53 protein-coding genes, 1 pseudogene and 1 riboswitch (1 of these 55 cut by a window edge) are annotated in these 56,431 nt (G+C 60.8%); of the genes and pseudogenes, 34 read left to right on the forward strand and 20 right to left on the reverse strand.

Going from position 1 to position 56,431, the window contains the following annotated elements; all coding sequences use genetic code 11:
• From BLS57_RS17605 to BLS57_RS17615, 3 genes and pseudogenes are all read right to left on the reverse strand, one after another.
• A pseudogene (locus BLS57_RS17605) lies at positions 1-260 on the reverse strand (IS256 family transposase); the annotation flags it as partial.
• A gap of 152 nt (positions 261-412) precedes the next feature.
• The gene (locus BLS57_RS17610; protein WP_093743969.1) at positions 413-1,093 is read right to left on the reverse strand and encodes a DUF1236 domain-containing protein; all 681 of its coding nucleotides are present in this window, start codon (positions 1,091-1,093) and stop codon (positions 413-415) included.
• 260 nt (positions 1,094-1,353) lie between these two features.
• Complete coding sequence (locus BLS57_RS17615) at positions 1,354-2,700, reverse strand: nitrilase-related carbon-nitrogen hydrolase (RefSeq protein WP_093743970.1); 1,347 nt, start codon at positions 2,698-2,700, stop codon at positions 1,354-1,356.
• A gap of 214 nt (positions 2,701-2,914) precedes the next feature.
• Between BLS57_RS17615 and BLS57_RS17620 the strand changes: the two genes are divergently transcribed.
• The 3 genes from BLS57_RS17620 (at position 2,915) to gltX (ending at position 6,318) form a co-directional block, all read left to right on the forward strand.
• Complete coding sequence (locus BLS57_RS17620) at positions 2,915-4,480, forward strand: MORN repeat-containing protein (protein ID WP_093743971.1); 1,566 nt, start codon at positions 2,915-2,917, stop codon at positions 4,478-4,480.
• A gap of 40 nt (positions 4,481-4,520) precedes the next feature.
• Positions 4,521-4,901 carry a DUF1801 domain-containing protein gene (locus BLS57_RS17625; protein ID WP_244153723.1) on the forward strand — a complete coding sequence of 127 codons (381 nt, stop codon included), beginning with the start codon at positions 4,521-4,523 and terminating at the stop codon, positions 4,899-4,901.
• 79 nt (positions 4,902-4,980) lie between these two features.
• Positions 4,981-6,318 (forward strand): glutamate--tRNA ligase, encoded by a 1,338-nt coding sequence (gltX, locus tag BLS57_RS17630; protein WP_093743973.1) that lies wholly within the window; start codon positions 4,981-4,983, stop codon positions 6,316-6,318.
• Positions 6,319-6,407: 89 nt separating this feature from the next.
• On the opposite strand, the gene BLS57_RS17635 is transcribed toward gltX, so the two are convergent.
• A complete protein-coding gene (locus BLS57_RS17635; RefSeq protein ID WP_093743974.1) occupies positions 6,408-6,998 on the reverse strand; it encodes a gamma-glutamylcyclotransferase family protein in 591 nt (196 codons plus the stop codon).
• 97 nt (positions 6,999-7,095) lie between these two features.
• A riboswitch (glycine riboswitch) is annotated at positions 7,096-7,182 on the forward strand.
• Positions 7,183-7,332: 150 nt separating this feature from the next.
• Here BLS57_RS17635 and gcvT point away from each other — a divergent pair.
• From gcvT to gcvP, 3 genes are all read left to right on the forward strand, one after another.
• Positions 7,333-8,466 (forward strand): glycine cleavage system aminomethyltransferase GcvT, encoded by a 1,134-nt coding sequence (gene gcvT, locus BLS57_RS17640; protein WP_093743975.1) that lies wholly within the window; start codon positions 7,333-7,335, stop codon positions 8,464-8,466.
• 21 nt (positions 8,467-8,487) lie between these two features.
• Positions 8,488-8,847: a glycine cleavage system protein GcvH gene (gene gcvH / locus BLS57_RS17645; RefSeq protein ID WP_093743976.1), complete on the forward strand. Its 360-nt coding sequence runs from the start codon at positions 8,488-8,490 to the stop codon at positions 8,845-8,847.
• A gap of 113 nt (positions 8,848-8,960) precedes the next feature.
• Positions 8,961-11,807, forward strand: a complete 2,847-nt coding sequence (gcvP, locus tag BLS57_RS17650; RefSeq protein WP_093744029.1) for an aminomethyl-transferring glycine dehydrogenase — start codon at positions 8,961-8,963, stop codon at positions 11,805-11,807.
• Positions 11,808-11,839: 32 nt separating this feature from the next.
• On the opposite strand, the gene BLS57_RS17655 is transcribed toward gcvP, so the two are convergent.
• Together BLS57_RS17655 and BLS57_RS17660 are read right to left on the reverse strand one after the other, a co-directional pair.
• Complete coding sequence (locus tag BLS57_RS17655) at positions 11,840-14,368, reverse strand: ABC transporter permease (RefSeq protein WP_093743977.1); 2,529 nt, start codon at positions 14,366-14,368, stop codon at positions 11,840-11,842.
• Positions 14,365-15,033 (reverse strand): ABC transporter ATP-binding protein, encoded by a 669-nt coding sequence (locus BLS57_RS17660; protein WP_093743978.1) that lies wholly within the window; start codon positions 15,031-15,033, stop codon positions 14,365-14,367. Before BLS57_RS17660 ends, BLS57_RS17655 begins: the two co-directional genes overlap by 4 nt.
• A gap of 49 nt (positions 15,034-15,082) precedes the next feature.
• Between BLS57_RS17660 and BLS57_RS17665 the strand changes: the two genes are divergently transcribed.
• On the forward strand, positions 15,083-15,742 hold the full coding sequence (locus tag BLS57_RS17665) for an arylesterase (protein ID WP_093743979.1): 660 nt from the start codon (positions 15,083-15,085) through the stop codon (positions 15,740-15,742).
• Positions 15,743-15,791: 49 nt separating this feature from the next.
• Here BLS57_RS17665 and BLS57_RS17670 read toward each other — a convergent pair whose 3' ends face one another.
• On the reverse strand, positions 15,792-15,998 hold the full coding sequence (locus BLS57_RS17670) for a cold-shock protein (protein ID WP_067623368.1): 207 nt from the start codon (positions 15,996-15,998) through the stop codon (positions 15,792-15,794).
• Between the two features lie 330 nt (positions 15,999-16,328).
• Between BLS57_RS17670 and BLS57_RS17675 the strand changes: the two genes are divergently transcribed.
• The gene (locus tag BLS57_RS17675) at positions 16,329-17,660 is read left to right on the forward strand and encodes an NAD(P)-dependent oxidoreductase (protein ID WP_093743980.1); all 1,332 of its coding nucleotides are present in this window, start codon (positions 16,329-16,331) and stop codon (positions 17,658-17,660) included.
• A 25-nt stretch (positions 17,661-17,685) separates the two neighbouring features.
• Complete coding sequence (preA, locus tag BLS57_RS17680; protein ID WP_093743981.1) at positions 17,686-19,005, forward strand: NAD-dependent dihydropyrimidine dehydrogenase subunit PreA; 1,320 nt, start codon at positions 17,686-17,688, stop codon at positions 19,003-19,005.
• Positions 19,006-19,028: 23 nt separating this feature from the next.
• On the opposite strand, the gene BLS57_RS17685 is transcribed toward preA, so the two are convergent.
• Both BLS57_RS17685 and BLS57_RS17690 read right to left on the reverse strand, forming a co-directional pair.
• Positions 19,029-19,523: a hypothetical protein gene (locus BLS57_RS17685; RefSeq protein ID WP_093743982.1), complete on the reverse strand. Its 495-nt coding sequence runs from the start codon at positions 19,521-19,523 to the stop codon at positions 19,029-19,031.
• A 102-nt stretch (positions 19,524-19,625) separates the two neighbouring features.
• A complete protein-coding gene (locus BLS57_RS17690; protein WP_093743983.1) occupies positions 19,626-20,267 on the reverse strand; it encodes a TetR family transcriptional regulator C-terminal domain-containing protein in 642 nt (213 codons plus the stop codon).
• A gap of 165 nt (positions 20,268-20,432) precedes the next feature.
• On the opposite strand from BLS57_RS17690, the gene BLS57_RS17695 reads away from it, so the two are divergent.
• From BLS57_RS17695 to BLS57_RS17725, 7 genes are all read left to right on the forward strand, one after another.
• Entirely contained in the window at positions 20,433-21,683 is a 1,251-nt protein-coding gene (locus tag BLS57_RS17695; protein ID WP_093743984.1) for a Zn-dependent hydrolase, read from the forward strand.
• 75 nt (positions 21,684-21,758) lie between these two features.
• Positions 21,759-23,219 (forward strand): dihydropyrimidinase, encoded by a 1,461-nt coding sequence (hydA, locus tag BLS57_RS17700; RefSeq protein WP_093743985.1) that lies wholly within the window; start codon positions 21,759-21,761, stop codon positions 23,217-23,219.
• Between the two features lie 74 nt (positions 23,220-23,293).
• Positions 23,294-24,079 (forward strand): ABC transporter ATP-binding protein, encoded by a 786-nt coding sequence (locus BLS57_RS17705; protein WP_093743986.1) that lies wholly within the window; start codon positions 23,294-23,296, stop codon positions 24,077-24,079.
• Positions 24,079-24,942: an ABC transporter permease gene (locus BLS57_RS17710; protein WP_208597602.1), complete on the forward strand. Its 864-nt coding sequence runs from the start codon at positions 24,079-24,081 to the stop codon at positions 24,940-24,942. The genes BLS57_RS17705 and BLS57_RS17710 overlap by 1 nt, the downstream gene beginning before the upstream one ends.
• Complete coding sequence (locus BLS57_RS17715) at positions 24,939-25,778, forward strand: ABC transporter permease (RefSeq protein WP_093743988.1); 840 nt, start codon at positions 24,939-24,941, stop codon at positions 25,776-25,778. The genes BLS57_RS17710 and BLS57_RS17715 overlap by 4 nt, the downstream gene beginning before the upstream one ends.
• 28 nt (positions 25,779-25,806) lie before the next feature.
• Entirely contained in the window at positions 25,807-26,787 is a 981-nt protein-coding gene (locus BLS57_RS17720; protein ID WP_093743989.1) for an ABC transporter substrate-binding protein, read from the forward strand.
• 85 nt (positions 26,788-26,872) lie between these two features.
• Positions 26,873-27,289 carry a VOC family protein gene (locus BLS57_RS17725; protein ID WP_093743990.1) on the forward strand — a complete coding sequence of 139 codons (417 nt, stop codon included), beginning with the start codon at positions 26,873-26,875 and terminating at the stop codon, positions 27,287-27,289.
• A 91-nt stretch (positions 27,290-27,380) separates the two neighbouring features.
• Here BLS57_RS17725 and BLS57_RS17730 read toward each other — a convergent pair whose 3' ends face one another.
• A complete protein-coding gene (locus BLS57_RS17730) occupies positions 27,381-27,932 on the reverse strand; it encodes a L,D-transpeptidase (RefSeq protein ID WP_093744030.1) in 552 nt (183 codons plus the stop codon).
• Between the two features lie 146 nt (positions 27,933-28,078).
• Entirely contained in the window at positions 28,079-28,285 is a 207-nt protein-coding gene (locus BLS57_RS17735; RefSeq protein WP_007117950.1) for a cold-shock protein, read from the reverse strand.
• Positions 28,286-28,657: 372 nt separating this feature from the next.
• On the opposite strand from BLS57_RS17735, the gene BLS57_RS17740 reads away from it, so the two are divergent.
• The gene (locus BLS57_RS17740) at positions 28,658-29,632 is read left to right on the forward strand and encodes a response regulator (protein WP_093743991.1); all 975 of its coding nucleotides are present in this window, start codon (positions 28,658-28,660) and stop codon (positions 29,630-29,632) included.
• A 286-nt stretch (positions 29,633-29,918) separates the two neighbouring features.
• On the opposite strand, the gene ettA is transcribed toward BLS57_RS17740, so the two are convergent.
• Positions 29,919-31,574 (reverse strand): energy-dependent translational throttle protein EttA, encoded by a 1,656-nt coding sequence (ettA, locus tag BLS57_RS17745; protein ID WP_093743992.1) that lies wholly within the window; start codon positions 31,572-31,574, stop codon positions 29,919-29,921.
• A 341-nt stretch (positions 31,575-31,915) separates the two neighbouring features.
• Between ettA and BLS57_RS17750 the strand changes: the two genes are divergently transcribed.
• From BLS57_RS17750 to BLS57_RS17760, 3 genes are all read left to right on the forward strand, one after another.
• A complete protein-coding gene (locus tag BLS57_RS17750) occupies positions 31,916-32,353 on the forward strand; it encodes a universal stress protein (RefSeq protein WP_093743993.1) in 438 nt (145 codons plus the stop codon).
• 11 nt (positions 32,354-32,364) lie between these two features.
• A complete protein-coding gene (locus BLS57_RS17755) occupies positions 32,365-33,912 on the forward strand; it encodes an alanine/glycine:cation symporter family protein (protein WP_093743994.1) in 1,548 nt (515 codons plus the stop codon).
• Between the two features lie 82 nt (positions 33,913-33,994).
• A complete protein-coding gene (locus tag BLS57_RS17760) occupies positions 33,995-34,588 on the forward strand; it encodes a nicotinate-nucleotide adenylyltransferase (protein ID WP_093743995.1) in 594 nt (197 codons plus the stop codon).
• Here the strand turns inward: BLS57_RS17760 and BLS57_RS17765 are convergent.
• Complete coding sequence (locus BLS57_RS17765; protein WP_093743996.1) at positions 34,580-35,413, reverse strand: DMT family transporter; 834 nt, start codon at positions 35,411-35,413, stop codon at positions 34,580-34,582. The two genes, BLS57_RS17760 and BLS57_RS17765, sit on opposite strands and share 9 nt — an antisense overlap.
• A gap of 100 nt (positions 35,414-35,513) precedes the next feature.
• Between BLS57_RS17765 and dacB the strand changes: the two genes are divergently transcribed.
• Positions 35,514-37,112, forward strand: a complete 1,599-nt coding sequence (gene dacB / locus BLS57_RS17770; protein ID WP_167356464.1) for a D-alanyl-D-alanine carboxypeptidase/D-alanyl-D-alanine endopeptidase — start codon at positions 35,514-35,516, stop codon at positions 37,110-37,112.
• 2 nt (positions 37,113-37,114) lie between these two features.
• On the opposite strand, the gene BLS57_RS17775 is transcribed toward dacB, so the two are convergent.
• Positions 37,115-37,537, reverse strand: coding sequence for a tellurite resistance TerB family protein (locus tag BLS57_RS17775; protein WP_093743998.1), 423 nt, complete (start codon positions 37,535-37,537; stop codon positions 37,115-37,117).
• A 124-nt stretch (positions 37,538-37,661) separates the two neighbouring features.
• Between BLS57_RS17775 and BLS57_RS17780 the strand changes: the two genes are divergently transcribed.
• From BLS57_RS17780 to BLS57_RS17790, 3 genes are all read left to right on the forward strand, one after another.
• Entirely contained in the window at positions 37,662-39,242 is a 1,581-nt protein-coding gene (locus tag BLS57_RS17780) for a lysine--tRNA ligase (protein ID WP_093743999.1), read from the forward strand.
• Positions 39,243-39,302: 60 nt separating this feature from the next.
• Positions 39,303-39,716, forward strand: coding sequence for a DUF4864 domain-containing protein (locus tag BLS57_RS17785; RefSeq protein WP_093744000.1), 414 nt, complete (start codon positions 39,303-39,305; stop codon positions 39,714-39,716).
• Positions 39,717-39,859: 143 nt separating this feature from the next.
• Complete coding sequence (locus BLS57_RS17790) at positions 39,860-42,148, forward strand: glycosyl hydrolase family 28-related protein (RefSeq protein ID WP_093744001.1); 2,289 nt, start codon at positions 39,860-39,862, stop codon at positions 42,146-42,148.
• A 59-nt stretch (positions 42,149-42,207) separates the two neighbouring features.
• Here the strand turns inward: BLS57_RS17790 and BLS57_RS17795 are convergent, their stop codons facing one another.
• On the reverse strand, positions 42,208-42,879 hold the full coding sequence (locus tag BLS57_RS17795) for a hypothetical protein (RefSeq protein ID WP_093744002.1): 672 nt from the start codon (positions 42,877-42,879) through the stop codon (positions 42,208-42,210).
• 124 nt (positions 42,880-43,003) lie between these two features.
• Positions 43,004-43,189: a PLDc N-terminal domain-containing protein gene (locus BLS57_RS17800; RefSeq protein WP_093744003.1), complete on the reverse strand. Its 186-nt coding sequence runs from the start codon at positions 43,187-43,189 to the stop codon at positions 43,004-43,006.
• Between the two features lie 182 nt (positions 43,190-43,371).
• On the opposite strand from BLS57_RS17800, the gene BLS57_RS17805 reads away from it, so the two are divergent.
• Positions 43,372-43,740: a PRC-barrel domain-containing protein gene (locus BLS57_RS17805; RefSeq protein WP_425274359.1), complete on the forward strand. Its 369-nt coding sequence runs from the start codon at positions 43,372-43,374 to the stop codon at positions 43,738-43,740.
• A 250-nt stretch (positions 43,741-43,990) separates the two neighbouring features.
• On the forward strand, positions 43,991-44,263 hold the full coding sequence (locus BLS57_RS17810; RefSeq protein WP_093744004.1) for a GlsB/YeaQ/YmgE family stress response membrane protein: 273 nt from the start codon (positions 43,991-43,993) through the stop codon (positions 44,261-44,263).
• On the opposite strand, the gene BLS57_RS17815 is transcribed toward BLS57_RS17810, so the two are convergent.
• The 3 genes from BLS57_RS17815 to BLS57_RS17825 form a co-directional block, all read right to left on the reverse strand.
• Positions 44,260-45,429 carry a hypothetical protein gene (locus BLS57_RS17815; protein ID WP_139186665.1) on the reverse strand — a complete coding sequence of 390 codons (1,170 nt, stop codon included), beginning with the start codon at positions 45,427-45,429 and terminating at the stop codon, positions 44,260-44,262. The genes BLS57_RS17810 and BLS57_RS17815 overlap by 4 nt on opposite strands.
• A gap of 38 nt (positions 45,430-45,467) precedes the next feature.
• Positions 45,468-47,672: an excinuclease ABC subunit UvrB gene (gene uvrB, locus BLS57_RS17820; RefSeq protein WP_093744006.1), complete on the reverse strand. Its 2,205-nt coding sequence runs from the start codon at positions 47,670-47,672 to the stop codon at positions 45,468-45,470.
• A 100-nt stretch (positions 47,673-47,772) separates the two neighbouring features.
• Positions 47,773-48,057 carry an antifreeze protein gene (locus BLS57_RS17825; RefSeq protein WP_093744007.1) on the reverse strand — a complete coding sequence of 95 codons (285 nt, stop codon included), beginning with the start codon at positions 48,055-48,057 and terminating at the stop codon, positions 47,773-47,775.
• Between the two features lie 139 nt (positions 48,058-48,196).
• On the opposite strand from BLS57_RS17825, the gene BLS57_RS17830 reads away from it, so the two are divergent.
• Positions 48,197-48,508 carry an ETC complex I subunit gene (locus BLS57_RS17830; RefSeq protein ID WP_093744008.1) on the forward strand — a complete coding sequence of 104 codons (312 nt, stop codon included), beginning with the start codon at positions 48,197-48,199 and terminating at the stop codon, positions 48,506-48,508.
• A gap of 191 nt (positions 48,509-48,699) precedes the next feature.
• On the opposite strand, the gene BLS57_RS17835 is transcribed toward BLS57_RS17830, so the two are convergent.
• Positions 48,700-49,389, reverse strand: a complete 690-nt coding sequence (locus tag BLS57_RS17835) for a GntR family transcriptional regulator (protein WP_093744009.1) — start codon at positions 49,387-49,389, stop codon at positions 48,700-48,702.
• Positions 49,390-49,760: 371 nt separating this feature from the next.
• Here BLS57_RS17835 and BLS57_RS17840 point away from each other — a divergent pair, with 371 nt between their 5' ends.
• From BLS57_RS17840 to BLS57_RS17870, 7 genes are all read left to right on the forward strand, one after another.
• Positions 49,761-50,846, forward strand: coding sequence for a TRAP transporter substrate-binding protein (locus BLS57_RS17840; RefSeq protein WP_093744010.1), 1,086 nt, complete (start codon positions 49,761-49,763; stop codon positions 50,844-50,846).
• 58 nt (positions 50,847-50,904) lie between these two features.
• On the forward strand, positions 50,905-51,399 hold the full coding sequence (locus tag BLS57_RS17845; protein ID WP_093744011.1) for a TRAP transporter small permease subunit: 495 nt from the start codon (positions 50,905-50,907) through the stop codon (positions 51,397-51,399).
• Positions 51,399-52,949, forward strand: a complete 1,551-nt coding sequence (locus tag BLS57_RS17850) for a TRAP transporter large permease (protein ID WP_093744012.1) — start codon at positions 51,399-51,401, stop codon at positions 52,947-52,949. The genes BLS57_RS17845 and BLS57_RS17850 overlap by 1 nt, the downstream gene beginning before the upstream one ends.
• A gap of 138 nt (positions 52,950-53,087) precedes the next feature.
• Positions 53,088-54,149: an extracellular solute-binding protein gene (locus BLS57_RS17855; RefSeq protein ID WP_093744013.1), complete on the forward strand. Its 1,062-nt coding sequence runs from the start codon at positions 53,088-53,090 to the stop codon at positions 54,147-54,149.
• 58 nt (positions 54,150-54,207) lie between these two features.
• Positions 54,208-55,293 carry an ABC transporter ATP-binding protein gene (locus BLS57_RS17860; RefSeq protein ID WP_093744014.1) on the forward strand — a complete coding sequence of 362 codons (1,086 nt, stop codon included), beginning with the start codon at positions 54,208-54,210 and terminating at the stop codon, positions 55,291-55,293.
• Positions 55,293-56,150, forward strand: coding sequence for an ABC transporter permease (locus BLS57_RS17865; protein ID WP_093744015.1), 858 nt, complete (start codon positions 55,293-55,295; stop codon positions 56,148-56,150). Before BLS57_RS17860 ends, BLS57_RS17865 begins: the two co-directional genes overlap by 1 nt.
• Before the next feature lie 4 nt (positions 56,151-56,154).
• A protein-coding gene (locus BLS57_RS17870) for an ABC transporter permease (protein WP_093744016.1) crosses the window boundary here: on the forward strand, positions 56,155-56,431 show its start. Its footprint extends 575 nt past the window's final position; the window shows 277 of its 852 coding nt (coding positions 1-277); the start codon lies at positions 56,155-56,157; its stop codon lies beyond the right edge, outside the window.

Below are 56,431 nucleotides of genomic sequence, written 5' to 3' on the forward strand. Positions count from 1 at the left end.
CGATCCCGAACCCGCGGCACCTTCACGGGCACCGGACCAATGCCGGTCATCACATCGCGTTCCGGTAGGTGACCATGACGGACAAGACGTGCCCGCCCATCCTGAAGCTTTTCATTGGAAAAGGCCGCCATGAGGGTGGCCAGCTCGGCCTGGACCGCCTGTTCGATCAGCTTGCGCGCGCCATCGCGGATGACATCCGTGAACGGATCGGCGCTAAATCCCGATGGATCGGGCAGTTGGGTGATGGTAGACTCTGACATGTGGCATATCCTTTTCTCAGCAGAGAATCGACGGCGTCTGAACACCGCCATGATATGCCGCCCCTCAGGGCATCACCAACTTTCGCGCGTTTCTCATGAGAAAGGCCCAGAGATCGCTCTCTGGGCCCGGCTTCCACATAAGCTGTGACGTCTTAACGCACAACGTCCACAATCAGATTGGTCTCGTTGTCGACCAATACCGTCGCGCCGTTGATGTTGACGTAGCGGTAATCGGATTCTGGTACCTCATAAGTCTCGACAGTGGTCGGGATGCCCGCGCCGACGACGACTTCGCCATCAAGATAGACGGTCTCGACCGGGTTTTCGCGGACATAGGTGATGGTTGCTTCTTCAGGCTCGGCTGCTGCAGAACCTGCCGCACCACCTACGATGCCACCGGCAACGATGCCGCCAATCGGGCCGCCAACGGCATAGGCTGTCAGTGCGCCGATTGTGGCGCCAGCGGTTGCACTGGCGGTCTCGTTCTCAGCAGTGCCTTCGGGGTCTTCGTAGGTCACAGTACCGACTTCGACGGTGGCAGGGCGGGTGGTCAGAGCCACGGCCTGCTCTTCAACTTCGACGGCAAGATAGTCGGAGTAGGACCAACCAGTTGTGTCGCCGAATTTCACCTGGCACCAGGAGGCACCGTCAAGGCAGCCTTCGACCATGGTGGCTTCGCCACCTGGGATCACGCCGACGATGTCATACTGCGGGCCGGGGCCGGAGCGGACGTTGAGATCTGTTGCAGCATAAGCCTCTGCGGTCTGAGCATAGACAGGGGCTGCTGCGCCAAGAGCGATGGCAGAAACCATTCCAAGTTTAACGATATTCATGTCGATATCCTTCCTTTAGACAGCGCTGACCCATGTGGTCGAGGACGCTGCTGGTTGCTTGTCGTGGAAGGACAACACCGTCCCTGCGATGAGGTTCCGACGGTTTCTCGGCTATCTGCGGGGAAGCGTAAAATCCCGCTCCAGTTGAGCAAAAGTCTGCCTAGGCTCGGCAGAAAAGCGCCAGATATCAGCAGTGTAATGGAACTGAGTGGGTTGTGAGCTCGCAAGTGCAACCTAACCCGCCTGCATGTTAGACGCTGTCAGTTGGCTAGATACACCGCAGGCACGACTTCCCCTGATGGGCCTTTCATCCAACCGCGATGATTGCTGTTGCGCCAGTGGCACAGTGCCAAGGTCTCTTCATCGTTCAAAGCGCGAGCAGGAGCATAGAGGCCTGCCGCCTCACCGGGAAAAGAGTGGTCCGCGTGTAGATCAGTGCGGTTCGCGGTACTGAGCGGTAAAGCGTCGAGGGTGTCAGCCATTGTTTGGAGCAACAACCCGCGGAGGCGTTCGGAGAGCTGGCTGTCTGTCGAGACGGTCGACCTGTCTAGTGTCTCTGCAATCTGTTCCGTGATCGGTGACAGGTCCGCGCTTCGGAAGGAGCAGCCAAGGGATGTCGTCAACGCTTCAGCATCCGCTTGCGGGGCTGCGATCGTATCGTTGTCTGCAAACAAAGCGCAGAACAGCTTCTCGGGGCCAACTGCGTCGACTGCGGCAACAGCGACGAGGGCGGAGTTCGCATCACCTGCAAAGCTCAGCACAGCCCGTCCTGCATTCCTCTTGCGCAGTTGATCCCTCAGCCCTTCGACCAGCGCTTGATAGTCTTTTTCCATCGTATCCCCTTGTGGCGCGATATCGCCCGACTCAATGCGCCAGCCCTCTGCCCCATGCTCCAGATCGACATGTGCGATGGTATCCGCGAAGGCTGGCAATTGCCGCGCAAGACTGCCTCCGCGGTTAAGAGCAAAGGAAGCCCCGTCAAAGAGCGCATGATCCTCTCCGCCGGTCCGGTTCAGATGGATCAGCGGCAGCGACGTCTCAACCACGCGCGCGACCATATGGTTGAGCCTCTGGTCCATGGCGTCGCGGTGATAGGGGGCTGCGTCCGGCACCAACAATATCTCCGCGCCGGTTTCCTCTAACGTCTCGGCCACATCGGGTAGGGAGGCGTCTGTGCCAATCGGGCAACCGATCCGCAGGCCTGAAACCACGACAGGGCCGGAGATCGGTCCGGGGGTGAACAGCACCCGTTCCTCGGGCCGCAGATCATGTTTCAAAACTCGTTGCTGAAGCTTACCGTCCTGTAAGATGAGGTAGGCGTTGTATAGGGCTTCCTTCTCTTGCCACGGTGCTCCAATCGCGAGCGCGGGCCCGTCAGCGCAGACCTTTGCCAGTGTCTCAAGCTGACGCGCAGTCTCGCGCAAGAAATCCCGATCGCGCAGCCGCCCGTCATTCTGGCCGGTCAAGAACATCTCAGGCAGGGCCACCAGGTCCGCCCCCGCGTCGCGCCCTGCGGCCCAAACCTCTTGGGCGAGGGCGGCATTGCCGGTCAGATCACCAGCCGTAGGGTTCATCTGCCCGAGGGTGATGCGGAAACGCTCTGTCATGTCTGGCTCCGGGCTTTGCTGCTGTGGCTGATGTAGCAGATCAGCCTATGGGCGAAACCCCCGCGCCGGTTGATTGGCCTTCGCCGCGCCGTTCATCTGCCAGAGTGTATCGGCTGATTCCGGCAGGCTGCGTCTGCAAAGCCGTTGCCTCTGGCCCCTATCACCCTTAACCTCTTGCGGAACTGACATTTAACGAGATCGGGAAGTACCGCCCATGTTGCACCGCAGCCTGTCCATCTGTCTGATCGCCTTTCTGGCCGCGCCCCTCTGGGCGCAGGACGGACAGGTGCTGACCAAGGAATACGACGACGGCGGCATCTATGAGGGCACCTTTCAAGGCGGTCTCCAGCATGGGACCGGCACCTATAAGCTGCCCAACGGCTATGAATACTCCGGCGAATGGGTCGAGGGCGAGATTAAGGGCGAGGGCGTGGCGCGCTTTCCCAATGGCTCGGTCTATGAGGGCAATTTCGCCAAGGGCAAGCCGGACGGTCTGGGCAAGATCACCTTTGCCGATGGTGGCACCTATGAGGGTGAGTGGGAAGCGGGCGCGATCATGGGGCAGGGTGTGGCGACCTATGCAAACGGCGTGCGCTATGAGGGCGGCTTTCGCAATGCCAAGCACCACGGCAAGGGCGTGATGCAAAGCCCCGGCGGCTATGAGTACAAGGGCGACTGGGTGGATGGCGTCAAGCAGGGGGTCGGCACGATCACCTACCCCGATGGCGCGGTTTATGAAGGCGAGATCGAAGGCGGCAAGCGCAGTGGCGAAGGCACGCTGACAATGCCCGACGGTCTGGTCTATGTCGGCCTGTGGAAAGACGGCCAGATCGACGGCACCGGCACGCTGACCCAGCCCAATGGGGATGTCTACGAAGGCACGCTGGTCGCGGGCCGGCGTGAGGGCAAGGGTAAGGTCACCTATGCCAATGGCGACGTTTATGAAGGCGACTTCAAAGACGACCGCCGCGACGGGCAGGGGACTTTCACCGGCACCGATGGTTATGTCTACACCGGCTCTTGGGTCGCCGGGCAGATTGAGGGCGAAGGTCAGGTGACCTACCCCGACGGGTCGGTCTATGTCGGCACCTTCCGGGATGATCTTGCCGACGGCACAGGCAAAATCACCTACCCCGATGGCTCCACCTATGAAGGCGAATGGGTCGCGGGCGTAATCGAAGGCGAAGGTGTCGCGACCTATACCAATGGCGTAGTCTATGAGGGGGAGTTCAAAGATGCCCGCAACCACGGCCAAGGCGTGATGACCTATGCCGATGGCTACCGTTATGAGGGCGGCTGGCAGGATGGGCAGCGCCACGGGCAGGGCAAGGCGACCTATCCGGACGGCACCGTTTACGAGGGTGAGTTCCGCGACGGGCAGCGCCACGGCATCGGCAAGATCACCATGGCCAGCGGTTTTGTCTATGAGGGCGAATGGACCGAGGGCGAGATCGAAGGCGAAGGTGTGGCGACCTATGCCAATGGCGATGTCTATGAAGGCACCTTCAAGGCGGGCAAACGTCAGGGCACCGGCACCATGCGCTATGCCAGCGGCGAAGAAGCCTCGGGCGATTGGGAGAACGGCGCGCTAAACGATGGCACGGCGGAAGCTGTGGAAAGCGAGACAGAGGCAGAGACGCCCGCCGAGGCATTGCCAGCAGATGAAACGCCGGCTGACGATGAAGCGCCCGAAGCGGCTGCGTCCGCCGAAGATGCAACGTCTGAAGATGCAACGGCTGAGGAAACCCCACCGCCTAGCACCGCAGCCGACGGCGGTTGATGCCGTGTCCGGGGCGGCGCCGAGCGAGGTGGCGGCTTTCTTGGCAGAGGTCACACCTGAACGGCGTATTCACGAAGCGGCAAAGCTCGATCAGCTGTTTCAGCAGGTTACGGGCTATACGCCCCGGCTCTACTCCGGCGGCATCCTTGGCTACGGGACCTATGACTACACCTATGCCTCGGGCCATTCCGGCACGTCGCTTGCCACCGGCTTTGCCCCGCGCAAGGCGAAACTGTCGATCTATATCATGCCGGGCTATGCGGATTTCTCTGCGATCCTGTCCCGGTTGGGCAAACACCGGATCGGCAAGTCTTGCCTTTATCTGAACAAGCTGGCCGATGCAGACCTCGATGTTCTGGCTGAGCTTATCCGTGCAGGGCTGGCCAATCTGCAAAAGCACTGGCCCGTCCAGCCAACCTGAACCGCCGGGCCCACACCCCGCCTTTACTGGACAACGCCCGCGCCCTGTGGCAAGCCCGCGCGCAACAGGAGTACGCCAGATGTCCAACCCCACCGTTACCCGTTTCGCCCCGTCCCCCACTGGCTATATCCACGTGGGCAACCTGCGGACCGCGCTGATGAACTACCTCATCGCACGCAAGGCAGGCGGTACTTTCATTCTGCGCATCGACGACACCGATCCCGAGCGCAGCAAGGAAGAATACGTCGACGGTATCAAGCAGGACCTCGAATGGCTGGGTCTGACGTGGGACCGGGTCGAGCGTCAGTCCGAGCGGTTGGAACGCTATCACGCCGCTGCCGACGAGCTGCGCACCAAAGGACGGTTCTATGAGGCGTTTGAGACGCCGACGGAGTTGGACCTCAAGCGCAAGAAGCAACTCAACATGGGCAAGCCGCCGGTCTATGATCGGGCCGCGCTGAACCTCTCGGACGCCGAGAAGGACGCCCTGCGCGCCGAGCGCGGCGATGGCGTTTGGCGCTTCAAGCTGGACCATGAGCGGATCGAATGGGACGATGGTATCTTGGGCGATATCTCGATCGATGCGGCCTCGGTCAGCGACCCGGTGCTGATCCGGGGCGATGGGCAAATTCTCTATACGCTGGCGAGCGTGGTGGATGACACTGAAATGGGCGTGACCCATGTGGTGCGCGGCTCGGACCATGTGACCAACACCGCGACGCAGATTCAGATCATGCAGGCTTTGGGCAATGGCGCGGTGCCTTCCTTTGCGCATCACTCTTTGCTGACCGGCCCGCAGGGCGAAGCGCTGAGCAAGCGGCTTGGCACGCTCGCGCTGCGTGATCTGCGCGAACAAGGCGTGCAGCCTTTTGCGCTGCTAAGCCTGATGGCGCGGCTTGGGTCTTCTGATCCGGTGGAACTGCGCACGGATATGGCGGAGCTGATCGAAGGGTTCGACATCAACCGATTTGGCTCTGCCCCAACCAAGTTTGACGTGCAGGACCTGTTCCCCTTGACCGGGCGCTATTTGCAGCAGTTGCCGCTGGAGGCCGTAAAAGACGACATCACCGCCCTTGGTGTGCCCGAGGAGAAGGCCGCGACGTTCTGGGCCGTGACGCGCGAAAACATCTCGACGCTGAAGGACCTTGGTCCTTGGTGGGCGATGTTCCGCGATGGTGCTGAGCCGGTTATTGCGGAAGAAGACCGCGAGTTTGTGGCGCAAGCGATGCTGCTGCTGCCAGACATGCCCTTTGATGAGGGGACATGGTCAAGCTGGACTGCGCAGGTCAAGGAAGCCACGGGCCGCAAGGGGCGCGGGCTGTTTCGGCCGCTGCGTTTGGCTCTGACGGGGCAGGAGCATGGGCCAGAGATGGCGCAGGTTATGCCGCTTTTGCAGAACGTCAAAGCGCGCGGCTGAGACGCGACTGGCGGAACCGGGGGCGCTGCCCCCGGACCCCCGCGGGTATTTTTGAAAGAATGAAGATGGATTAGGGCGCCCGGGGGCGGTCAGAAGTTCTTGGCTGTGAAGGCGGCGTCTTCGCGCGATTTCACATTAACCGATAGGCGCTTCATGTGATGGTCGACCACGGCGGTTTCTTCGCCGGTGAGCGTCTGATGGCGTGGGTAGAGCGGGGCTGCGCGGTCGTCGAGAATGGGTGTGTCCCAGCCGTCGGTCGAGTCAAAGAACCGCTCCGCGCCCTCAGTGCCGAATTCGCGCAGGAAGCCTTGGATCACGACATCCAGGTAGCTGAGCAGGATCACGTGCGCGCCGTCGTCGACTGCGATGTCCTGTGGGATCGCGTAATGGGCGATGTCGGGGGCGGGGACCAGATCATGGACCACCGCGCCGCCGGAGGCGTGGCGCTCGTAGCTGTATTCGCGTTGGTCGAGGGCGGCCCAATCCGCGCCCGGCACCGCCGCGATCAGCCCGTCGATGCGGGTAGACTGGTCTTGTACTACGCTGAGGTAGACAATGTCGCGGCCTTCGGTCCTGACCCATTTGCGTCGCCAACCGTCGAGCCGTGCAGGGCGGGCATCCGGGTAAGCATGGGTGTTGCGGTTCACGAGGCTGCCGTAGCCGAAGAAATAGGGGGTCATGCGCGAAAGGTCCTGTATTTGTCGCGCGCAACAAAACATGTGTCGCATCCGCCCACAAGCACGCTTGACGCAGAGGTATGCCGCAGCATACGAAAGGCCAATCGTCACGGGAGAATCGGTTAACACCGATGCCGAAGGAGCAACCGCCCCGGAAACTCTCAGGCCCCAGGACCGCGACGTGACCAAAGACTCTGGAGAGAGGCGCGGATGCGCTCGCCGAAGGGATAACGATCTCAGGCGGAAGGACAGAGGGGGCATCATGCGCGGCAGCCGCTGCGTTAAGGTGCCGGCATGGTCAAAAGGTCATCCGGAAGCGACAGGAAAGGCGAACCGGATGAGCGATCTCAAGCAGACGGCATTGCATGATTTGCATGTGGAACTGGGGGCCAAGATGGTGCCCTTTGCGGGCTATTCGATGCCCGTGCAATACCCCCTTGGCGTGATGAAAGAGCATCTGCATACCCGCGCTGCCGCCGGCTTGTTTGATGTGAGCCACATGGGGCAGGTCATGGTGCGGGCTAAGTCGGGCGACAACGCTGATGCGGCGCTGGCGATGGAAACGCTGGTGCCGGTTGATGTGCTGGGTCTGGGCGAGATGCGCCAGCGTTATGCGATGTTCACCGACGACCGTGGCGGCATTCTGGACGATCTGATGCTGGCCAATCTGGGCGATCACCTCTTTGTCGTAGTCAATGCCGGCTGCAAGGATGCTGACATTGCCCTGATGAAAGACGCCCTGTCGGACCGCTGCGAGATCGAGGTGCTGGACGACCGCGCGCTCTTGGCCTTGCAGGGGCCGCAGGCCGAAGCCGCACTGGCGCGGTTGCAGCCCTCTGTCGCCGATATGAAATTTATGGATGTGGCGCAGGGCGTCGACATTGACGGGATCACGGTCACGCTCTCGCGTTCGGGCTATACCGGCGAAGACGGCTATGAGATTTCGGTCGCCAATGCGGACGCCGAAGCACTGGCGCGCAAATTGCTCGCGTTGGAGGAGGTCGAGCCAATTGGTCTTGGCGCACGCGACAGCCTGCGACTCGAAGGCGGGCTGTGCCTCTACGGCCATGACATCGACACCACCACCACGCCGGTTGAGGCCGCGTTGAACTGGGCGATCCAGAAGGTGCGCCGGACTGACGGCGACCGGGCGGGCGGTTTCCCCGGCGCGGGCGTGATCTTGCAGCAACTGACCGATGGCGCGCCGCGCAAACGGGTCGGGCTGCTGCCCGAGGGGCGTGCGCCGATGCGCGAGGGGGTGGCGATCTTTGATGCCGCTGAGGGCGGTAACGAAATTGGCACCGTGACCTCCGGCGGCTTTGGCCCGACGGTTGGCGGCCCGGTCGCCATGGGCTATGTCACCGCCGAGCATGCGAAGGTCGATACGCCGCTTTGGGGCGAGGTACGCGGCAAGCGCTTGCCACTGACTGTCACGAAAATGCCGTTCGTTGCGGCGAACTTCAAACGCTGAATCTACACAGGGAACTCCACTATGAAATTTACCGAAGAGCATGAATGGCTGCGCGTCGAAGGCGACGAAGTGATCGTGGGCATCACCACACATGCCGCCGAGCAACTGGGCGATGTGGTCTTTGTTGAACTGCCCGACGAAGGCACCGTGGTCAGCAAAGACGATGAGGTCGTGGTGATCGAATCCGTCAAGGCGGCGTCGGACATCCTCGCGCCCATCGACGGCGAAATCACCGAAGTGAATAGCACGCTCACCGACAACCCCAGCATGGTCAATGACGACCCGCAGGGCGAAGCGTGGTTCTTCAAGCTGAAGTTCACCGACGCGACCCAAATGGACGACTTCATGGACGAAGCCGCCTACCAAAAGTTCATCGGCTGATTGGCCCCGGTGTCGGCGCATCCGGCACCGTGAACTGAGCGATTGCGTCGCCCCCTCGGGCGGCGCGCATGAAACAGGGGGCGCCGCTGCCGCGCCGCGACGAGGAATCTGACATGAGCTTCAAGCCCACCGACTATTTGCCTTATGATTTCGCCAATCGGCGTCACATCGGCCCGTCCCCCTCCGAGATGTCGCAGATGCTCGACACCGTGGGCGCCGAGAGCCTCGACGCGCTGATCGACGACACGATGCCCAAGGCGATCCGCGCCAAAGAGCCGCTCGATTTCGGCAAGGCGATGAGCGAGCGCGAAGTGCTGGAGCATATGCGTACCATCGCGGGCAAGAACAAGGTGCTCACCAGCCTGATCGGTCAAGGCTATCACGGCACCGTCACGCCCCCGGCGATCCAGCGTAACATCCTCGAAAACCCCGCTTGGTACACGGCCTATACGCCCTACCAGCCCGAGATTTCGCAGGGCCGTCTTGAGGCGTTGTTGAACTTCCAGACCATGGTCAGCGATCTGACCGGGCTGGAGATTGCCAACGCTTCGCTGCTGGATGAGGCCACCGCCTGTGCCGAGGCAATGACCATGGCGCTGCGCGGCTCGAAATCCAAGGCGAAGGCTTTCTTTGTGGACCGCGACTGCCACCCGCAAAACATCGCCGTGATGAAAACCCGCGCCGAGCCGCTGGGCATCGACATGATCGTCGGCGATCCTGACAAGATGGAGGCTGACAAGGTCTTTGGCGCGATCTTCCAATATCCCGGCACCTATGGCCATGTGCGCGATTTTACCGACCACATGACGGCGCTACACGAGGCCAAGGCCATCGGCATCGTCACCGCCGACCCGCTGGCGCTGACCCTGTTGAAAGAGCCCGGCGCGATGGGTGCGGACATCGCCGTGGGCTCGACCCAGCGGTTTGGCGTGCCCGAAGGTTACGGCGGCCCGCATGCCGCCTATATGGCCTGCCGCGACGCGATGAAGCGCACCATGCCGGGCCGGATTGTTGGCGTGTCGATCGACACCCATGGCAATCGCGCCTACCGCCTGAGCTTGCAAACCCGCGAGCAGCACATCCGGCGTGAGAAGGCGACCTCGAACGTCTGTACCGCGCAGGCGCTTTTAGCGGTTATGGCCTCGATGTATGCCGTCTTCCACGGTCCCGAAGGGCTGAAAGCCATCGCGCAGCGCATCCACCGCAAGACCGTGCGTCTGGCCAAAGGGCTGGAAGCGGCGGGCTTCAAGGTCGACCCCAAGGCCTATTTCGATACGATCACCGTCGATGTTGGCCCGCTGCAGGCCGCAGTGATGAAATCCGCCGTGGACGAGGGCATCAACCTGCGCCGCGTCGGCGAGACCCGCGTCGGCATCTCGCTGGACGAGCGCACCCGCCCCGACACCATCGAAGCGGTCTGGCGCGCTTTTGGCATCCGTCAGGCGGATGACAACTTCAACCCCGAGTACCGCTTGCCCGACGCCATGGTGCGGACCAGCGACTACATGACCCACCCGATCTTCCACATGAACCGGGCCGAGACTGAGATGATGCGCTATATGCGCCGCTTGGCCGACCGTGATCTAGCACTGGACCGGGCGATGATCCCGCTTGGCTCTTGCACCATGAAGCTGAACTCGGCGGCGGAGATGATGCCGGTGACATGGCGGGAATTCTCGCTCATTCATCCCTTTGTGCCCGCCGATCAGGCGCTTGGCTATCAGGAGATGATCGACGATCTTTCCGACAAGCTCTGTGACATCACCGGCTATGACGCGATCTCCATGCAGCCGAACTCCGGCGCGCAGGGCGAATACGCAGGTCTGCTGACCATTGCCGCCTACCACCGCGAACAGGGCCAAGGGCACCGCAACATCTGCCTCATCCCGATGAGCGCGCATGGCACCAACCCGGCCTCGGCCCAGATGGTGGGCTGGAAGGTCGTGGTCATCAAGACCGCCTCCAACGGCGACATCGACCTCGACGATTTCCGCGCCAAGGCCGAGCAGCACAGCGAAAACCTCGCCGGTTGCATGATCACCTATCCCTCGACCCACGGCGTGTTCGAAGAGACCGTGCATGAGGTGACCCAGATCACCCACGATCACGGCGGTCAGGTCTATATCGACGGCGCCAATATGAACGCCATGGTGGGCCTCTCGCGCCCCGGCGATCTGGGTGGCGACGTGAGCCACCTGAACCTACACAAGACCTTCTGCATCCCGCATGGCGGCGGCGGCCCCGGCATGGGGCCGATTGGTGTGAAATCGCACCTGATCCCGCATCTGCCGGGCCATCCGAACGAGGAAGGCAATGCGGTCTCGGCGGCGCCCTACGGCTCGCCCTCCTTGCTGCCGATCTCCTGGTCCTACTGCCTGATGATGGGCGGCGACGGGCTGACGCAGGCCACACGGGTCGCGATCCTGAACGCTAACTACATCGCCAAGCGGCTCGAAGGGGCTTACGACGTGCTCTACAAAGGTCCCACTGGCCGGGTGGCACATGAGTGCATCATCGACGTGCGCCCCTATGAAGAAACCGCAGGCGTGACCAACGAAGACGTCGCCAAACGTCTGGTCGACTGCGGCTTCCATGCGCCGACGATGTCTTGGCCCGTCGCGGGCACGCTGATGGTGGAGCCGACGGAATCCGAGACCAAAGCCGAGCTCGACCGTTTCTGCGACGCGATGCTGGCGATCCGCGAGGAAATTCGCGAGATCGAAGAGGGCCGCATGGACCGCGCTAACAACCCGCTGAAAAACGCGCCGCATACGGTGGAAGATCTGGTCGTGGAATGGGGCGACCGGCCTTACAGCCGTGAGCAGGGCTGTTTCCCGCCCGGTGCCTTCCGCGTCGACAAATATTGGCCACCGGTCAACCGCGTCGACAACGTGCATGGCGACCGCAACCTGATCTGCACCTGCCCGCCGCTTGAGGACTACGCCGAAGCGGCTGAGTGATCAGGCCACCAAGACAGCCAAAGGGCGCGGGATCATTCCTGCGCCCTTAGCATATCCGCAGGCCGGGCGTTCAGCGCTTTCAGCGCAAAGCCCAAGCCCGCCAGCACCGTCGCCAGCACCCCGCCCGCGATGATCATCAGCGCGTTGGACCAGATCACGGTGAAATCTGTCTCCATGACATAGTGGCTCACCGCCCAGCCCCCTGCGATGCCCGCCATTAGCGCAACGCCCCCGGCAAAGAGACCCAGAAACGCCGCGCGCAACACGAAGCTTGTGGCGATGGCCCGCCGCGAGGCGCCCATGGTCTTGAGCAAAGCCGCCTCATAGCTGCGCGCCCCGGTGCCCGCTGCCGCCGCGCCGATCAGCACCATAAAACCGGTTGCCAATGTTGCCAAAGCGCCAAAAGAAATCGCCGAGGCCAGACCCGCCAGCACAGCCGCCACCCGGTCAATCGCGTCGCGCACCCGGATCGCGGTGATGTTGGGGTAGGCTTCGGCCAGATCGCGCAGGATCGCGGTTTCGGCTTCCGGCTCGGCATAAACGGTCGAGATGAAACTATGCGGCGCACCGGCCAGCGCGGCGGGGTTCATCGTCAGCACAAAGCCGATCCCGGCGGTGGAGAAGTCAACCTCGCGAAAGCTGGTGATCTCGCCCGTGATGGCGCGGCCCAGCACGTTGATGGTTAGGCTGTCGCCAAGGTTCAGGCCAAGTTCCTCGGCCTCCTCGGCGGCGAAACTGATCTGCGGCGGGCCGTCGTAGTCTTCGGTCCACCAGTCGCCTGCGGTGATCCGCGTGTCTTCGCCGGGAAGTGCCGCATAGGTGATGCCCCGGTCCCCGCGCACAACCCAGTGATCGCCGGCGACCTCTTCGGCAGGCTGGCCGTTGATCTCGGTCACGACCCCGCGCAGCATCGGGGCGCTTTCGATCCGGCTGACTGCCGGGTCGGTTTCCAACCGCTCGGTAAAGCCGTCGATCTGATCCTTCTGGATGTCGACAAAGAAATAAGACGGCGCCACATCCGGCAGGTTGCCCGAAATCGCTCGGCGCAGGTTGCCGTCGATTTGGCCCACGGCGGCCAGCACGGACAAGCCTAACCCAAGCGCCAGCACCACCGCCGTCGCCCCTTCACCCGGCCCGCCGATCGCCGCCAGCGCCCAACGCAACCGCGGATGGCCACGCGCCATACGGGCCGCCCCGCGGGCGATCAGGCGCAGGAGGGCCGCGGCGAGGGCCAGCAGACCCAAGGTCGCGGCCAAGCCGCCCAGCGTCCAAAGCGTCAGGGACCATGAGCCGTTGAACCAGCCTGCGAGTGCGAGCAGTGCGGCCAAAAGCAGCGCCATGGCAAAGAGATAGGGTGCCGCGGGCCAAGGCGATTGGCGCTGCCAATCATCGCGAAACAGCGTCGCGGCGCGCACATCGGCGCTGCGGGCCAAGGGCCAGAGGGTGAAGAGCGCGGCTGTAAGCAACCCGTAAAGTGCGGCCTCAATCAACGGCGCGGGATAGATCGCAAAACGGGCGGGCAGGGGAAGCTGCGCTTCGATCAACGGTGACAGCAGCAGCGGCAGTCCGGCACCGATCAGCAGGCCAAGCGCCACGCCCATCACGGCCAGCAGTCCGACCTGAATGAAATAGGTCTGAAAAATCGTCGCCCGCGTCGCCCCCATGGCGCGGAAAGTGGCGATGACAGCCGTCTTGCGTTGCAGATAAGCGCGCACCGCTGCGGCCACGCCAACCCCGCCGACGGTCAGCCCCGACAGGCCCACCAATACTAGAAAGGCGCTCAGCCGTTCGACAAACCGCGCCACGCCGGGCGCGCCGTTGCGCGCATCGGTCCAGCGCATTCCGGCGTCGGCGAAACGGTCCTCGGCTGCGGCCTGCAACTGATCAAGATCGGTGCCGAGCGGCAGATCAAGACGGTATTTGCTGTTGAATAGCGTTCCTGCGGAGAGCAAGCCCGAGCCTTCGAGCGCGTCTCGACGCAACAGGGTGCGCGGGCCGAGGGAAAAGCCGCTGGCGGCGGAGTCCGGTTCGCGCTCAATCAGGGCCGTGAGGCGGAACTCAGCCTCCCCAAGCGCGAATGTGTCGCCGGGCGCGAGGCCCAATCGGTCCGACAGGGCGCGCTCCATCACCGCGCCGGGCAGGCCGTCGGTCTTGGCCAAGGCAGCGTCCAAGGGCAGGGCGGGTTCGAGCACCATCTCTCCGATCAGGGGGTAGAGATCATCCACCGCCTTGACCTGCGTCAGCGCGCGTTCCGAGGTTGCGCCGCTGCCGACCACGGCCATGGAGCGGAATTCGACCACTTCCGAGACCCGTTCGGCCCGCACCGAGATCCAGTCGCGTTCCTCAGCACTGGCAAAACGATAGGTGAAGTCCAACTCGGCATCGCCGCCGAGCAGGGCGGCGCCTTCGGCCTCTAGCCCCGCCTCAATCGCTGCACGGACCGATCCGACGGCGGCAAGCGCTGCGACCCCAAGCGCCAGACAGGCCAGCAGCAGGCGAAAGCCGCGCAATCCGCCGCGCATTTCCCGGCGGGCGAAACGGGCCGCGGTGCCAAGGCTCATGCCAGACGCCCGTCTACCAGCGACACCACCCGGTCACAGCGCGCGGCCAGATCGTCGGCATGGGTCACCAGCACCAGCGTCGCGCCGTGGCGGTCGCGCAGTTCAAACAGCAGGTCCATGATCGCAGCGCCATTCTTACTATCAAGGCTGCCGGTCGGCTCATCCGCCAGCAGGATCGCCGGGCGCGGGGCGGCGGCGCGGGCCAGGGCCACGCGTTGCTGCTCACCGCCCGACATCTGCGCGGGGTATTGATCGATGCGGTGGCCAAGGCCCACGGCTTCCAACTCGGCGCGGGCGCGGTTAAAGGCATCCTCGGCCCCCGAAAGCTCCAGCGGAGTGGCGACATTCTCCAGCGCGGTCATGGTGGGGATGAGGTGAAAAGACTGAAACACGATGCCCATGCGCCCCTGCCGAAACTGGGCCAAGCCGTCCTCGCGCAGCGCGCTAAGATCATGCCCAAGCGCCATGACGCTGCCGCCCGTTGCCCGTTCCAGCCCGCCCATGACCATCAGCAGCGAGGATTTGCCTGACCCCGACGCCCCGGTCAGCGCAATACTCTCGCCCTGCTGGACCTGCAACGAAATGCCGCGCAGAATATCGACGGTTCCGGCATTGCCCTTAAGGCTTAGCGTGACATCTTGAAGGTCATAGACAGGGTCGCTCATGGGGCCGCCTTTGTTCTGGGTATCAGTTGGATATGGAGGTCCGTGAAGGATGCGCAAGGTATTGATCTGTTTTGCCTTTATTTTAGGCAGCGCGGCACAGGCTGAAGAGGTGGTGATCGCGGCTTTGGGCGACAGCCTGACCCAAGGCTACGGGCTGCCCGCCGAAGAGGGGTTCGTGCCGCAGTTGCAGGCGTGGCTGGACGCGGAAGGCGTTGAGGCCAAGGTCGTAAACGCGGGCGTCTCGGGCGACACGACAGCAGGCGGTCTCGCGCGGGTCGATTGGACGCTGACGCCCGAGGTCGACGCGCTGATCGTGACGCTGGGCGGCAACGATATGCTGCGCGGGCTGGACCCGGCGCAGGCGCGGGGCAACATCGACGGGATCTTGGCAGCGGCAGAGCAGGCTAAGGTGGATGTGCTGCTGGTGGGCATGTCCGCACCGGGCAATTACGGGGCAGGCTATAAGGCTGACTTCGAAGGGCTCTATCCCACCTTGGCCGAGCAATATGAGACGCTCTTCTACCCTGATTTCTTCACCGGTCTGCTGGCTGAGGAAGAGGGCATGAGCACGGCGCGGAGCGAGACGATACAGCGCTATTTTCAAGGCGATGGCATCCATCCGAATGCCAAGGGTGTCGCATTGATCGTTGAAGATATCGGCCCCTCGGTCTCGGAATTGGCGGCACAGGCGAAAGCCCAAGAACGCTAAACGAAAACGGACGCCGCAGCGTCCGTTTCAAACCTAAGATGTGCCCAGTTCAGGCCAGCGCGATGTTGCTCGCGCTTTCGCGGCCGTCGCGGCCGGCTTCGACATCAAAAGTCACCTTCTGATTGTCGGCCAAGCCTGTCAGCCCGGCGCGTTCCACGGCGGAAATGTGAACAAAAATGTCCTTGCCGCCGCTATCCGGCGCGATGAAGCCGTAGCCTTTTGTCGTGTTGAACCATTTTACGGTGCCAGTAGCCATGACCCGCTGTCTCCCTTTGTCTGATCTGCCCGCAACATGCGGCAGCTTGGCTCGGTCGAATTCGTGATCGCTGGAGCCTTAGGGCAGCCGGGTCGAAAAGTCTTCGCGTCGCACAATCGATATTGGAATCTCTAATTCTAAAATCAAGAATTTTTCCTGCCCTCAGGGCAACCGGCGGGGATACGCGCATGAAATTTCATGTCTTTGTTACAAAACCCCGCGCCTGTTGGGCGATTTATTGAGCACATTTTGAAAAATTTACCAGTTGATAAAAAAATGATTCCGTGTGAGCATTTTCAAAACAGCAAAAGAACAACAGGGAATTTTGATATGGCACGTGATGTCTTTGAGCCGGGAATCGTACCGGGGCGGCTGGAGCCGCAGGCCTATGGCGAGGGGTTTTCGGACCTGCATCCGCCCTTGGATGAACATGAGGCGCTGGTCGCGGCGGACCGTTGCTATTTCTGCCACGACGCGCCCTGCATGACGGCGTGCCCCACCGACATCGACATTCCGCTTTTCATCCGCCAGATCGCCACCGGCACGCCCGATGCGGCGGCCAAGACGATTCTGAGCCAGAACATCCTTGGCGGCATGTGCGCGCGGGTTTGTCCGACCGAGACGCTTTGCGAAGAGGTCTGCGTGCGGGAGGTGGCCGAGGGCAAGCCGGTGCTGATCGGCCAGTTGCAGCGCTATGCCACCGATCATCTGCAGCAGCAGGGCAAACATCCCTTTGAGCGAGCCGCAGCCACGGGCAAGCGCATTGCTGTCGTTGGCGCGGGTCCGGCGGGTCTGTCCTGTGCGCACCGTCTGGCGATGCTGGGCCATGACGTCGAAATCATTGACGCGCGGCCCAAGCCCGGTGGGCTGAATGAATACGGCATCGCGGCTTATAAAACGCCCAACGGTTTTGCCCAGGCCGAGGTCGATTGGCTGATGCAGATCGGCGGGATTTCCTTCCGCCATGAGGTTGCCGTGGGCCGGGATGTCACGCTTGAGGAATTGAAGACCGACTATGACGCGGTCTTCCTCGGCATGGGTCTTGTCGGGGTCAACGCGCTTGGTGCCGAGGGCGAGGACAAGGCGGGCGTGGCCAATGCGGTCGATTTCATCTCGGAACTGCGCCAGACTGGCGACATGTCGAAACTGCCGATTGGCCGCGATGTCGTGGTCATCGGTGGCGGCATGACGGCGGTGGATGCCGCGGTGCAGGCGAAACTGCTGGGCGCGCTGAACGTGACGCTGGTCTATCGCCGCGGGCGGGACCGGATGAATGCGAGCGTGTTTGAGCAGGATTTGGCGGCCTCCAAAGGTGTGCGGATCGTGACCCATGCGGTGCCGATTGCCGTGCACGGCAACGGCTCGGTGCGCGAGATCGAGTTTGAATATGTCGATGAGGGCATGAAAGGCACCGGCGAGAGGCTGCGCTTGCAGGCCGATCAGGTCTTCAAAGCCATTGGTCAGACGCTGATGGGCGAGGGGCTGCCGGAGCTTGATGGCCGCAAGATCAAGGTCGATGGCACCGGACGCACAAGCCTTGACCGGGTCTGGGCCGGCGGCGATTGCGCCAGCGGCGGCGACGATCTGACCGTGACGGCTGTGGCCGAGGGCCGCGACGCGGCGATGGACATTCACACGACATTGATGGGGGCGGCGGGCTGAGGCCGCGCTGAGAGGGAGACATAACATGGCTGATCTGAGAAGCGATTTCATCGGGATCAAATCCCCCAACCCGTTCTGGCTGGCCTCTGCGCCGCCGACGGACAAGGAATACAACGTGCGCCGCGCCTATGAGGCGGGCTGGGGCGGGGTGGTCTGGAAGACCCTTGGCATGGAAGGGCCGCCGGTGGTCAACGTCAACGGCCCGCGCTACGGTGCGATTTATGGCGCAGACCGGCGACTGCTGGGGCTCAACAACATCGAGTTGATCACCGACCGCCCGCTGGAGGTGAACCTGCGCGAGATGAAAGCGGTCAAGCGCGACTACCCGGATCGCGCGCTGATTGCCTCGATCATGGTGCCTTGCGAGGAGGAAGCGTGGAAAGCGATCCTGCCGCATGTTGAGGAAACTGGTGCCGACGGGATCGAGCTGAACTTCGGCTGCCCGCATGGCATGGCCGAGCGCGGCATGGGCTCTGCCGTGGGGCAGGTGCCGGAATATATCGAAATGGTCACCCGCTGGTGCAAGATGTACACCCGCATGCCGGTGATCGTGAAGTTGACGCCGAACATTACCAATGTGCTCTACCCCGCCGAGGCCGCCAAACGTGGCGGTGCGGATGCGGTGAGCTTGATCAACACGATCAACTCCATCACTTCGGTCGATCTGGACCTCTTCTCGCCCGAGCCGATGATCGACGGCAAAGGCACCCATGGCGGCTATTGCGGCCCGGCGGTGAAACCCATCGCACTCAATATGGTGGCCGAGATTGCCCGCAACCCCGAAACGCACGGTCTGCCGATCAGCGGCATCGGTGGCGTCACCACTTGGCGTGATGCGGCGGAGTTCCTCGCCTTGGGCGCGGGCAACGTACAGGTCTGTACGGCGGCGATGACCTATGGCTTCAAGGTTGTGCAGGAAATGATCTCGGGCCTGTCGGAGTATATGGACGAGAAGGGCATGACCTCGGTCGATGAGATCGTCGGCCGCGCGGTGCCCAATGTCACCGACTGGAACCAGCTGAACCTGAACTATGTCGCCAAGGCGAAGATCGATCAGGATCTCTGCATCTCCTGTGGCCGCTGCTTTGCCGCTTGCGAAGACACCAGCCACCAGGCGATCGCTATGTCCGAGGACCGCACCTTCACCGTGATCGACGAGGAATGTGTGGCTTGTAACCTCTGCGTCAACGTCTGCCCGGTCGAAGACTGCATCTCAATGGAACCGCTGGCCGCCGGCGCGACCGACCTGCGCACCGGCAAGACAGTCACGCCAGACTATGCCAACTGGACCACGCACCCCAACAACCCCTCCGCCAAGGCGGTTGCGGTTGAACCGGCAGAGTAAGCCTAAGCATCCACGCCCCGGTGTCAGTTCTTCCTGAGCACCGGGGCCGTGGGCAGCGGGTCTGGCATCTGGTTCGCCATGTCGCGGGTCTGCTGGGCCATGTCGATGACCTCGGCAGGCTGCGATACCCCTTCGATCAAAGCGACCTCACGGCGCGCGTCGATCACCGCAATCGCGGCATCGCGGGCCATCTGTTCCACACGGTCCGATTCAAGCGCTGCCGCACGGGCCGCGACCACCGATCCCGGCGTCGCATCCGGGCTGCGCCGTGCCCAAGCGGGCTGCTGTGCCGACGCACCTCCCGCTCCGCCCCCGGCGCCCGAATAGGACGTCGACTGCCCCGATGCGCGGGCATCGCGCCCGCTCTGTGCCGGTGCGACCGCTTCGGCCCCGGCTGCCGTGCCAACGGTCTCTGCCCGTGATTGGCCCGGCGCGCCTAGATTTGGCGATGCGTCAGAAATCTGTGCCTGCGCTGTCTGTTGCGCGGCAAATGTATTGGTCAGCAGTAATGCACTCATGTCGTCTGCCCCTTTCAGTTCGTAAAGGAGCCCTCACCCGCGCTCAATCTGCGCCCAGAGTGCTAACGGAACGTAAACGGCGCCCGGATTGTGGGATGGTGGTTAATGGACGCTGGCCGCGCCGCTTGGTTGCGCCAATAGCGCGCCAAACATTGCCCGAAGATGCGCGGCAGCGCGGGGCTGGGGGTTGGTTTCCGCACCAAGCAACACCTGCGCCTGCGCTTCAAAATCCGCGTAGTGCTGCGTGGTCGCCCAGATCGAAAACAGCAGATGCTGCGGGTCCAGCGGGGGCAGTTTGCCCGCCTCCACCCAGCCTGCGATGACGGCGCATTTTTCGTCGAACAGGGGCTTCAGATGGCTGTGCAACTCCGGCGATATGCGCGGCGCACCCTGCAGGATCTCATTGGCAAAAAGCCGGCTTTCACGGGGCAGTTCGCCCGCCATTGTCAGTTTTCTGTCAACGTAATCAAGTATTTCGCGTCGCGGGTCGCCATCGGGGTCCAGCGCGACCAGCGGGTCGAGCCATGTGTCCATAAGCTGCGACAGCAAGGTGACGTGAATGTCCTCTTTGCCCTCGAAGTAATAGAGAATGTTCGGCTTGCTCAGCCCCGCCTCGGCCGCGATCTGGTCCAGCGTCGCGCCGCGGTAGCCATGTTTGGAGAAGACTTCGAGCGCGGCATCCAGAATCACCCGGCGGTTGCGTTGCTGAATGCGGCTGGGCTTTTTAGCAGGGCTGTCAGGCAAGGCGGCGTTCCTAGTTGTGCTGCGAAAAAAGGCGTTTGGCGGATCGGGGGCGGGTTGTTTCAAACCAGTTCTTGACAGACCATACCCTAATCGCAATCGTGGATTTACCAAATGGTAAAAAAACAACACGGCAAAAGCCGCGATAGAATGACAGAGGAGTGACCTATGCCCGCGCCCGGAGAGAACCTCAAGATTGATCCCGACCGTCTGTGGGATTCCTTGATGGAAATGGCCAAGATCGGCCCCGGGGTGGCGGGCGGCAACAACCGTCAGACCCTGACCGATGAAGATGCCGAAGGCCGCGCGCTGTTCCAGAGGTGGTGCGAAGACGCGGGCTGCACGATGGGCCTCGACCAGATGGGCAATATGTTTGCCCGGCGCGAGGGCACGGACCCCGAAGCGCTGCCAGTCTATGTCGGCTCCCACCTCGACACGCAGCCCACGGGCGGGAAATACGACGGGGTTTTGGGCGTGCTCGGCGGGTTAGAAATTCTGCGCACGATGAATGATCTCGGGATCAAGACCAAACACCCGATTGTCGTGACCAACTTCACCAATGAAGAAGGCACCCGTTTTGCCCCCGCGATGCTGTCGTCGGGGGTTTTTGCTGGCATCCACACCCAAGACTGGGCCTATGCCAAGACCGATGCCGAGGGCAAAAGTTTTGGCGATGAGTTGGAGCGGATTGGCTGGAAGGGTGACGAGGAAGTCGGTGCGCGCAAGATGCATGCTTTCTTCGAATTGCACATCGAACAGGGCCCGATTTTGGAGGCCGAGGGCAAGGACATCGGCGTGGTCACCCATGGCCAAGGGCTGAGCTGGACGCAGGTGACGATCACCGGCAAGGACAGCCACACCGGCTCGACCCCCATGCCGATGCGCCGCGATGCGGGCCTCGGTATGGCGCGGGTGCTCGATAAGGTGAGCGAGATCGCGTGGAGCCATAAGCCGCATGCGGTGGGGGCGGCGGGGCATATCGATGTTTATCCGAACTCGCGCAATGTGATCCCGGGCAAGGTCGTCTTTACCGTCGATTTCCGCTCGCCTGATCTGGCAGTGATCGAGGATATGGAGGCGCGGCTGCGCGTTGAAGGCCAGAAGATCGCTGATGACATGGAGTTGGGCATCGAGTTTGAGAAGGTCGGCGGCTTTGATCCGGTGGCCTTTGACGAGGGCTGCGTGACCGCGGTGCGCAATGCGGCCGAACGTCTGGGCTACAGCCATATGAACCTGATTTCCGGCGCGGGGCATGATGCTTGTTGGATCAACCGCGTGGCGCCGACGGCGATGGTGATGTGCCCTTGCGTTGATGGTTTGAGCCATAATGAGGCGGAAGAGATCACCAAGGACTGGGCCAAGGCCGGGGCCGACGTGCTGCTGCATGCGGTCTTGGAGACCGCGGAAATCGAGGGCTGAAATCGGGCGTGGTTCGGGGGCCAGCCCCCGGACCCCCGAAGTATTTTTGGCCAAAAAGAGAATGGGGAGTGAAAGATGAGTAAGGTAATTAAGGGCGGCATGGTCTGCACGGCAGACCGGACGTGGAAAGCAGATGTGTTGATCGAAGGGGAGAAGATCAAGCAGATTGGCGAGGATCTGAAGGGCGATGAATATATTGATGCGGAAGGCGCCTATGTGATCCCCGGCGGGATCGATCCGCATACGCACCTTGAGATGCCTTTCATGGGGACCACGGCGGCGGAGACCTTCGAGACCGGCACTTGGGCGGCTGCTTGTGGGGGCACCACGATGGTGGTGGATTTCTGTCTGCCGGGTGCGGATGGGTCGATCAAGAACGCGATCCATGAATGGCACCGCAAATCGGCGCCGCAGATTTGCAGCGATATCGGCTATCATATGGCGGTCACCGGCTGGGACGAAAACGTCTTTAATGAGATGAAAGACGCCGTCGACATGGGGGTGAACAGCTTTAAGCACTTCATGGCCTATAAGGGCGCGTTGATGATCGAGGACGATGAGATGTTCGCCTCCTTCAAGCGCTGTGCCGAGTTGGGCGCATTGCCGATGGTGCATGCTGAGAACGGCGATTTGGTGGCCGAGTTGCAGCAGAAGTATTTCGATCAGGGCATCACCGGGCCGGAGGGGCACGCCTATTCGCGTCCGCCAGAGCTTGAAGGCGAGGCGGCGAACCGGGCGATCACCATTGCCGATACCGCGGGCGTGCCACTTTATATCGTGCATGTCTCTTGCGAGCAGACCCATGAGGCGATCCGCCGGGCGCGGCAGAAGGGCATGCGGGTTTACGGCGAGCCGCTGATCCAATTCCTGACGTTGGACGAGAGCGAGTATTTCAACAAAGATTGGGACCACGCGGCCCGCCGCGTGATGTCGCCGCCGTTCCGCTCGAAGGACCATCAGGACAGCCTCTGGGCCGGATTGCAGGCCGGCAGCTTGCAAGTGGTGGCTACGGACCATGCGGCCTTTAGCACCGAGCAAAAGCGGGCAGGGCGCGATGATTTCCGGATCATTCCCAATGGCTCGAACGGGCTGGAGGAACGTCTGGCCGTGCTTTGGACCGAAGGCGTCGAGACCGGGCGTTTGACGCCGAATGAGTTTGTCGCCGCGACCTCGACCAATATTGCCAAGATCCTCAACATCTACCCGCAGAAGGGGGCGATTGTTGAGGGGGCGGACGCCGACATCGTGGTTTGGGACCCGAAGATCACCAAGGCGATCAGCACGGCGAACCATCATTCAATCCTTGATTACAACGTCTTTGAGGGTTTTGAGGTCAAGGCGCAGAGCCGCTATACCCTCAGCCGGGGCGAGGTGATCTGGGCCTGGGGGCAGAACAGCCAACCGCAGCCGGGACGTGGGCGCTTTGTGCCGCGGCCAGCCTTCCCCAGTGCCAATGTGGCGCTGAGCAAGTGGAAAGAGCTAAACAGCCCCAAGATGATCAAACGCGATCCGCTGAACATTCCGGCTGGGATCTAAGCGACGTAGACCCGCCTTAACACTCAGGTAAAGTGCCGCGCCAAAAGCGGCCGACCAACAGGGAAGTAAAATTAGTGCAAGAAAACCAGAGCGTGATCAGCGCCCGGAATCTGGATCTGACTTTTCAGACCAATGACGGACCGATCCATGCGTTGAAAGACGTGAACCTTGAGATCAACAAGGGCGATTTTGTCAGCTTCATCGGCCCCTCGGGCTGTGGCAAGACGACCTTTCTGCGGGTCATGGCCGACCTTGAGCAGCCCACCGGCGGGGAGGTCACCATCAACGGGGTCAGCCCCGAGGAGGCCCGCCGCGCGCGGGCTTATGGCTATGTGTTTCAGGCCGCGGGGCTGTATCCGTGGCGGACCATTGGCGGCAACATCCGGCTGCCCTTGGAGATCATGGGCATTCCGAAGGCGGAACAGGCCGAGCGGGTCAAGCGGGTGCTTGATCTGGTGGAGCTTTCGGGGTTCGAGAAGAAGTTTCCGTGGCAGCTTTCAGGCGGCATGCAGCAACGGGCGTCGATTGCGCGAGCACTGTCGTTTGATGCGGATATTCTGCTGATGGACGAGCCTTTTGGCGCGCTTGACGAGATCGTGCGCGACCACCTGAATGAGCAGCTTTTGAAGCTCTGGGCGCGGACGGAAAAGACCATCGCTTTTGTCACCCACTCGATCCCCGAGGCGGTGTATCTCTCGACCAAAATCGTGGTGATGAGCCCGCGACCGGGCCGCATCACCGATGTGATCGAAAGCCCGCTGCCGCGCGAGCGGCCCCTGGAAATCCGCGAAACGCCGGAGTTCTTGGAAATCGCGCACCGCGTGCGGGAAGGTCTGCGGGCCGGGCATGGGGACGATTGATGCGTAACATCATTCCCATTCTCACGGTCGTGGGCCTGCTGATCCTTGTCTGGTACGGCGCGGCGATCGCTCTCAACGCGCAATGGGCGCGGGATGTGGCGGCGCGGGCGGATAAGACGCTGACCTTCTCGGAACTTGTGGCCGATACATGGTCGCAGGAGAAACCCAAACTGCCCGCCCCGCATCAGGTGGGGGCCGAGTTGTGGGAAACCACGGTGATGAAGAAGGTGACCTCGAAACGCTCGCTGGTCTATCACACATGGGTCACCTTCAGCGCGACTTTTCTTGGGTTTGTCATGGGCACCGCGCTTGGCACGCTTTTGGCGGTGGGGATCGTGTTCAACCGCACGATGGACATGAGCGTGATGCCTTGGGTGATCGCCAGTCAGACCATTCCGATCCTCGCCATCGCGCCGATGATCATCGTGGTGTTGAATGCCGTGGGGCTTTCGGGTCTGCTGCCGAAAGCGATCATCAGCATGTATCTGTCCTTCTTCCCGGTGGTTGTCGGCATGGTCAAAGGGCTGCGCAGCCCGGATCAGATGCAGCTCGATCAGATGCGGACATGGCATGCGAGTGGGATGCAGACCTTTTGGAAACTGCGGCTGCCGTCTTCGATGCCCTATTTCTTTACCTCTCTGAAGGTTGGCGTCGCGGCGTCGCTGGTTGGAGCCATTGTGGGTGAGATGCCGACAGGGGCTGTGGCTGGCTTGGGGGCGCGACTGCTCGCGGGCAGCTATTACGGTCAGACCGTGCAAATCTGGAGCGCGTTGATCATGGCGGCCGCCTTGGCGGCGGTTATGGTGGGGCTGATCGGATTGGTCCAGCGCGTCACCCTGAAACGAATGGGGATGGCACAATGATCTGGGTTCTTTTTGCAATTGCCGCCTGGCTTTTGGGGCTCTCGGTCAACATCTGGCTGGCGCGGCAAAAGCCCTCTGGCTGGGCCTCGCTGGCCTCGCCCATCGTCTTTGGCCTGACGCTAATCGCGGTTTGGGAAGGGGTGGTGCGCGGCTTTGACATCAATCAGGTGTTGCTGCCCGCGCCCTCGGTCATTGCGGCACGTTTTGCGACCTCGTTGGACATTCTGTGGATCGACTTCGTGCAGACCGTCATCAAGGGCGCGCTGAGTGGCTATATCATCGGCTGCGGGGCGGCCTTTGTCATCGCGCTGGCGATTGACCGTTTTCCGTTTCTGCAACGCGGGCTGCTGCCGGTGGGCAACTTTGTCGCCGCGCTGCCGATCATCGGGATGGCGCCGATCATGGTGATGTGGTTCGGCTTTGGCTGGCAGAGCAAGGCGGCGATTGTCGTGGTCATGGTGTTTTTCCCGATGCTGGTGAACACAGTACAGGGGTTGCAGGCCAGTGACGCCATGCAGCGCGACCTGATGCGCACCTATGCGGCGGGCTATTGGCGGACGCTGTTGAAGCTGCGCCTGCCTGCGGCAATGCCCTTTGTCTTTAACGGGCTCAAGATCGGCACCACGCTTGCCCTGATTGGCGCCATCGTTGCTGAATTCTTCGGCTCTCCGGTGCTTGGCATGGGCTTCCGCATCTCCACCTCGGTCGGACAGCTTGCGCTTGATCTGGTCTGGGCCGAGATTGTTGTGGCGGCGATAGCCGGATCGGCGTTCTATGGTATCATGGCCCTCATCGAAGGACGGGTGACCTTTTGGCACCCTAGCCAACGCACATAAAAAACGACCAACCAACTGGGAGAAAACAATGAAGAATATCACGAAGATCGCCGCCGGGGCCGCCTTGGGCCTTTGGGGCAGCATGGCGCAGGCCGCCGATGACCTGACCTTGCAGCTCAAATGGGTGACGCAGGCGCAGTTTGCCGGTTACTACGTGGCGAAGGACAAAGGCTTTTACGAAGAAGAAGGTCTCGACGTCACGATCAAGCCGGGCGGGCCGGACATTGCGCCGGTGCAGGTGCTGCTTGGCGGTGGGGCTGATGTCATGGTCGACTGGCTGCCCTCGGCACTGGCCGCGCGGGAAAAGGGCGCGCCGATTGTGAACATCGCACAGCCCTTTGCCAAATCGGGCCTGATGCTGACCTGCCTCAAAGAGCATGGCATTGAAAGCCCCGAGGACTTCCCCGGCAACACGCTCGGCACATGGTTCTTCGGCAATGAAATTCCGCTGATGAGCTGGATGGGCAAGCTGGGCTATGCCACCGACGGCTCCGAGGGTGGCGTGACCATCCAGAAGATCAACTTCAATGTTGACCCGCTGCTGCAAAAGCAGGTCGAATGCGCCACGACCATGACCTACAATGAATATTGGCAGGTCATTGACGCGGGTCTGACGCCCGAAGATCTGGTGGTCTTCAAGTATGAAGACGAAGGCATCTCTACGCTGGAAGATGGTCTTTATACCACGGAAGAGAACCTCGAAGATCCTGAGATGGTCGACAAGCTGGCGCGTTTTGTGCGGGCCTCCATGAAAGGCTGGAAATACGCTGAGGAGAATGTCGAGGAAGCCGCCGAGATCGTGCTGGAAAACGACCAGACCGGCGCGCAGACCGAAAAGCACCAGACCCGGATGATGGGCGAGATTGCCAAGCTGACCAAGGGCAGTGACGGGCGGTTGGACGAGGCGGCCTTTGACCGCAGCGCCGCGATCACCATGGAAGGTGGCATGATCACCAAGGAGCCGGAAGGCGCTTGGACGCATGACATTACCGACAAAGCGCTTCAGTAAAACGCTGTGCTTCTAAATAGGGGAAGGGCCGGCCAATGCGCTGGCCCTTTGCCGTTCTACGCGGGAAAGCTCTGGGAGGTAACGTATGATCGCCTATGTCACAGTCGGCGCAGATGATCTGGCTCGCGCGAAGCGGTTTTACGCGGCGTTTCTGCCTGCGCTGGACTATACGCTTTCCGAAGGGCCGGAGGGATTAAGCTACGTTCTGCCTGTGGCGCCGGGGCAAGTTGCGATGTCACCTGATTTCTATGTGAAGCCCACTTTTGACGGTCAGCCAGCGTCAGCCGGGAATGGCACGATGGTTGCTTTTGAAGCCCGCAGCCAAGAGCAGGTGCGGGACTTGCATGCGGCGGCCCTTGCCGCGGGTGGGGTGGATGAAGGCCAGCCGGGGTTTCGGGCAGCTTACGGGCCGCGCTTCTACGTGGGCTATCTGCGCGACCCTCAGGGGAATAAGATCGCTTTGTTCTCTAGCAACCCCGATGAGCCGGGGCGGGATGACTAGGATGCCGTTCTGAATTCAGCTCATACGGCTGTCATAGAAAAGGCCGGGCAAACTGCCCGGCCTTTTGCGATAATACGTGGTCTCCTTCGCGTCAGAGCACGGTGACCTTGGTGCCAATCGGCACACGTTGGTAGAGGTCGATCACATGCTCGTTCAACATCCGGATGCAGCCGTTCGACACCGAGCGTCCAATGGAGTTGGGCTGCGTGGTGCCATGGATGCGGAAATAGGTGTCCCGCCCGTTTTGGAAGAGGTACAGCGCCCGCGCGCCAAGGGGGTTGCCCGGGCCGCCGGGCTGGGCGTCGGTATTGCCGATGAAACGCTTATAGGCCTGCGGCTCGCGCTCGATCATCTCGTTGGTCGGGCGCCATGTGGGCCATTCCTTTTTCACGTCGATGGTCGCGGTGCCGGTGAACTCAAGCCCCGCTTTGCCGACGCCGACACCGTAGCGCATTGCTTGGCCGGGGGCGGTCACGAAGTAAAGGTAGTGGCTGCGCGGCAGAATCAGCAGTTGCCCCGGGGTATATTGCCCTTTGACCGGCACGACCTGCGGGGTCGGGTCATAGGCCGCGGTGCGGGCTTGGGCCATCAAGGGCAGGGTGGCGGCGGCAAGGGTACTGGTAAGAAAGGTACGGCGGCGCATGGCAGGCTCCATCTGGGAATAGCTTGGGCGAATAGGCCGTCATTTTGCCACGGGGACGCAGTTTGACAAGACGGCACATAAAAAAACGACCCGCCGTTGCTGGCGGGCCGCTTGAATTCTCAAATCAGGGCCGGGGCCCCCGGCCATTAGGCCAGCGCGATGTTTGTCGCGGATTCGCGGCCGTCACGGCCAGCTTCGATGTCGAAGGTCACTTTCTGGTTGTCGGCCAGACCGGTCAGGCCAGCGCGCTCAACAGCGGAAATGTGAACGAAGACGTCTTTGCTGCCGCCATCGGGTGCGATAAAGCCGAAGCCTTTAGTTGTGTTGAACCATTTTACGGTGCCAGTGGCCATATCCGTAGTCTCCATTTTCATGCCATCCGCTTGAGTGCGATGGCCCGGCGTTGTTGGTCTGGATCGATAGACTGAGCGCCGTATGAGGGAGACAGTGGGTCGAAAAAGATAACGTCTGCACGCCCTATATCGCATTACGGGGGGATTCGTTCAAGAGGGATCGATTTTGGTCCGCCTTTTCAGGGTGTTCGGCGCTCTCTTTCGGCAACTTCCTGCCATGATCTGTCGTAAACCGCTATTTTTACAGGCGCCGCGCGCGGTGGGCGCGTCTAAAGATTGTCTAAAACCCGTCGCATTACTGCCCGGCCTGAGTGGTCCATTACATAAAAGCCCCAATGCGCCTGCCAGCGCCCCATGTGGAGAATGAATGTAATGCGTATCCTTGCTGTCGATGACGATCCGGTCATCCTCGACCTTCTAACCGGATGCCTGACTGAGAATGACAATTACGAACTGGTCTGTGCAGAAAGCTCCGAGGAAGCGCTCGAGATCTTGCAGGATGCGAAAGAGCCTTTCGACTCCTTTCTGCTCGACATCATGCTGCCCGGCATCAGCGGTATCAGCCTCTGTGAGACGATCCGGGACGTGCCCTTTTACCGTGCGGCGCCGATCATCATGATCACTGCCAGCAAAGAACCTGCGATGATGCAGCGTGCCTTTGATGCGGGAGCGACTGATTTCCTCTGCAAGCCGCTCGACGGGGTAGAGCTTAGCGCGCGGATCAATTCGGCGAGCATGCTTAACGCATCTCTGCTGCGCGAACGCGAGGCGCAGCATACGCTGGCCGAGTTGACCCAGATGATGAAGATCCGTTTTGACGAGGGTTTTGATCTTGATATCGAAGGTTGCAGCGACTTTCTGGCGCTGGAAAACCACCTGCTGCGCTTGCCGAGCGGTTGCTTTTCGATGAACCTCTTTTCGGTCGCCGTCGAAGGCGCGCGGGGTATTTACCGCGCGGTCAAAGCGCCCGCATTCCGTCGTCAGATGGAGCAGGTCGCCGCCGCGTCGGTTCAATCCTTGCAGGGCATGCGGTTTCACCTCGCCTATGCGGGCAGCGGTCGTTTCGTCGGTGTGGTGTTGAGCCGTGCGCGGTTGAATACCGAGACAATGGCCGAGCGGATGCATGAGCATCTGGAGAAGCACTGGGACGGGCAGGGGATGAACAACGCTCTTGCGCCTACGTTGCGGGTGTCTTCGGTGTCGGACCAGCGCTTGTGGTCGGGTCTGTCGGCCAGCAACAAGCTGCGTGAGCATCTGGAAAGCTGGGATCCGCTGCATGGTTTGGCACGGCATGATGAGGACAACCTCTTTGCCCAGCTGGAAACGGCGATTGACGACGAACGCTGAGGGCGTCGTCTTTTAACGATTAGTCCCGTCCGCATCGCGGGCGGGTTTTTGCGTTGCAGGCATGCGATGAGGGCAGCGCCCTCCCTGGGGGGCGACCCGCTACGGGGCTGTTTGGCAGGGGGCTGCGAAAAACGCGGGCTTCGCAAGCTGTTGTGACGTTGCAAAATCGCCCTCCGGGGGGAGGGAGGGCGATGCCCGCTGTGCCACCGGGCGGGCGGTTGCGATGGAGCGCATAAAAAAGGCGCCGAAAGCTCGGCGCCTTTTTCGCAAATTAATCCTAGAACTCTTACCGCGCGAACTTCTTGTGCTTCAGACGCTTCGGCTCCAGCGCATCCGCACCAAGACGGCGCTTCTTGTCCTCTTCGTAGTCCTCGAAGTTGCCTTCGAACCATTCCACATGCGCTTCGCCTTCGAACGCCATGATATGCGTACAAATCCGGTCGAGGAAGAAGCGGTCGTGCGAGATGACCACGGCGCAGCCTGCGAAATCGACGAGCGCGTCTTCGAGCGCCCGCAGGGTTTCAACGTCCAGATCGTTGGTCGGTTCATCGAGCAGCAGCACGTTGCCGCCTTCTTTCAGCAGCCGCGCCATATGCACCCGGTTGCGTTCACCACCCGACAGCAGGCCGACCTTCTTCTGTTGGTCGCCGCCTTTGAAGTTGAACGACGAGCAATAGGCACGGGAGTTCACTTCGGCGTCCCCTAGCTTGATGATCTCGGCCCCGCCGGTGATCGCCTGCCAGACGGTGTCGTCGTGGTTCAGATCGTCGCGCGACTGGTCGACATAAGAGAGCTCAACCGTGTCACCATATTCGATGGTACCTTCATCCGGCTTCTCATGTCCGGTGAGCATCTTGAACAGCGTGGACTTACCCGCACCGTTGGGGCCGATCACGCCGACGATGCCGCCGGGCGGCAGGGAGAAGTCGAGCCCGTCGATCAACTGCTTGTCACCCATGTGCTTCTTCAGGCCCGACACTTCGATCACCTTGTTGCCTAGACGCGGGCCGTTGGGGATGACGATCTGGGCGCGGGAAAGCTTTTCGCGCTCCGAGGTCTCCGCCATCTCGTTATAGGCCGCGATACGGGCTTTGGATTTCGCCTGACGCGCTTTCGCACCTTGGCGCATCCATTCAAGTTCGCGCTCCAGCGTCTTTTGCTTGGATTTGTCTTCGCGAGCTTCTTGGCTCAGACGCTTGGCTTTCTGCTCCAGCCAATCGGAGTAGTTGCCCTCGTAGGGGATGCCGCGGCCGCGGTCCAACTCGAGAATCCAGCTTGTGATGTCATCAAGGAAGTAGCGGTCGTGGGTGACCGTCAGGATCGTGCCTTTGTACTCGATCAGGTGCTGTTGCAGCCAAGCGATGGTCTCGGCGTCGAGGTGGTTGGTAGGTTCGTCAAGCAGCAGCATGTCGGGCGCTTCGAGCAGCAGTTTGCACAGCGCCACCCGGCGCGCTTCACCGCCCGAGAGGTTTTCCGGCATCGCGTCATCGGGCGGGCAGCGCAGGGCTTCCATCGACACGTCAATCTGGCTGTCGAGGTCCCAGAGGTCCTGTGCGTCGATGTCGTCTTGCAGCTTGGCCATCTCCTCGGCGGTCTCGTCCGAGTAGTTCATCGCCAGTTCGTTGTAGCGGTCCAGAATGGCCTTCTTCTCGGCCACGCCTTCCATGACGTTTTCGCGCACGGTCTTGGTCGGGTCGAGCTTGGGCTCCTGCGGCAGGTAGCCGACTTTGGCGCCCTCAGCGGCCCATGCTTCGCCGGTGTAATCCTTGTCGAGCCCGGCCATGATCTTGAGCAGGGTGGATTTACCCGCGCCGTTGACGCCGACGACACCGATCTTCACGCCGGGCAGGAAGTTCAGGTGGATGTTTTCGAATGTCTTCTTGCCCCCGGGGTAGGTCTTGGAGACGCCGGACATGTGATAGACGTATTGATAGGCAGCCATTTGGAGAATCCTCGAAACGCGATTTGGGGTTTGATGTGCCATATCGCCCGGACAGGCCAAGATCAAACACTCTGTCGCTGGGGTTCGTGGCGTCCAAGGCGCCGAGAGCGCTTATGCGGGAAAAGTGCTGCACGGGCGTTTCGACGGATTTACAAGGCCCATGCAGGCCATCCGCATGGCATTGCATTGATATTCAGTCGACTTTTCCGCAATTTTCGCGTTAAGATTGCGATTAGCTGCGCTGTTCCGGCAACGTCCGGGCGGTGCTGCGAAAGATGGCCGGGAGTGGGTCGCATCAAGTTGGGTGGGCGCACCTTCGGTGCAACAACAGGGAAATACTCATGTCAAAAGCCACAATTGTTGTGGGTCTGGACGGGTCGGAGGCTGGCGCGCGTGCGCTGTCCTTTGCGCAGTCACAGGCCAAGCAGATCGGAGAATGCTCCATTACGGTCTGCTATGTGATCGAATGGTCGCCCTTTACCTTTCAAACTAAGGAAGAAAACGAGCAGCGTCACAAGCGCCGCGAGGAAGAGCTGCAACGTGCCCATGAGGTCGTGCTCGATCCGGCGGTGTCCGACGTACAGGCGCAAGGGATCGAGGTCGAAGGCATTGTGCGCCACGGCGACGCGGCGGACATCCTCGAAGAGGTCGCCAAGAAGCGCGGCGCGCATCAGATCGTGGTTGGCCGGGTCGGCGAACGCGGGCTGAAGCGGCTCTTTGGCGGGGTTACGGGCCGGTTGGTCGCGGGCTCCAGTGTGCCTGTTACGATCATCCCCTGAAAGGAAAAGCGATGAACAAGCTGTTTACTGTATTTATGGCCGCCTGCGCGTCCTTGCTGCCGGGGCTTGCCGCGGCACAGGAGGCTGTGGGCTTTGACGAACGTATCAACCAGATTTTTGCTGATTACACCGGCTGGTATGTCTCTTTCATCTTCGCCCCGCTGCCGGGCACGAATTTTTCATGGATCGCGCTGTGGCTGGTCGTCGGCGCGGTGGTTTTCACCGTCTATTTCGGGGCCATTCAGCTCAAGGGTTTCTGGCACTCTATCCAACTGGTGCGCGGCGATTACTCCGACCCCAATGACGCGGGCGAGGTCAGCCACTTTCAGGCGCTGGCGACGGCGCTCTCGGGCACCGTGGGTCTGGGCAACATCGCGGGCGTTGCGGTAGCGGTCAGCATTGGCGGGCCGGGGGCGACATTCTGGATGGTTGTGGCGGGTCTCTTTGGCATGGCGACCAAATTCACCGAATGTACGCTCGGCGTGAAATACCGCAATGAATTCCCCGACGGCCATGTCTCGGGCGGGCCGATGTATTACATCGTCAAAGGCTTTGCCGAGCGCGGCTTGCCGCTGGGTGGTTTCATGGCGGTGCTGTTCTCGATCTTCACCATTCTGGGCGCGCTTGGCGGCGGCAATATGTTCCAAGCCAATCAGGCACATGCGCAGCTTGCAGGTGTGTTGGGCGACTATCCGGGTTGGATCACGGGTGTCATTCTTGCTGGTGTGACCTTTGCGGTGATCGCGGGCGGTCTCAAGTCTATCGCGCGGGTGACCGAAAAGATCGTGCCCTTCATGGGTGTCTTTTATGTGCTGGTCTCGATCCTGATCCTGATCATCAACTGGGACATGATCGGTTGGGCCTTTGGTCAAATCTTCATGGGCGCCTTCACCGGTCTGGGCGTTGTCGGCGGCTTTACCGGGGCGCTGATCCAAGGTTTCCGCCGGGCGGCCTTCTCCAACGAAGCGGGCATTGGCTCGGCGGCCATCGCTCACTCGGCGGTGCGCACCAAAGAGCCTGTGACCGAGGGCTATGTCGCCCTGTTGGAGCCCTTCATCGACACGGTGGTGATCTGCACCATGACCGCTTTGGTCATCGTGATCAGTGGCGTGCTGAACCAAGACCCGGAAACCGGGCTTTATATCTGGAACGCCGAAGCGGGCCGGATCGCGACCGAAGGTGAAGTCAGCGGTGTCGCCCTGACCTCGGCGGCCTATGCGCGGGCCTTCTCTTGGTTCCCGGTTCTGCTGATGGTTGCGGTGGTGCTCTTTGCCTTCTCGACGATGATCAGCTGGTCCTACTACGGGCTGAAGGCTTGGACCTATCTGTTCGGCGAAGGAGCGATGAAGGAGTTGGTCTTCAAGATTATCTTCTGCCTCTTCATCGTGATCGGCGCGGCGGCGAGCCTTGGTCCGGTGATCGACTTCTCGGATGCCATGCTCTTCTCGATGGCGATCGTGAACATCATCGCGCTCTACTTCCTGATGCCGATCGTGAAACGCGAGTTGAACAGCTATGTTGCACGGCTGCGCTCGGGCGAGATCGTGAAGCACAAGTAAGCGCCTCGCATTGACAAAGGGCTGCGAAGCCCCTCCTTTGGCCCCTGATCCATGATCGGGGGCCATTTTGTTTCGCAATACCATGCCATTCGCCACCAAGGGCCAAGTCATCGGCCTGCTTGGCGGGTCCTTTGACCCGGCGCATGAGGGCCACGCGCATATCACCCGTGAGGCGTTGAAGCGGTTCGGGCTGGATCGGGTGTGGTGGCTGCTTAGCCCCGGCAACCCGTTGAAAGAACGCGGTCCCGCCCCGATGCAGGCGCGGATAGAGCGCGCGCTGTCGGTGATTGATGATCGCCGCGTTGAGATCACCGACATCGAGGCGCAGCTTGGCACGCGCTACACGGCTGAGACGCTGTCCGCGCTGCGGCAGACCTATCCAGGCGTGCGCTTTGTCTGGCTGATGGGGGCCGACAACCTTGCGCAGTTTCATTTGTGGCAGGACTGGCAACAGATCATGCAAACGGTGCCGGTCGGCGTTCTGGCCCGCCCGGGTCAGCGCATCTCGGCGCGGATGAGCCGGGCAGCGAGGCTTTATGCGCCCTACCGGATCGCGGGGAGGAATAGCCAGTTGCTGGCCCATGCCGCAGCGCCCGCGTGGTGTTTTGTGAATGTGCCGATGGTAGATGTTTCGTCCACAGCTCTACGTGCCGCCGGGGGCTGGCGTTCAGCGTAGTCGGGCCGAGGTAATGCCTGCAGTGATAATCACCGCCAGCCCGGCCCAAGTGAGCGTATCGGGCAGAGTGTTGAACAGGAATAGCCCCAGCAGCACCGCGGCGATTAGTTGGAAATAGACCAGCGGCGCAAGGCGCGTGGCGGGCGCTCGGCGGTAGGCATAGAGCAGCAGCAGGTTGCCGAGCATTGAGAAGAGCGCGCTGAGGCTCGCCAGCCCCGCGACCTCCAGCGTTGCGGGGGGCAGGTTTAGCAGCCCCAGGGGCAGGAGCATCACGGCGCTCATCGCCAGTTGGGTAAAGGTTAGTGCCAGCGGGGCGGCAACGTCAGAGAGCCAGCGCGACATGGTTAGGAAAACGCCATAGAACAGACCTGCCGCCACAGCGAACAACAGGCCGGGGCCGCCGGACGTGCCGCCCATCCCGGGACGGACGACCAAAAGCACACCGATGAACCCCGCCATGATCAGCGCGCTGCGCAGGAGCGTGATGCGCTCGCGCAGGAGCAAAGCGGCTAGAAGATAGCTGAACATCGGCCCGATGAAGAAGGCCGCAAAGACATTGGCGATAGCTTCGGTCTGCAGCGCGGTCTGGATGCAGGTGATCCCCGCCGCCAGCGTTGCGGCGCGCAGCCAGAGCCGTTTGTCGCGCATCAGTGCCCATGTGCCCCGCGGCAAGAAAGGCAGCACCAAAAGCGCGCCAATCGCAAATCGGGACCACGCAACAAAGACCGGGGCCACGCCTAAGCCACCCGTGAGGATCTTGCCCGCGCTGTCGCCCGCCGGAATAAGCGACATGGCGATGAACATGATGGGAATGGCGCGTTGCATTGCAGCGGGTTAGCAGGTCGGCGGATTTGTGCAACCGCGAATGGCGGCCTGTCGTCTCACTGGTTGTGGCCGAACGCTGCTTGCGGTTTATATCAGGCTTATGAGCCAGAGATTTGCACGCCGATTTTTCCTTGGAACAGCCGCCGCAGCGATGGCGGCGGTTTCCGCTTGGGCAGAGCCCCCCACCACGTCGTTGCGCCCCGTCGGGCGCGATGCGGACCTGTATAAGCAGGCCATTCCGAATGTATCCGAGATCATTGCCGACAGCGGGATCACCGGCGAGGTCGCCTTTGCCGTGGTCGATGTGGAGAGCGGGACTTGGCTGGAGGCTTCAAACTCCAACGACGGCATCCCGCCTGCGAGCAGCATCAAGGCGATCACGGCGCTTTATGCGCTGGACTTGTTGGGCCCGGACCATGTGTTCGAAACCAAATTGGTCGCGACAGGTGGCGTGGTTGAAGGCGAGGTGCAGGGCGATCTGATCCTTGTCGGCGGCGGCGATCCAACCCTTGACAGCGATCATTTGGGGCAAATGGCCGAAGAGCTGAAAGAAGCAGGCATTATCGGGGTTAAGGGCAAGTTCAAGGTCTATGAAGGCGCCTTGCCCGCCACCCGCGCGATCGATCCGGAACAGCCGGACCACGTGGGCTATAATCCCGGCGTGTCCGGGTTGGCGCTGAATTACAACCGTGTGCATTTCGAATGGAAGCGCGGCAGCAACGGCTATGATGTGACAATGGAAGGCCGCGCGGCGCGTTATGCGCCTGCGGTACGGATCGCCTCAATGGAGGTCGTGGACCGCCGGGGGCCGGTCTACACCTATGAGAACCAGTCGGGCCGTGATGTCTGGACTGTGGCGAAAGGCGCCCTTGGCAAAGGCGGGTCGCGTTGGTTGCCGGTGCGGCGGCCCGGGCCCTATGCGGGGGATATCTTTACCACCATCGCGCGCAGCCATGGCATCAAACTTGGCGAAGCGGAACTGGCTGAGAGCGTGCCGGAGGGCGAAGTGCTCGCCTCGCACCGCAGCAGTGATCTGCGGGTGATCCTGAAGGATATGCTGAAGTATTCCACCAACCTGACGGCTGAAATGGTCGGTATGGCCGCCAGTGTTAAGCGGTTGGGGAAGGTTGAGAGCCTGCGCGCCTCGGCGGCTGAGATGAACAAATGGGCCGTCGAAGAGCTTGGCATGGAAAACCCTGCAATGGTGGACCACTCCGGGTTGGGCGATGACAGCAAAATGACCGTGCATGACATGGCGGGCGGGCTGGCGCGCATTCATGGGACGGGTCTGCGGCCGCTGTTGAAGCCCGTGTATCTACGTGATGACAGGGGGCGTCCGGAGCAGGACAACCCGATTGAGATCGATGCAAAGACCGGGACATTGAACTTTGTCTCGGCGCTCGCGGGTTTCCTAACCACGCCTGAGGACCGGGTGCTGGCTTTTGCCATTTTGACCGCGAACCAAGACGAACGGGCCAAGATCAGCCGCGCCGAGCGGGAGCGCCCCCCCGGCGCGCGGTCATGGAACGCGCGGGCGAAACGGGTGCAGCGCGGTCTGCTGGAACGCTGGGGGCTGCTCTATAACGCAAAAGTAGCGCCGGAAGAGGAGGCGTCGGAGCCTGAGGCGGCGCCAACGCCCGATGAGGAACCCGCTGCGGATGCAGAGCCTGAAGTCGAAGCGGTTACCGAAGAGTCCTAACGTCAGGTGAGATGCCGCGCCCGCGCGCCGCGCTCGATCGCGGCGGCGTGCAGCCGGTCGATGTTGAGCTCGTAGCGGATTTCTTCCAGCAAACGCAACTCGGCCTCGCGCAGCTTGCCATCTGCCGCCGCCACGTCGCAGGCCAGCGCATAGGCGGTTTCGTTCAGCCGCTCGGGCAGGGCATTGCGGATCAGGCCAAAGAGGGCGTCGAGCCCGTCTTCTTGCTCAAAGAGGTCAAAGACCGTTTTGCTGATGGTGGCCACGCGGTCATTGTCATAGCCCGAAAAGACCGGCAGCAGGTTCAGCGCGCTTTCGATCTTGACCAGTTCGGCGGTGCGGATGTCCTCATCCGAGGCCGAAATCGCTACCATCAGCGCGACAAGACTGTCTTGTGCGCTGAGCGAGAGGGAGGAAGTGTCGGCCATGGGCGGAATCCTTTGAACAGGTATGTTGCAGCGCAGAATATTGACCCGCCCCCGGTGACGCAATAGGTACAGGCGACCTGCCGCGCATAGGGTGCGGGGGGCAGCAAAATATGGATGATTTAACATGTCCGAGACCCGAGACGCGGCACTCAGCAGCAAAGCATGGCCCTTTGAAGAAGCGCGCCGGGTGCTCAAACGTTATTCAAAGAAGCCGCCCGAGAAGGGGTTTGTGTTGTTTGAGACGGGCTACGGCCCCTCCGGTCTGCCGCATATCGGCACCTTTGGCGAGGTGCTGCGCACCACGATGATCAAGCGCGCCTTTGAGGAAATCAGCGACATTCCCACCAAGCTGGTGTGCTTTTCGGACGATCTCGACGGCATGCGCAAAGTGCCGGGCAATGTGCCGCAGCAAGAGATGCTGGCTGAGCATATGCACCGGCCACTGACGAGCGTGCCCGATCCTTTTGGCACACATGAAAGCTTTGGCCATCACAACAACGCCATGCTGCGCCGCTTCCTCGATACCTTTGGGTTTGAGTATGAGTTCTACTCGGCGCGTGAGTTCTACCGTTCGGGCCAGTTTGACGAAGTGCTGCTGCGCGCATGTGAGAAATACGATGAGATCATGGCGGTGATGCTGAAGTCGTTGCGCGAAGAGCGCGCGCAGACCTATTCGATCTTCTTGCCAATCCACCCCGAAACGGGCCGCGTGATGTATGTGCCGATGAAGGAGGTCAACGCCAAGGACGGTACGATCACCTTTGACGATGAAGACGGCAACGAGATGACGCTGCCGGTCACCGGCGGCAATGTGAAGCTGCAGTGGAAGCCTGACTTTGGCGCCCGCTGGGCCGCGTTGGATGTTGATTTTGAGATGTACGGCAAGGAGCACGCCACCAATACGGCGATCTACGACCGGATTTGCGAGATTTTGGGCGGCAAGAAGCCGGAGCATTTCAGCTATGAGTTGTTCTTGGACGAAAACGGCCAGAAGATTTCGAAATCCAGCGGCAACGGCATTTCGATTGATCAATGGCTGACCTATGCCAGCACCGAGAGCCTGTCGTACTTCATGTACCTCAAGCCCAAGACGGCCAAGCGGATGCATTTCGATGTGATCCCCAAGGCGGTGGATGAGTATCACCAGCAGTTGCGGGCCTATGAGACGCAGGATGCGAAGGGGCGGCTGAACAATCCGGTCTGGCATATCCACGGCGGCGATGTGCCGAAGTCGGATATGGTGGTGCCGTTCTCGATGCTGCTGAACCTCGCGAGCGTGTCGAGCGCCGAGGACAAGTCACAATTGTGGGGCTTTATCCAGCGCTATGCGCCCGAAGCCACGCCCGAGACCAACCCGGGCATGGATCAGGCGGCGGGCCATGCGGTGCGCTATTTCAACGACTTCGTGAAACCGCAGAAGGTGTTCCGTGCGCCATCTGAGTTGGAACGCGAGGCGCTGGAAGACCTGCGCGACCGGCTCAAGGTTTGGGACGGTGGCTTGGACGCCGAAGCGCTGCAGAGCATGGTCTTTGCGGTCGGCAAAGAGCGGTTCGATCCGCTGCGCGACTGGTTCACGGCGCTTTACGAAGTGCTGCTGGGCGCCAGCCAAGGGCCGCGCTTTGGCGGGTTCATCGCGCTTTACGGCGTGGATGAGACCGTGGCGCTGATCGACGATGCGCTGGCGGGCAAGCTGACCACGGCGTGAAACTTTTGCCCTTCGCCGCGCGTGACTTAGATCAAGTCAACACGGGCGGAGGGGAAAGACATGCGACAGATGATCCTGACATTTCTCGGAGGGCTGGTTCTATCGGCCCTCCTGAGCTTTGGCGCAGCCGCGCAGCAGGCTGAGATCGAAGCGACAATCACCGGGCAATTCGACGCTTTCCGGGCTGATGATTTTGCGGGCGCGCTTGAGTTCGCCACGCCGCAGTTGCAGCGGTTCTTTCAGACTCCCGAGAACTTTCGCCAGATGGTGACCAGCGGCTACCCGATGGTCCAAAACCCCGCCGAGGTGCAGTTTCTGGACCGGCGCGGAAAGGGCTCGGACATTTTTCAGGTGGTGCAGATCACGGACGCGGGCGGGTTTACGCATTTGCTCGCCTATCTGATGCAGCAGACTGCGGATGGGTGGCGCATTGGGGCGGTGCAGATTCTCGATGCGCCGGGGATGAGTGTCTGAGCCATTGTTGCGGCTCTAGCGCACGGTCGTATCAGCCCCGTTTAACACATCATTGATATTTCCCTGACCTCGCGGTTCGGCATGACCGAGCCAGAGGAGTTTTGCGGCGCGCCCCCATTGGCGGCCCGGGGAAAGGAAATGCGATGAATAAGGCGATTACCGATGGCGTGGTGCTGATGCCCACACCCTTTGCGGCGGGTCTGGATGTCTGGTCGAGCGGCGACGGCACGCCGGGATCGGACACCTATGAGAACGCGGCCAATGCGGCCTTTGTCCCGGCGGATCAGGATTTCGGCGGGGCGCTGGAATTGCTGAAAACCGACTCGGTGCAGAAGCTGCGCTACATGGGGCAGACGACACTGCTGCCCGGTTGCTATCTGCGCGTCACGGCGCGGGTGAAGGCTGTCAGTGGTAACCTGCCATCGGTGCGGATCGCGGGCTATCCGGCGCAGCCGGGCGGGGCCAAGGTGAGCGGTGTGCCCGAGTTCGGCCCTGCGACAGCCCTTACGAGCTACGGCGAGGTGGTCGAAGTCAGCGCCATTATCGGCACTGGGGATCGCGGCGGCGTGGATATGGTCTGGGGCATGGATGCGGCCTATGGGCATCTTGGGCTGGATCTGACCGGGTCGAGCGGCGGCGTGGTTCGGATCGACGATATCGTGATCGAGGATGTGACTTCGGTCTTTCTGAGGGACATGCTCGCACAGGTCGATGTGCGCGACTATGGCGCGGTGGGCAATGGCGTGACGGATGACACCGCCGCCTTTGAGGCCGCCAATGCCGCCGCAAACGGGCGCACGGTGCTGGTGCCCGCAGGGAACTACCTTCTGAACGGCGATGTGACCTTTGACACGCCGGTGAAGTTTGAAGGCCATGTGACCATGCCGGATAGCGCGATCTTGCTGCTGCGCCGCAATTTCGACCTGCCGAACTATGTGGAAGCCTTCGAGGATGAGCGGACGGCGTTCCTGAAGGCGTTTCAGGCACTCTTGAACAACGCTGACCACGATTCGCTCGACATGGGTGGGCGCAAGATCACCGTCTATAGCCCACTCGATATGCAGGCGGCGGTGCCTGACAAGACCAGCTATGCGACCCGTCGCGTGATCCGCAACGGTCAGATCGAGGCCGGGTCGAGCAGCAATTGGGACACGCAGGTGGTGACTTCGCAAGCGACCTATTCACCTTCGGACAGCCGCAAGCTGACCAATGTTACCAATGTCGCCAATGTGCCAGTTGGCGCGCTGGTCGAAGGCAATGGGGTCGGGCGTGAGATTTATGTCCGTTCCAAGAATGTCGCGACGCAGGAGATCACGCTGAACGCGCCCTTGTTCGACGCCGCGGGCACGCAGAACTTCACTTTCCGCAAGTTCCAGTATCTGGTGGATTTCAGCGGCTTTGCCTCGCTGTCGAAATTCGTGATGGCGGATATCGAGTTCCAGTGCAACGACCGCTGCAGCGCCATTAACTTGGCACCTTCGGGGCTGATCTTTCACCTGCGCGATTGCTTTGTCAGCCGCCCGATGGACCGGGGCATCACCTCGATCGGTGGCGGCTGTCAGGGGATGCTGATCGATCGCTGTCAGTTCTTGTCCGCCGAAGACGCGCTAACGGTGCCGAACCGAACCAGCATCGCGCTGAACACCAATGCGAACGACGTGAAGCTCCGTGATTGTCGGGCAACCAAATTCCGTCACTTCGCACTGCTGGCGGGGGGAAATAGCATCGTCACGGGCAATCACTTCTTTCAGGGGGACGAGGTCCATAATGGCGTGCGCTCGGCGGGTCTTATCCTTGCCTCGGCACATACCAGTGCAGTGGTGACAGGCAATTACGTCGACAATTGCTTTATCGAATGGACCAATGAGCAAGACCCGACGCCGGATCACACGAACGGCTATTCCTTCAGCGCGCTGACCATCAGCGACAACATCTTCCTGTCCGGTGAGGTTGCGCCCTGGTTCAGCTATATCGTGGTGAAACCGCATGGGGCGGGGCACTATCTCAGCGGGGTGAACATCACAGGCAACCGGTTCCGCAGCCTGAACGGTAGCATCGACCGGGCGGAGCGGGTGGATACCACCTATGCCGACCTCGATATTTCGCGCTGCAAGAACGTGGTGATGAAAGGAAACTCTTTTCATGCTGTCACGACGCAGGTCGAGAATGTCGCCGAGATTGAGCACAACCAGTCAACGCCGTCGGACACTTGGGTTATCGATACGGCGGGGCATTTGCCCTTCGACGGGCACGCCTTGAACAGTGACGCGGTGGTGGCGCATGGGGCGATCCGCAACGCCAACAATGTGGCGCAATATGACATGCCTTACGTCAAACACGCTGAAGGGCCGGACAATGACCAGCTACATGTGATCTGGCCTACCCCGGTAAAGGGGAAGGTCTCGGTGATGGTGCGGATGGACAGTCGCTGAGTTAAGACGCGTTACAGCGTGAATGGTCCCGTCGGTGATCCGGCGGGGTTTTCGTTCGCTTAGAACTGCCGCCAGATTCCGATTTTGATCGTGGTATTCTCGGGTGCGTTCACAGGGACTTCGCTGCCGATCTGCACGCGATATTGGGTGCCGCGTGGGCTAAAGATGACCGAGGGGGCGACCTTGGCAAATGTCCCGGCGGACGTGTGTGAGACGAAGAGTTGAACCATGCCGCTGGTCACCTCGGTGAAGTCTAATCCGGCTGTTGTGTCCAGTTTGATGACCCCCTGATTGAAGCCGAACTCCCATTTGACCGAGGCATCAACGGCAAGCCAGCCGTTGCGATTTTGTAAAGTGTAACCCCGCCCCCAAGACAGCCCGGCTTTGAGATGGGGCGAGACCATTTCCCCCACCCAACTTGCGCCTGCGCCGAGTTCATAGGCCCAGCGGCCCTGCTCAGTCGGCTCGCCCAAGGGGAAGCGTAAGAACAACGTGGCACTGCCAGTTTGCAGGCCAAAGGGGTTTTGGAAGGTGGTGACATCTGCCCCCAGCGTCAGGTCTTCGCGCAGCCCGTATTCGAGATAGGTGCTCTGGGTCAGATCGTAGAAATATGTGGCCGAGAAGGTTGAGGCGACAAAGCTCGTGCCCTCCTCCCGCAGCCACGCACCTGCACAGGCCGGAACGGCGGACAGTTGGCTGGTCAGCAACATGACGGCAAAGGCAGATCGCATGGCAGGCTCCTGCAGCGATCTTGGTTAAGGATGGTTAACAAATGGTTTCGGGTAACGGGCAAAAGTAAAGGCTCGGCGCTTTGCGCACCGAGCCTTTGTCGTCACTCAAATTCGTGAGTCCGGGTCAGACGTGGGCTTTGTTCCCGCGCGGACCGGCGATGAGCCACGCGATGAAGCCCAGAACAGGCAGAATAATGATGCCCAAAGCCCAAGCGATCTTGGCCATGCCGGAGGCACCCGACGTCATAACTTGGTAGATTGCGTAGATATCGGCAATCAGGATGATAAGTCCCAGAAGTCCATATTCCATTGTCGTTTCTCCTTGTAGCTTCGTCACATTCGCATTGGTGGTATAACCTGCCTATTGGCGATTTTGTTCCGCAGACCCCCCCTTCACGCCATCGGTCATAAACCGCCGGACAGTTTATTGGGCCGGAACTCCGAGGAGCAGATCGGGGTTTTTTCCTTGCAGCAGTAGCGAAAGGAAAGGCTATGACTGATACGATGACAGGTACAACCGCACCGGCATCGCTGGTGTCTTCCAACAACGTGAACGGGACGGCTGTCTTTGGCGCGGATGGCGCTGAGATCGGCCATATTGACCACCTGATGATCGACAAAAAGTCAGGCAAGGTCGCCTATGCCGTTATGGGGTTCGGCGGTTTCCTCGGGATGGGAGAGGAACACTATCCCGTGCCGTGGAATGCCCTGAACTACGACCCGGACCGCGACGGTTTCATGACCAATATCGACGAGAAAACCGTCAAAGGCGCGCCCGAACGTACCGACAGCTGGTACACTGACCGCGCGTGGCAAGAGCGGACCTTTGATCACTATGGGGTGCCGTATTATTGGCTCTGAGGCGCGGAAAACGTCACCGTGCTACATCACCGGTAAGCAAAATCGGCATCAGGCCGCGCAGCCTGATGCCGTTCATTGATTTTTAGCGTTGGGACGGGCCTGATAGGCAAAAGGCAATACTGCCGAAACTTTTGAGGTTCCCTATGCGCCGACTAATTACACTTGCCATGCTGCTCACCCTCGCGGGCTGTGGCGTGCCTTTCGTACCCTTTATTTAATTTACTGACATAATCGTAAGGACATCCTGTTCATGGAAGCTTTTCTGGACACTCTGGGCGCTGTCGCCCTGATCGCCTTGGTCGTGGTCGGCCTGGTCGCCGGGGCGATTGCTGGGGCCGTGGCAGGGCGCAACCGGCTGCTGTATCTGATCCTCGGGGTGGTCGGTGCCGTTGCTCTGCCGTTCGTTCTGGCAGCGCTTGGCATCACCGTCGTCGCTGCTGGCGGCTTGCTGGTGCTGCTGATCGTTGCGGCGATTGGTGCAACATTGGTCCTCGCCTTGGTCGCTGCGCTTAAAAAGCGTTAGACACTTTCGCGCGGCGTCGCAAACTCGGGGTTTGCTTCGAAAAACTGTTCCGCAAAATGGCCAGCGGCCCACCCCTCGTAGGTAAACAGCTTATGGGTGTCGCTTTCGCGCATTTCGCTTAGGAACAACTGGTCAGACTCGTCGCGGACAAATTCGACCCGTTCCGGTGCAGATGCAGCGCGATCCTGCATTTCTGCTTCTGAAAGATGGGATATGGCCACGAAAAACACCTGTGGTTTGCCGGCGCGTGGCAATTCACGGGCAATCGCTACGGGGTAGAGGTCGTAATCTTCCGGGGCCAGCCCTAGCTCGCTCGCGATCTCCCGCGCCATTCCCTGGCTGATCAGTTCGAACCCGTGGTCGGCGTCTGCGTCAATTTCGGGAAACTCGCAAACTCCGGACACGGTGCAATGGAGGCCGCCTTCGGTAATGGCGCCCATCTTTGGGCTGCGTAGCCGCCATAGAGGACTAAGCTGCGCGTCATAAACCATCGCGGCCACCCCAAGCGTATTGGCCAGTTGCGATGTCGCGAGGGAGGGAAGGCGACCATTCTCCGGTGGTTCGACATCTTGTCGGATGGTCTGCGCGCCAGCAGGGAGGGCGCCACTATCGGTGTCGACACTGATATTCGTCGCAACTTGATCGGTGTACCGAGCAGATTGCAATGTAAGCGTCGCCGCTCCACAATCGATGTCACACAGACGCCACGCATAGTTGTTCTCAAACCCCTCTGGCGCAGAGGGGTCGGGGTTCAGCCGCCCGAGCGCTTTGAAATGCGAAACCATGGTTTTCGCATGTTTGCTCAGTGACATGGGAATTCGGAAATTCGAGGGTCTAAATACCAACCGGCATTGTGCGACATTCAAGGCATCAAGCGCTATCGCACGCGCACCGGAGGAACGGAGCGCTGTAACATCGACGTAAGGCACCCACTGGGCCTTTTCTTCCGTGGCGCCGTAGCCGTGATAGATCGCCCATAGTCTTTCTTGATCATGCTCATAGAACGGCCCCTCTGGCTGCTTCGCGAGATCAGCAGTGACCCGCGGGCGATCTGATAGATCGGTTACCAACGTGGTGCTGATACCAAGAAAGGAGACCGAGAGCTCTTTGTTGCGTGCGCGCTGGGCTTTGAGCACACGAGCGGCCCCTTTAAGGAAAGTTCTCATAGCGCTGCGGCCCTTTTCTCAGAGATCAGAAGATTGGCTCAGCGCTTGCGTCGCTTCACATTGCCACCCCGCATGCCGCCGCGGCCAGAGGTGCTGCGGCCTGAGGCTTTCTGGGCGGTGTCAACGGCCTTATCAATCGCCTGCTGCCGCGCCATCGGGTCATCGGCGATAGCGAGGTCAACAGCTTCAAGCCGTTTGACCTCATCCCGGAGCCTTGCGGCTTCTTCGAACTCAAGGTTCTCAGCCGCTTTACGCATGTCGGTGCGCAGCCCGTCCAGCACCGTCTGAAGGTTGCCGCCCGCGAGGGGGTTGTCGACCTTGGCGGTGACGCGGTTCATGTCCACATCGCCCTTGTAGAGCCCGGCCAGAATGTCATCGACGTTCTTCTTAACCGTGGCAGGCGTGATGCCGTGTTCTTCGTTATAGGCGATCTGCTTGGCGCGGCGGCGGTCGGTCTCGCCCATCGCACGCTCCATCGAGCCGGTGATGCGGTCGGCGTACATGATTACGCGGCCTTCGGCATTTCGCGCTGCACGGCCAATGGTTTGGATCAGCGAGGTTTCGGAGCGTAGGAAGCCTTCTTTATCCGCGTCCAAAATGGCCACGAGCCCGCATTCGGGGATGTCCAAGCCTTCTCGCAGCAGGTTGATCCCGATCAGCACGTCAAAGGCGCCGAGGCGGAGGTCCCGCAGGATTTCGATCCGCTCAATCGTGTCGATATCCGAGTGCATATAGCGCACGCGAATGCCCTGTTCGTGCATATATTCGGTGAGGTCTTCGGCCATGCGTTTGGTCAGCACGGTGCAAAGCGTGCGGTAGCCGTCGGCGGCCACTTTGCGCACCTCATCGAGCAGGTCGTCGACCTGCATCTCGACCGGGCGGATTTCGATATGAGGGTCGATCAGGCCCGTGGGACGAATGATCTGTTCGGTAAAGACACCGCCGGTCTGCTCGATCTCCCACGCGGCGGGGGTGGCCGAGACAAAGACCGACTGCGGGCGCATGGCGTCCCATTCCTCGAACTTGAGCGGGCGGTTGTCCATGCAGGACGGCAGGCGGAAGCCGTGTTCGGCCAGCGTGAACTTGCGCCGATAGTCGCCCTTATACATGCCGCCGATCTGCGGGACCGAAACGTGGCTTTCGTCCGCAAAGACGATGGCGTTGTCGGGGATGAACTCAAACAGGGTGGGGGGCGGCTCGCCCGGTGCGCGGCCCGTGAGATAGCGCGAGTAGTTCTCGATCCCGTTGCAGACGCCGGTAGCCTCTAGCATCTCGATGTCAAAGTTGGTGCGCTGCTCCAACCGCTGGGCCTCCAGCAATTTGCCGTCGGCAACCAGTTGGTCGAGCCGCGTGCGCAGTTCTTTCTTGATGCCGATGACGGCCTGAGACATCGTCGGCTTGGGCGTTACATAGTGGCTGTTCGCATAGACGCGGATCTGGTCGAACGTGTCCGTCTTCTCGCCGGTCAGCGGGTCGAACTCAGTGATGCTCTCCAACTCCTCGCCAAAGAAGGACAGCCGCCAAGCGCGGTCATCAAGGTGAGCCGGGAAAATCTCAAGACTGTCGCCGCGCACCCGGAAAGAGCCACGCTGGAAAGCCGCGTCATTGCGTTTGTACTGCTGGGCGACCAAATCGGCGATGATCTTGCGCTGGTCATAGCTTTCGCCTGCCTTCAGGTCTTGCGTCATCGCGCCATAGGTCTCGACAGAACCGATGCCGTAGATGCAGGACACCGAGGCCACGATAATCACATCATCGCGTTCTAGCAGCGCACGGGTGGCGGAGTGGCGCATCCGGTCGATCTGTTCGTTGATCTGGGATTCCTTCTCGATGAAAGTATCCGAGCGGGCGACATAGGCTTCGGGCTGGTAGTAGTCGTAGTAGGAGACGAAATATTCCACCGCGTTGTCCGGAAAAAAGCCTTTGAACTCGCCGTAAAGCTGCGCCGCCAGTGTCTTGTTCGGCGCGAGGATGATCGCCGGGCGCTGCGTCTCTTCGATCACCTTGGCCATGGTGAAAGTCTTGCCCGTGCCCGTCGCGCCCAAGAGCACCTGATCGCGCTCGCCCGAGTTTACCCCTTCGGTCAGCTCCTTGATCGCTGTGGGCTGATCGCCCGCCGGGTCGAACTCGGTGACAAGGTTGAACTTTTTGCCACCCTCCAACTTGGGGCGGTTGCGCACGTCGGGCGCAGGGTTTGCCAGCAGGGGCATCCCCTCTGATTTGTCGGAATGGGCATAGGGCATCGCGGATATCCTTCGTCGGGCACAGACATAGGTGCCCCCTTTCACGCGGGGTTCAAGGGGGCGAGATGCTGCTATGCACCGTCTTAGCCGCTAAAGCGGACTATTTCATCAGCCGTTTGCGGTTCTGACGCACCTTCCGTGTGAGCGGGGCAAGCGAGGCGTTGATGATTTGCTCAGGCGCTTTGCCAGCAAATGCAGCCTGCGTGCCTGCGCTGAACGCCTTGGTCATCGCCGGACCTTTTTCCGAGATCATGCGGTTGTTTTCGCCTGGCCGTGCGGGCAGGGCGCCGGCCATCGCCATCAGCCGCAGGGACATGACGATCTGGGTTTCGACAGCGAGCGCGGCAAATTGGCTTTGCAGGGCGAAAAAGGTGAAGGGGGTCATTAGGGGCGCTCCGTTGGGGTTGTTCATATGTAGTCTCTGCGCTGCAGCATTCCAGAGCGCGCCTTGCTTATCGGCATCCCTTGCCCCTTGGCGCGGAATATTAGATAAGTTCACAGGTTCCAGAAACGAGAGACCCGAAATGCGCGCACGTATCTACCAACCCGCCCGTACAGCGATGTCCTCCGGCGCGGCCAAAACCCGTGTCTGGCTGCTCGAATTCGCCCCGGCGGAGGCGCGCTCAGTGGACCCGTTGATGGGCTGGACCTCCTCCGGCGATACACAGAGCCAAGTGCGCCTGCAGTTCGACACCCGCGAAGCCGCCGAAGAATATGCGCGTGACCACGGCATCGACGCGCAGGTGCAAGAGCCGAACAAGCGCAAGCCGAACATCCGCGCGGGCGGGTATGGTGAGAACTTCGCGACAGGACGCCGGGGCGCGTGGACGCACTAAGGGTGTGTCGATCTGGGTGAAGTTGGCTTGGAAGCGGAGCCTTAACTTCGCTTGAAGACCTTACGTTAATACATGGGCGCCCGTTGGACGCCTTTTCTATATGTTGGTTGTCCCGCCGAAGAGAGGACCAATGGCGGGCGATGCTCTGAAACGGACCACTTAGGAACGGATGAGACAAGCTCATCCAAACCCTAGTACTGCATCGTCACCCGGTGCCCGCGGCGGTAGGTCAGTTGCACAAAGGTGATGGTCTGCCCTTCGAGCCAAGTTGTACGCTCGGTTTGGAACAGAGCGTCGCCTTCTTTACAGTCCAAATAGTCCGCTACAATTCCGCTCGCAGCGACGGCGTGGAAGCTGATCTGGGCGTCTGTAAATGGGACCGTGGAGACCAGCCATTCATTAGGGCCGACCTCGCTGAAGTCATGCTGTTCAGCCTCGGGCAGGGCGCTGAGGTTGATCCAGCGGTCTTCGTGCTGATAGGGTGCGCCATCGGCGTAATGCATGCAGGTTAGGTGCAGCGCCCGGTCTTCGTCCTTCAGCGCCATACGCGCGCGGAGCCAGTTGGGGGCGGGTTCGGCTTTGCATTGGACCAAGGCATAGCGGTATTTGGCGCCCAGTTCCTTGATCTCTTGGCCCACGATGGGGATGTTCATTCGCACATGGCGGACCGGGTTCTGCCGGACCCGTGTCCCGGCTTTGCGGCGGCGTTCGATGATGCCATCATCGGCCAGTTCACGCATCGCCCGGTTGACCGTAGCGCGCGCACAGCCATAGCTGACCGCCAGATCGACCTCATTGGGCATGGCGCTGCCGGGGGCGAGATCGCCCTGAGTGATCTGACGCAGAATGTCGGCTTTCACTTCGCGGTAGGATATGGACATCTATGCGCTCTCCGATAAAGCGAAACTGGGGCGGCCATGCCGCTGAGTTGGCTGGAAAAGCTATATACTATAGTTTCAAAAGACCAGACATAAAGGGTGCCGCCCTTACTCTGAATGCTCTTGCGCGCAGGTGATCCGACAGCGACCGGCAAGAGTTGGACCGCCCTCCGAGCCTCCTAAACCATAGCGCGATTCAGCGAGGTTCCAGACCAAGCGCCCAATTGTTGAGCGCCAGCTTTGATCCCTCCAAAGTTCTGCGCCGAATAATTTGACATTATTATGCATCTACATAACAGATATAAGTACGTATTTGACCTGAGGGCCACAGCTGCCCGTTTCGAGGTCGTAACAGCCGATCGGAGGGTGGGCATATGAAAAGACGGACATTTCTGACAACCGGGGCAGTAGGCACCGCGGCAACGGCACTGGCATCTCCCGCCATCGCCCAAGACAAACGGCAGTGGAAGATGGTCACCGCATGGCCGAAAAACCTGCCTGGGCCGGGCGTTGCGGCGCAACAATTGGCCGACCGGATCACGACGCTGTCTGGCGGGCGGATCGAAGTGAAGCTGTTCCCGGCGGGGGAACTGGTGCCCGGGCGTGGCGTCTTTGACGCTGTCAGCGAAGGGACTGCCGAACTGTATCACGCCGTTCCGGCCTATTGGGGCTCCAAGTCCAAAGGCATCCTGCTCTTTGGCTCGCAGCCGTTTGGTCTGCGCGCGGATGAGCAGGTTGGCTGGATGATGCATGGCGGCGGGCAAGAGCTTTACGACGAGATGTATGGCCGCTTTGGCATCAAACCCTTCCTCTGCGGCAACTCTGGTCCCCAGTGGGGCGGTTGGTTCCGCAACGAGATCAACTCTGCCGAAGACCTGAAAGGTCTCAAGTTCCGCACCACCGGTCTGGCCTCTGAAATGGCGGCGAAGCTCGGCATGGCCGCCGAAGCGATGGGCGGCCCGGCGATGTTCCAAGCCCTGCAGACCGGCGCATTGGATGCGGGCGAGTTTATCGGCCCATGGACTGACAGCGCGCTTGGCTACTATCAGGTTGCGAAGAACTACTACTGGCCCGGCGTGGGCGAGCCATCCTCTGCCGAGGAATGTGGCATCAACGGCGATGTCTATAATGAGCTGCCGGACGATCTGAAACTGGTGGTCAAGACTGCCTGTGACAGCTTGTACAACCAAGTCTGGGGCGAATATTTCACCAAACACGCGCAAGCGCTTGACGCGATGGTTGCCGAGCATGGCGTTCAGGTGAAGATGTTCCCCGAAGACGTGCTGGTCGCAATGGGCAAAGCCGCGGCGGAAGTGATCGACGATCTGCGCAACGACGACGATGAGTTAGTCAAGCGGATCACCGAGAGCTTCGTGACCTACCGCGACTCGGTCGGGAAATACATGGTCTATGCCGATAACGGTCAGATGAACGCCCGTAATCTGGTTATGGGCTACTGATAGCTTCAGGGCAGGGGCGCGGCCATGGCTGCGCCCTTGACCCATGCGAGGGGGGACGATGCTGCAACTGGCAAACACCTTGGATAAGGTGAACCTTGGCGTGGCCTATGTGGTGCGCTGGTTGGCGCTGGCGATGATGTTGGTGCAATTCACCATCGTTGTGGGACGCTATGCCTTCGGGCTGAACTCCATCGCGCTTCAAGAAAGCGTGCTCTACATGCACGCCACGCTGTTCATGTTGGCGGCGGGCTATACGCTCTTGGTCGACAAACATGTGCGCGTTGACGTTTTCTACGCAAAGGTCTCAGCCGCAGCGCAGCGCCGGATCGACATCTTTGGCCATTTGTTCTTGCTCATGCCGTCGATGATCGCGCTGATCTATTGGTCTTGGCCGTCTGTGCGCAATTCCTGGGCCATCTTCGAAGGTCCGATTTCCGTTGGCGGGATTGAAGCGGTGTTTCTACTCAAATCCCTGATCCCCGTCTTTGCCGTCCTTGTGATCTTGCAATCTTTGGCCCTGTTGATCCGTCTTCTGGCCGTGAAAGTCCCCTGATGTTCGAATACCTCGACCTGCTTATGTTCGCCGCGCTGATGGCGGCGATCCTTCTTGGCTTTCCTGTGTCCTTTAGCATCGCCGGGGTGGCCATCTTCTTTGCCTATCTGGGCTGGTCGTTGGGCGAGATGGACATCGGGCTGCTGGGGGCTTTGGGACAGCGCGTCTTTGGTACGCTGACGAACCCTGTGTTGATCGCGATCCCGCTCTTCGTGTTGATGGGCGCATTGCTTGAGAAAAGCCGGATCGCTGAAGAACTGCTCGACACGATGGGGCGGCTGTTCGGGCAGTTGCGCGGTGGGCTTGGTATTTCAGTCGTGCTGGTCGGGACGTTGCTGGCCGCCTCCACAGGGATTGTCGGGGCCACTGTGATCGCGATGGGGATGATCGCGCTGCCTACGATGCTGCGAGCGGGATATGATGCGCGGGTTGCCTCGGGCATTGTCTGCACTGCGGGCACTTTGGGCCAGATCATTCCGCCCTCGACCCTGCTGATCATTCTGGCAGACGTCATGTCCACGGCGTTCCAGCAAGCGCAGTATGAGCAGGGAAAGTTCTCTGTCGAAGCGCTGTCGGTCGGCCAGTTCTTTGCCGCTGCCGTGATCCCCGGCCTGGTGCTGGTCTGCCTCTATCTGATCTACATCCTTCTGCGCGGCTGGCTGCGCCCGCAGGACATGCCCCCCGCGCCGCTTGATCTGGCCAAACCCAACTGGCGCGAGGTTGCGGGCGCGGTGTTTCCGCCTATCGTGCTGATCTTTGCCGTGCTGGGCGCCATTCTGGGCGGTGTTGCTACGCCGACCGAAGCGGCCTCTGTCGGTGCAGTTGGAGCGCTGCTGATGACCGGCTACCGCAGCGGCACTGCCGCTTGGGTGATCTTTTCAGGCACGGTTGCATTGATTGCCCTCGGCCTATTGGCGGGTGCCTTTCCGGTGCGGTTCCAGCGCAGCGATTTGACGTCGGGCGCCTATACCTTGGGCGTCTTCTATATCGGGCTGGCACTGATCGGGGGCGCAGCGGTGCTGTTGGCCCTGCGGGCCGCGCTGAAAAAGCGGGTCGTGCAGGAAGCGATCAACTCGACGATGACCATGACCTCCATGATCTTTGTCACCATTATCGCGGCGGGATTCTTTAGCCTCGTTTTCATCGGGCTGGGAGGCGAAGAGCGCGTGGCGGGCATTCTGGCCGAGATGCCGGGCGGTGCGACCGGTGCGCTGGTGTTCTGCATGATTGTCATCTTCATCATGGGTTTCTTCCTTGATTTCGTCGAAATCTCGGTCATCGTGCTGCCCCTGATCACACCCTCGCTGATCATGCTAGGTCATGATCCGATCTGGCTCGGCGTCTTGATCGCGATCAACTTGCAGACGTCCTTTTTGACGCCGCCCTTTGGCTTCTCGTTGTTCTACCTACGCGGTGCCGCCCCTGCCGAAGTTACGACGGGGCAGATCTATGCCGGCGTGATGCCGTTCATCTGTCTGCAGATCGTCGGGATCGCGCTGATTTGGCTGTGGCCCACCCTGGCGACATGGCTGCCGGCAGCCTTGTTTTAAAGCTGGTTGGCACCCGCTGTCATAAAAGTTTTGCAATATCAGAGGATAAGGGCATGATTGCCGCGCAAGTATAATTTGACCAACTGGTCCAACGCGCGCATTCTGTCGACAATTAAAACACTACAGAGAGGACACCCCATGACACGAACCATTCTTCTGGCCGGCACAATGCTGGCGGGGCTCGCATCCGTTGCACAGGCCGACACGCTCCGGCTTTTGACTTGGGGCGGCTATGCCCCCGAGGATGTGGTGGCGAAGTTTGAAGAAGAGACGGGTCATACCGTCGAGGTGACCAAATCCAACAACGAGGAAATGATCGCCAAGCTGCGGGCCACCGGCGGCGGTGGTTTTGACCTTGCCCAGCCATCTCAAGACCGCATCATGGGGCCGCAGATGGAGTTCGGTATCTACAAGCCGATCGATGTGTCCAAGCTGAACAAAGACCTCTTCATCCCTTCGATGCTCGAAGCCACGATGGGCAACACCACTGTGAACGGTGACGTTTATGGCGTGCCGCATGTTTGGGGCACCTCGGGTCTGGTCATGAACACAGCCGAAGCCGGTGACGTCGTGAAGGACTACACAGATCTCTGCGCCGAAGAAGTGGCCGGTAAAGTGTCATACCGTCTGAAGCGCCCGACGCTGATTGGTTTTGCCTTTGCGATGGGCGAAGACCCTTTCGCCGCCTATGACGACGAAGCAAAATACGCCGAGATCATGGAAAAGGTCGAAGCAAAGCTGATCGAATGCAAGGCAAACGTCAAAACCTATTGGGGTGGTGGCGATGAGCTGATGAACCTGCTGCGCTCGGGCGAAGTTACCGCCTCGATGGCATGGGACACCGGCGGCTGGAAGCTGAACGACGACAATGCGGACCTCACCTTTGTCGCCCCGGCTTCGGGTGCTCTGGGTTGGATCGACACCTTCGTTCTGCCGGCAAAAGGGCAGGCGGACGATGTTGCTTATGAGTGGATCAACTTTGTCATGCAGCCTGAAATCGCCGCGATGATCACTGCGGCAGCGGGCAACTTCACGGCCTCTGCCGGGGCGGACGAGTTTGCTGAAGACAGCCTGAAAGCCAAGTATCAGGCCAGCTTCCCGCAAGAGGCAATCGACAACATCAAATGGTACCCGCCAGTCCCTGCCGGTTTGGAAACCATTGAGGGCGAAGTTCTGGACCGCGTCCAGGCTGCCAACTGATCACTGACAAGCTGGGCGGCATCCTAACGCGGGTGCCGCCCCATTTATTGGAATTCACATGACCCCTGATCTGGAATGCGTCGACCTCGTCAAGCGGTTCGACGATACCGCCGCTGTTAACAACGTTTCTTTCTCGGTGCCGCCGGGCAGTTTCTTTTCCATTCTCGGGCCCTCTGGCTGCGGCAAGACGACGATCATGCGCATGATTGCGGGCTTTCTTGATCCCACGTCGGGGGACATCCGGATCAAGGGCGGCTCGGTGCTGGACACACCGCCGAACAAGCGCCCCGTCAACATGGTGTTTCAGCATCTTGCGCTCTTCCCGATGATGACGATTGCCGAGAATATCGGTTACGGGCTGCGCCGCCGCGGCATGGCCAAGGGTGAGATTGGCCGCAAGGTAGACGAGGCGCTGGACCGGATTGGCCTGCCCGGCATCGGGGCGCGGAAGGTAGATGAGCTTTCGGGCGGGCAAAAACAGCGGGTGGCGATTGCGCGCTGCATGGTGTTGGAGCCTGATGTGCTGCTGCTGGACGAGCCGCTGGGCGCCCTAGACCTCAAGCTGCGCGAACATATGAAAGTGGAGTTAAAGGCGCTGCAGGCGGCCTTTGACACGACCTTTGTCTATATCACCCATGACCAGTCCGAAGCATTGGTCATGTCTGACCAGATCGCCGTGATGAATGCGGGACAGTTTGAGCAAGTCGGGACCGGGCAGGACCTTTACTACCGGCCAGACACGCCCTTTGTCGCCGGGTTCATCGGGGAATCGAACCGCTGGAAAGGCCGGATTGAGCGGGCCGAGGGCGGCAATTTGCAATTGCGCACGGACAGCGGTTTGGCCATACGCGCCACCGGCATGGGGCTCTCCGAAGGCGCGCGGGCCGAGATCTTTGTGCGCCCTGAGTCAATCCGTCTTGCCGCCAGTGCTGACGCGCTGGCAGAATTTGACAACCAGCTGACCGGCACCGTCACCAGCCTGCTCTTCAACGGCGCGGCCTCGCGCGTGTTGGTGCGGGACACAGCGGGTGAAACGCTGGAAGTGACGCTGCCGCAATCGGGGGAGTTTGCCTCTCTGAAACGCGGTGACGCCATCCACATCGGCTGGGGCGCGGGGCAGGCCAGCTGCTTTGAGGCGAGCTGATGCGCAATCAGTCCCGCATTACGTTCTACCTGCTGCTGACGCCCTTGGTGCTTTGGCTAGGGCTGCTGATCATCATCCCGCATATCGATATGCTGCTGATATCGCTGCGTGAGCGTATTAGCTTCGGCGTTTATGAGACCAGTCTGTCGCAGTATGAAAAGGCGCTGACCGAACCGCTCTACCTGCGCACCTTCTGGCGCACCGCGGTGATGTCGGTGCTGGCCACTGTCATCACACTGCTGATCGCCTTTCCGGTGGCCTATTACATCGCAAAGATGGCGAAGGGGCGTTTGCAGCAAGTGCTGTTCCTCCTGTGTCTGATCCCGTTCTACGTCTCCGAGCTGGTGCGCACCTTTGGCTGGATGATCCTGCTGCGTGAGACGGGGCTGATCTCCAGTTTGCTGCAATGGGTGGGGCTTGCCGATCAGCCGGTCGAATTGCTCTATACCGATGCGACGATGATGGTCGGGCTTGTCTATACCTCCATGCTTTTCATGGTAGTGCCGCTTGTGACCACGCTCGAAAGCCTCGACGACAGTGTGATTGAGGCAGGCTATGACCTTGGCGGCAGCGGGTTTTCTGTCTTGCGCGAGATTATCATCCCCCACGCCATGCCCGGCATCGTGTCAGGCTGTATCGTGGTCTTTATGCTGAGCTTGGGTAACTACCTGACGCCGACAATGCTCGGCGGGAAAGACAGCCTGTGGTTCACCGAAATGATCTATAACCAATTCATCGTCCGCTCCAACTGGGAGCTCGGCGCCGCCTTCGGCTTTATGTTGCTGGTGCTGTCTTCGGTGATCGTCTGGGGGATGCTGCGGCTGACCGGCCGAACCCTCAAGGAAACGATGGGGTGAGCCTATGATCCCGACAATCCCGCAATCGCGCAGCTTCCGTCTTGTCTATGGCGGCTATGTAGCGCTTTTCTTCCTCTATCTCGCCCTGCCGCTGACTGTGGTCGCAGTCTTTGCCTTTAACGACAGCCAGTTTCCCTCGCTGCCGTGGGAGGGGTTCACCTGGAATTGGTTCTTTGGTGAGGAACGCCCGCAGATCGGGGTCTTCCATGAGCGCGGCATCCTGCGGTCCGTGGGCACATCTGCTTTCGTTGCGCTCTGCGTTGCCGTGCTGTCGGTCTCTG

Source organism: Sulfitobacter delicatus (assembly GCF_900102535.1).
Lineage (GTDB): Bacteria > Pseudomonadota > Alphaproteobacteria > Rhodobacterales > Rhodobacteraceae > Sulfitobacter > Sulfitobacter delicatus.

Bases quoted from the DNA above. Each gene is read 5' to 3' on its own strand.
- BLS57_RS17655 (WP_093743977.1), bottom strand. From the start codon at position 14,368: ATGAGCCTTGGCACCGCGGCCCGTTTCGCCCGCCGGGAAATGCGCGGC.
- BLS57_RS17610 (WP_093743969.1), bottom strand. From the start codon at position 1,093: ATGAATATCGTTAAACTTGGAATGGTTTCTGCCATCGCTCTTGGCGCA.
- BLS57_RS17665 (WP_093743979.1), top strand. From the start codon at position 15,083: ATGCGCAAGGTATTGATCTGTTTTGCCTTTATTTTAGGCAGCGCGGCA.
- BLS57_RS17855 (WP_093744013.1), top strand. From the start codon at position 53,088: ATGACACGAACCATTCTTCTGGCCGGCACAATGCTGGCGGGGCTCGCA.
- gcvT (WP_093743975.1), top strand. From the start codon at position 7,333: ATGAGCGATCTCAAGCAGACGGCATTGCATGATTTGCATGTGGAACTG.
- BLS57_RS17620 (WP_093743971.1), top strand. From the start codon at position 2,915: ATGTTGCACCGCAGCCTGTCCATCTGTCTGATCGCCTTTCTGGCCGCG.
- BLS57_RS17790 (WP_093744001.1), top strand. From the start codon at position 39,860: ATGAATAAGGCGATTACCGATGGCGTGGTGCTGATGCCCACACCCTTT.
- BLS57_RS17675 (WP_093743980.1), top strand. From the start codon at position 16,329: ATGGCACGTGATGTCTTTGAGCCGGGAATCGTACCGGGGCGGCTGGAG.
- gcvP (WP_093744029.1), top strand. From the start codon at position 8,961: ATGAGCTTCAAGCCCACCGACTATTTGCCTTATGATTTCGCCAATCGG.
- BLS57_RS17840 (WP_093744010.1), top strand. From the start codon at position 49,761: ATGAAAAGACGGACATTTCTGACAACCGGGGCAGTAGGCACCGCGGCA.
- BLS57_RS17775 (WP_093743998.1), bottom strand. From the start codon at position 37,537: ATGGCCGACACTTCCTCCCTCTCGCTCAGCGCACAAGACAGTCTTGTC.
- BLS57_RS17835 (WP_093744009.1), bottom strand. From the start codon at position 49,389: ATGTCCATATCCTACCGCGAAGTGAAAGCCGACATTCTGCGTCAGATC.
- BLS57_RS17780 (WP_093743999.1), top strand. From the start codon at position 37,662: ATGTCCGAGACCCGAGACGCGGCACTCAGCAGCAAAGCATGGCCCTTT.
- BLS57_RS17685 (WP_093743982.1), bottom strand. From the start codon at position 19,523: ATGAGTGCATTACTGCTGACCAATACATTTGCCGCGCAACAGACAGCG.
- BLS57_RS17720 (WP_093743989.1), top strand. From the start codon at position 25,807: ATGAAGAATATCACGAAGATCGCCGCCGGGGCCGCCTTGGGCCTTTGG.
- gltX (WP_093743973.1), top strand. From the start codon at position 4,981: ATGTCCAACCCCACCGTTACCCGTTTCGCCCCGTCCCCCACTGGCTAT.
- BLS57_RS17725 (WP_093743990.1), top strand. From the start codon at position 26,873: ATGATCGCCTATGTCACAGTCGGCGCAGATGATCTGGCTCGCGCGAAG.
- BLS57_RS17845 (WP_093744011.1), top strand. From the start codon at position 50,905: ATGCTGCAACTGGCAAACACCTTGGATAAGGTGAACCTTGGCGTGGCC.
- BLS57_RS17635 (WP_093743974.1), bottom strand. From the start codon at position 6,998: ATGACCCCCTATTTCTTCGGCTACGGCAGCCTCGTGAACCGCAACACC.
- BLS57_RS17865 (WP_093744015.1), top strand. From the start codon at position 55,293: ATGCGCAATCAGTCCCGCATTACGTTCTACCTGCTGCTGACGCCCTTG.
- BLS57_RS17710 (WP_208597602.1), top strand. From the start codon at position 24,079: ATGCGTAACATCATTCCCATTCTCACGGTCGTGGGCCTGCTGATCCTT.
- BLS57_RS17830 (WP_093744008.1), top strand. From the start codon at position 48,197: ATGCGCGCACGTATCTACCAACCCGCCCGTACAGCGATGTCCTCCGGC.
- preA (WP_093743981.1), top strand. From the start codon at position 17,686: ATGGCTGATCTGAGAAGCGATTTCATCGGGATCAAATCCCCCAACCCG.
- BLS57_RS17805 (WP_425274359.1), top strand. From the start codon at position 43,372: ATGACTGATACGATGACAGGTACAACCGCACCGGCATCGCTGGTGTCT.
- BLS57_RS17695 (WP_093743984.1), top strand. From the start codon at position 20,433: ATGCCCGCGCCCGGAGAGAACCTCAAGATTGATCCCGACCGTCTGTGG.
- uvrB (WP_093744006.1), bottom strand. From the start codon at position 47,672: ATGCCCTATGCCCATTCCGACAAATCAGAGGGGATGCCCCTGCTGGCA.
- BLS57_RS17765 (WP_093743996.1), bottom strand. From the start codon at position 35,413: ATGCAACGCGCCATTCCCATCATGTTCATCGCCATGTCGCTTATTCCG.
- BLS57_RS17850 (WP_093744012.1), top strand. From the start codon at position 51,399: ATGTTCGAATACCTCGACCTGCTTATGTTCGCCGCGCTGATGGCGGCG.
- BLS57_RS17740 (WP_093743991.1), top strand. From the start codon at position 28,658: ATGCGTATCCTTGCTGTCGATGACGATCCGGTCATCCTCGACCTTCTA.
- BLS57_RS17800 (WP_093744003.1), bottom strand. From the start codon at position 43,189: ATGGAATATGGACTTCTGGGACTTATCATCCTGATTGCCGATATCTAC.
- BLS57_RS17735 (WP_007117950.1), bottom strand. From the start codon at position 28,285: ATGGCCACTGGCACCGTAAAATGGTTCAACACAACTAAAGGCTTCGGC.
- BLS57_RS17815 (WP_139186665.1), bottom strand. From the start codon at position 45,429: ATGAGAACTTTCCTTAAAGGGGCCGCTCGTGTGCTCAAAGCCCAGCGC.
- BLS57_RS17785 (WP_093744000.1), top strand. From the start codon at position 39,303: ATGCGACAGATGATCCTGACATTTCTCGGAGGGCTGGTTCTATCGGCC.
- gcvH (WP_093743976.1), top strand. From the start codon at position 8,488: ATGAAATTTACCGAAGAGCATGAATGGCTGCGCGTCGAAGGCGACGAA.
- BLS57_RS17755 (WP_093743994.1), top strand. From the start codon at position 32,365: ATGAACAAGCTGTTTACTGTATTTATGGCCGCCTGCGCGTCCTTGCTG.
- dacB (WP_167356464.1), top strand. From the start codon at position 35,514: ATGAGCCAGAGATTTGCACGCCGATTTTTCCTTGGAACAGCCGCCGCA.
- BLS57_RS17860 (WP_093744014.1), top strand. From the start codon at position 54,208: ATGACCCCTGATCTGGAATGCGTCGACCTCGTCAAGCGGTTCGACGAT.
- BLS57_RS17670 (WP_067623368.1), bottom strand. From the start codon at position 15,998: ATGGCTACTGGCACCGTAAAATGGTTCAACACGACAAAAGGCTACGGC.
- BLS57_RS17825 (WP_093744007.1), bottom strand. From the start codon at position 48,057: ATGACCCCCTTCACCTTTTTCGCCCTGCAAAGCCAATTTGCCGCGCTC.
- BLS57_RS17730 (WP_093744030.1), bottom strand. From the start codon at position 27,932: ATGCGCCGCCGTACCTTTCTTACCAGTACCCTTGCCGCCGCCACCCTG.
- BLS57_RS17660 (WP_093743978.1), bottom strand. From the start codon at position 15,033: ATGAGCGACCCTGTCTATGACCTTCAAGATGTCACGCTAAGCCTTAAG.
- ettA (WP_093743992.1), bottom strand. From the start codon at position 31,574: ATGGCTGCCTATCAATACGTCTATCACATGTCCGGCGTCTCCAAGACC.
- hydA (WP_093743985.1), top strand. From the start codon at position 21,759: ATGAGTAAGGTAATTAAGGGCGGCATGGTCTGCACGGCAGACCGGACG.
- BLS57_RS17760 (WP_093743995.1), top strand. From the start codon at position 33,995: ATGCCATTCGCCACCAAGGGCCAAGTCATCGGCCTGCTTGGCGGGTCC.
- BLS57_RS17715 (WP_093743988.1), top strand. From the start codon at position 24,939: ATGATCTGGGTTCTTTTTGCAATTGCCGCCTGGCTTTTGGGGCTCTCG.
- BLS57_RS17750 (WP_093743993.1), top strand. From the start codon at position 31,916: ATGTCAAAAGCCACAATTGTTGTGGGTCTGGACGGGTCGGAGGCTGGC.
- BLS57_RS17810 (WP_093744004.1), top strand. From the start codon at position 43,991: ATGGAAGCTTTTCTGGACACTCTGGGCGCTGTCGCCCTGATCGCCTTG.
- BLS57_RS17795 (WP_093744002.1), bottom strand. From the start codon at position 42,879: ATGCGATCTGCCTTTGCCGTCATGTTGCTGACCAGCCAACTGTCCGCC.
- BLS57_RS17615 (WP_093743970.1), bottom strand. From the start codon at position 2,700: ATGACAGAGCGTTTCCGCATCACCCTCGGGCAGATGAACCCTACGGCT.